The organism is Marinobacter aromaticivorans, assembly GCF_002806975.1.
Classification (GTDB): Bacteria; Pseudomonadota; Gammaproteobacteria; order Pseudomonadales; family Oleiphilaceae; genus Marinobacter; species Marinobacter aromaticivorans.
Window position 1 is genome coordinate 1 of the sequence record NZ_NIHD01000011.1, and the last position, 57,671, is coordinate 57,671.

At 55.3% G+C, this 57,671-nt stretch carries 49 protein-coding genes (1 of these 49 running past the window's edge); 27 read left to right on the forward strand and 22 right to left on the reverse strand.

Features of this window, described 5'->3' with window-relative positions; all coding sequences use genetic code 11:
• Positions 1–735 (forward strand): bacteriophage T4 gp5 trimerisation domain-containing protein (locus tag CDH48_RS14825; RefSeq protein ID WP_406564997.1); only part of this gene is annotated, 735 nt, incomplete at its 5' end.
• Positions 736–769: 34 nt separating this feature from the next.
• Here CDH48_RS14825 and CDH48_RS14830 read toward each other — a convergent pair.
• Complete coding sequence (locus CDH48_RS14830; RefSeq protein WP_198515510.1) at positions 770–2,179, reverse strand: NAD(P)/FAD-dependent oxidoreductase; 1,410 nt, start codon at positions 2,177–2,179, stop codon at positions 770–772.
• 259 nt (positions 2,180–2,438) lie between these two features.
• Between CDH48_RS14830 and CDH48_RS14835 the strand changes: the two genes are divergently transcribed.
• The 15 genes from CDH48_RS14835 (at position 2,439) to CDH48_RS14905 (ending at position 17,354) form a co-directional block, all read left to right on the forward strand.
• A complete protein-coding gene (locus tag CDH48_RS14835; RefSeq protein ID WP_100689523.1) occupies positions 2,439–3,551 on the forward strand; it encodes an AI-2E family transporter in 1,113 nt (370 codons plus the stop codon).
• Positions 3,552–3,673: 122 nt separating this feature from the next.
• Positions 3,674–4,819 (forward strand): zinc-binding dehydrogenase, encoded by a 1,146-nt coding sequence (locus CDH48_RS14840; RefSeq protein ID WP_100689524.1) that lies wholly within the window; start codon positions 3,674–3,676, stop codon positions 4,817–4,819.
• Complete coding sequence (locus CDH48_RS14845; protein WP_100689525.1) at positions 4,816–5,859, forward strand: proline racemase family protein; 1,044 nt, start codon at positions 4,816–4,818, stop codon at positions 5,857–5,859. The genes CDH48_RS14840 and CDH48_RS14845 overlap by 4 nt, the downstream gene beginning before the upstream one ends.
• 92 nt (positions 5,860–5,951) lie before the next feature.
• Positions 5,952–7,601, forward strand: coding sequence for an AMP-binding protein (locus CDH48_RS14850; protein WP_100689526.1), 1,650 nt, complete (start codon positions 5,952–5,954; stop codon positions 7,599–7,601).
• Positions 7,598–8,023 carry a PaaI family thioesterase gene (locus CDH48_RS14855; RefSeq protein ID WP_100689527.1) on the forward strand — a complete coding sequence of 142 codons (426 nt, stop codon included), beginning with the start codon at positions 7,598–7,600 and terminating at the stop codon, positions 8,021–8,023. Before CDH48_RS14850 ends, CDH48_RS14855 begins: the two co-directional genes overlap by 4 nt.
• Positions 8,024–8,098: 75 nt before the next feature.
• The gene (locus tag CDH48_RS14860) at positions 8,099–8,893 is read left to right on the forward strand and encodes an ABC transporter ATP-binding protein (protein ID WP_100689528.1); all 795 of its coding nucleotides are present in this window, start codon (positions 8,099–8,101) and stop codon (positions 8,891–8,893) included.
• A complete protein-coding gene (locus CDH48_RS14865) occupies positions 8,890–9,612 on the forward strand; it encodes an ABC transporter ATP-binding protein (RefSeq protein WP_100689529.1) in 723 nt (240 codons plus the stop codon). Before CDH48_RS14860 ends, CDH48_RS14865 begins: the two co-directional genes overlap by 4 nt.
• A 77-nt stretch (positions 9,613–9,689) precedes the next feature.
• Complete coding sequence (locus CDH48_RS14870; protein ID WP_100689530.1) at positions 9,690–10,904, forward strand: ABC transporter substrate-binding protein; 1,215 nt, start codon at positions 9,690–9,692, stop codon at positions 10,902–10,904.
• A 102-nt stretch (positions 10,905–11,006) separates the two neighbouring features.
• Positions 11,007–11,894 (forward strand): branched-chain amino acid ABC transporter permease, encoded by an 888-nt coding sequence (locus CDH48_RS14875; protein WP_100689531.1) that lies wholly within the window; start codon positions 11,007–11,009, stop codon positions 11,892–11,894.
• Between the two features lie 2 nt (positions 11,895–11,896).
• Positions 11,897–12,892, forward strand: coding sequence for a branched-chain amino acid ABC transporter permease (locus CDH48_RS14880; RefSeq protein ID WP_100689532.1), 996 nt, complete (start codon positions 11,897–11,899; stop codon positions 12,890–12,892).
• Positions 12,893–13,042: 150 nt separating this feature from the next.
• Complete coding sequence (locus tag CDH48_RS14885) at positions 13,043–14,185, forward strand: HlyD family secretion protein (protein WP_100689533.1); 1,143 nt, start codon at positions 13,043–13,045, stop codon at positions 14,183–14,185.
• Between the two features lie 56 nt (positions 14,186–14,241).
• Entirely contained in the window at positions 14,242–15,678 is a 1,437-nt protein-coding gene (locus tag CDH48_RS14890; protein ID WP_100689534.1) for a DHA2 family efflux MFS transporter permease subunit, read from the forward strand.
• A 460-nt stretch (positions 15,679–16,138) separates the two neighbouring features.
• Positions 16,139–16,309, forward strand: a complete 171-nt coding sequence (locus CDH48_RS14895; protein WP_100689535.1) for a DUF1328 domain-containing protein — start codon at positions 16,139–16,141, stop codon at positions 16,307–16,309.
• 88 nt (positions 16,310–16,397) lie between these two features.
• Complete coding sequence (locus CDH48_RS14900; protein ID WP_100689536.1) at positions 16,398–16,589, forward strand: CsbD family protein; 192 nt, start codon at positions 16,398–16,400, stop codon at positions 16,587–16,589.
• A gap of 243 nt (positions 16,590–16,832) precedes the next feature.
• On the forward strand, positions 16,833–17,354 hold the full coding sequence (locus CDH48_RS14905) for a hypothetical protein (RefSeq protein ID WP_100689537.1): 522 nt from the start codon (positions 16,833–16,835) through the stop codon (positions 17,352–17,354).
• Positions 17,355–17,416: 62 nt separating this feature from the next.
• Here CDH48_RS14905 and CDH48_RS14910 read toward each other — a convergent pair whose 3' ends face one another.
• The gene (locus CDH48_RS14910; RefSeq protein ID WP_100689538.1) at positions 17,417–17,695 is read right to left on the reverse strand and encodes a hypothetical protein; all 279 of its coding nucleotides are present in this window, start codon (positions 17,693–17,695) and stop codon (positions 17,417–17,419) included.
• A gap of 469 nt (positions 17,696–18,164) precedes the next feature.
• On the opposite strand from CDH48_RS14910, the gene thpD reads away from it, so the two are divergent.
• Together thpD and CDH48_RS14920 are read left to right on the forward strand one after the other, a co-directional pair.
• Entirely contained in the window at positions 18,165–19,115 is a 951-nt protein-coding gene (gene thpD / locus CDH48_RS14915) for an ectoine hydroxylase (RefSeq protein ID WP_100689539.1), read from the forward strand.
• Positions 19,116–19,285: 170 nt separating this feature from the next.
• The gene (locus CDH48_RS14920) at positions 19,286–20,059 is read left to right on the forward strand and encodes a hypothetical protein (protein ID WP_100689540.1); all 774 of its coding nucleotides are present in this window, start codon (positions 19,286–19,288) and stop codon (positions 20,057–20,059) included.
• Between the two features lie 21 nt (positions 20,060–20,080).
• Here the strand turns inward: CDH48_RS14920 and CDH48_RS14925 are convergent, their stop codons facing one another.
• Positions 20,081–20,611 (reverse strand): hypothetical protein, encoded by a 531-nt coding sequence (locus CDH48_RS14925; RefSeq protein WP_100689541.1) that lies wholly within the window; start codon positions 20,609–20,611, stop codon positions 20,081–20,083.
• A 386-nt stretch (positions 20,612–20,997) separates the two neighbouring features.
• On the opposite strand from CDH48_RS14925, the gene CDH48_RS14930 reads away from it, so the two are divergent.
• Together CDH48_RS14930 and CDH48_RS14935 are read left to right on the forward strand one after the other, a co-directional pair.
• Positions 20,998–22,068, forward strand: coding sequence for an efflux RND transporter periplasmic adaptor subunit (locus CDH48_RS14930; protein WP_264754772.1), 1,071 nt, complete (start codon positions 20,998–21,000; stop codon positions 22,066–22,068).
• Positions 22,065–25,163: an efflux RND transporter permease subunit gene (locus CDH48_RS14935; RefSeq protein WP_100689543.1), complete on the forward strand. Its 3,099-nt coding sequence runs from the start codon at positions 22,065–22,067 to the stop codon at positions 25,161–25,163. Before CDH48_RS14930 ends, CDH48_RS14935 begins: the two co-directional genes overlap by 4 nt.
• Before the next feature lie 36 nt (positions 25,164–25,199).
• Here the strand turns inward: CDH48_RS14935 and CDH48_RS14940 are convergent, their stop codons facing one another.
• From CDH48_RS14940 to CDH48_RS15020, 16 genes are all read right to left on the reverse strand, one after another.
• Positions 25,200–26,027 (reverse strand): ABC transporter permease subunit, encoded by an 828-nt coding sequence (locus tag CDH48_RS14940; RefSeq protein ID WP_100689544.1) that lies wholly within the window; start codon positions 26,025–26,027, stop codon positions 25,200–25,202.
• A complete protein-coding gene (locus CDH48_RS14945; RefSeq protein WP_100689545.1) occupies positions 26,020–26,949 on the reverse strand; it encodes an ABC transporter permease subunit in 930 nt (309 codons plus the stop codon). The genes CDH48_RS14940 and CDH48_RS14945 overlap by 8 nt, the downstream gene beginning before the upstream one ends.
• Before the next feature lie 4 nt (positions 26,950–26,953).
• The gene (gene potA, locus CDH48_RS14950) at positions 26,954–28,072 is read right to left on the reverse strand and encodes a polyamine ABC transporter ATP-binding protein (RefSeq protein WP_100689546.1); all 1,119 of its coding nucleotides are present in this window, start codon (positions 28,070–28,072) and stop codon (positions 26,954–26,956) included.
• Between the two features lie 4 nt (positions 28,073–28,076).
• Positions 28,077–29,183, reverse strand: coding sequence for a polyamine ABC transporter substrate-binding protein (locus CDH48_RS14955; protein WP_100689547.1), 1,107 nt, complete (start codon positions 29,181–29,183; stop codon positions 28,077–28,079).
• A gap of 420 nt (positions 29,184–29,603) precedes the next feature.
• Positions 29,604–32,348, reverse strand: a complete 2,745-nt coding sequence (gene mgtA, locus CDH48_RS14965; protein ID WP_100689548.1) for a magnesium-translocating P-type ATPase — start codon at positions 32,346–32,348, stop codon at positions 29,604–29,606.
• Positions 32,349–32,424: 76 nt separating this feature from the next.
• A complete protein-coding gene (locus CDH48_RS14970) occupies positions 32,425–34,050 on the reverse strand; it encodes a phytoene desaturase family protein (RefSeq protein WP_100689549.1) in 1,626 nt (541 codons plus the stop codon).
• Between the two features lie 145 nt (positions 34,051–34,195).
• Positions 34,196–35,881, reverse strand: a complete 1,686-nt coding sequence (locus CDH48_RS14975; protein WP_100689550.1) for an AMP-binding protein — start codon at positions 35,879–35,881, stop codon at positions 34,196–34,198.
• 51 nt (positions 35,882–35,932) lie between these two features.
• The gene (locus tag CDH48_RS14980) at positions 35,933–36,511 is read right to left on the reverse strand and encodes a peroxidase-related enzyme (protein WP_100689551.1); all 579 of its coding nucleotides are present in this window, start codon (positions 36,509–36,511) and stop codon (positions 35,933–35,935) included.
• Positions 36,512–36,520: 9 nt separating this feature from the next.
• A complete protein-coding gene (locus tag CDH48_RS14985; protein WP_100689552.1) occupies positions 36,521–37,420 on the reverse strand; it encodes a hydroxymethylglutaryl-CoA lyase in 900 nt (299 codons plus the stop codon).
• Positions 37,420–39,423 carry an acetyl/propionyl/methylcrotonyl-CoA carboxylase subunit alpha gene (locus tag CDH48_RS14990; RefSeq protein ID WP_100689553.1) on the reverse strand — a complete coding sequence of 668 codons (2,004 nt, stop codon included), beginning with the start codon at positions 39,421–39,423 and terminating at the stop codon, positions 37,420–37,422. Before CDH48_RS14990 ends, CDH48_RS14985 begins: the two co-directional genes overlap by 1 nt.
• Position 39,424: 1 nt before the next feature.
• Entirely contained in the window at positions 39,425–40,258 is an 834-nt protein-coding gene (locus CDH48_RS14995) for an enoyl-CoA hydratase/isomerase family protein (RefSeq protein ID WP_100689554.1), read from the reverse strand.
• Positions 40,259–40,273: 15 nt separating this feature from the next.
• Entirely contained in the window at positions 40,274–41,881 is a 1,608-nt protein-coding gene (locus tag CDH48_RS15000) for a carboxyl transferase domain-containing protein (protein WP_100689555.1), read from the reverse strand.
• Between the two features lie 205 nt (positions 41,882–42,086).
• Positions 42,087–43,253: an isovaleryl-CoA dehydrogenase gene (locus tag CDH48_RS15005; protein WP_100689556.1), complete on the reverse strand. Its 1,167-nt coding sequence runs from the start codon at positions 43,251–43,253 to the stop codon at positions 42,087–42,089.
• Between the two features lie 68 nt (positions 43,254–43,321).
• Positions 43,322–43,768 (reverse strand): MerR family transcriptional regulator, encoded by a 447-nt coding sequence (locus tag CDH48_RS15010; RefSeq protein ID WP_100689557.1) that lies wholly within the window; start codon positions 43,766–43,768, stop codon positions 43,322–43,324.
• 147 nt (positions 43,769–43,915) lie between these two features.
• The gene (locus tag CDH48_RS15015) at positions 43,916–45,490 is read right to left on the reverse strand and encodes a fatty acyl-CoA synthetase (RefSeq protein ID WP_100689558.1); all 1,575 of its coding nucleotides are present in this window, start codon (positions 45,488–45,490) and stop codon (positions 43,916–43,918) included.
• Positions 45,491–45,623: 133 nt separating this feature from the next.
• Positions 45,624–46,637 (reverse strand): AraC family transcriptional regulator, encoded by a 1,014-nt coding sequence (locus CDH48_RS15020; protein ID WP_100689559.1) that lies wholly within the window; start codon positions 46,635–46,637, stop codon positions 45,624–45,626.
• A 122-nt stretch (positions 46,638–46,759) separates the two neighbouring features.
• Here CDH48_RS15020 and CDH48_RS15025 point away from each other — a divergent pair, with 122 nt between their 5' ends.
• The 5 genes from CDH48_RS15025 to CDH48_RS15045 all read left to right on the forward strand — a co-directional run bounded on the left by CDH48_RS15025 (position 46,760) and on the right by CDH48_RS15045 (position 52,398).
• Positions 46,760–47,902: an acyl-CoA dehydrogenase family protein gene (locus tag CDH48_RS15025; protein WP_100689560.1), complete on the forward strand. Its 1,143-nt coding sequence runs from the start codon at positions 46,760–46,762 to the stop codon at positions 47,900–47,902.
• Between the two features lie 49 nt (positions 47,903–47,951).
• Positions 47,952–49,139 (forward strand): beta-ketothiolase BktB, encoded by a 1,188-nt coding sequence (gene bktB / locus CDH48_RS15030; protein WP_100689561.1) that lies wholly within the window; start codon positions 47,952–47,954, stop codon positions 49,137–49,139.
• A gap of 108 nt (positions 49,140–49,247) precedes the next feature.
• Positions 49,248–50,009 carry an SDR family NAD(P)-dependent oxidoreductase gene (locus CDH48_RS15035; protein ID WP_100689562.1) on the forward strand — a complete coding sequence of 254 codons (762 nt, stop codon included), beginning with the start codon at positions 49,248–49,250 and terminating at the stop codon, positions 50,007–50,009.
• A 37-nt stretch (positions 50,010–50,046) separates the two neighbouring features.
• The gene (locus CDH48_RS15040; protein WP_100689595.1) at positions 50,047–51,198 is read left to right on the forward strand and encodes an acyl-CoA dehydrogenase family protein; all 1,152 of its coding nucleotides are present in this window, start codon (positions 50,047–50,049) and stop codon (positions 51,196–51,198) included.
• Between the two features lie 18 nt (positions 51,199–51,216).
• Positions 51,217–52,398: a thiolase family protein gene (locus tag CDH48_RS15045; protein WP_100689563.1), complete on the forward strand. Its 1,182-nt coding sequence runs from the start codon at positions 51,217–51,219 to the stop codon at positions 52,396–52,398.
• Positions 52,399–52,403: 5 nt separating this feature from the next.
• Here the strand turns inward: CDH48_RS15045 and CDH48_RS15050 are convergent, their stop codons facing one another.
• From CDH48_RS15050 to ilvG, 3 genes are read right to left on the reverse strand one after another with little or no spacing between them, the layout of a single operon-like run.
• Positions 52,404–53,603 (reverse strand): MFS transporter, encoded by a 1,200-nt coding sequence (locus CDH48_RS15050; RefSeq protein ID WP_100689564.1) that lies wholly within the window; start codon positions 53,601–53,603, stop codon positions 52,404–52,406.
• Positions 53,604–53,634: 31 nt separating this feature from the next.
• A complete protein-coding gene (locus CDH48_RS15055) occupies positions 53,635–53,919 on the reverse strand; it encodes an ACT domain-containing protein (protein WP_227521108.1) in 285 nt (94 codons plus the stop codon).
• Complete coding sequence (gene ilvG / locus CDH48_RS15060; RefSeq protein WP_100689565.1) at positions 53,916–55,616, reverse strand: acetolactate synthase 2 catalytic subunit; 1,701 nt, start codon at positions 55,614–55,616, stop codon at positions 53,916–53,918. Before ilvG ends, CDH48_RS15055 begins: the two co-directional genes overlap by 4 nt.
• 333 nt (positions 55,617–55,949) lie before the next feature.
• Here ilvG and CDH48_RS15065 point away from each other — a divergent pair, with 333 nt between their 5' ends.
• Together CDH48_RS15065 and CDH48_RS15070 are read left to right on the forward strand one after the other, a co-directional pair.
• The gene (locus CDH48_RS15065; RefSeq protein ID WP_100689566.1) at positions 55,950–57,032 is read left to right on the forward strand and encodes an efflux RND transporter periplasmic adaptor subunit; all 1,083 of its coding nucleotides are present in this window, start codon (positions 55,950–55,952) and stop codon (positions 57,030–57,032) included.
• A gap of 5 nt (positions 57,033–57,037) precedes the next feature.
• Positions 57,038–57,671 carry the 5' end (the start) of an efflux RND transporter permease subunit gene (locus CDH48_RS15070; RefSeq protein WP_100689567.1) on the forward strand. 2,465 nt of this gene lie beyond the right edge of the window, so only the first 634 of its 3,099 coding nucleotides appear in the window; the start codon lies at positions 57,038–57,040; its stop codon lies off the right edge, out of view.

The window sequence follows — 57,671 nt, forward strand, 5'->3', positions numbered from 1 at the left end:
CGCACCACCCTGAAAACCCAGACTCACAAGGGGGAGGGCAGCAACGAATTGCGCTTTGAGGATGAAGCGGACAAAGAACAGATCTACGTCCACGCGCAAAAAGACCTGGATCTGCTCACGGAAAACAACCGCACCGAAATCATCAGAAACGACAGCCACCTGAGCGTTGGGAACGACCGCTTCACTCACGTAAAAGGCAGCCGGCACCAGACCATCGACGGTGAAAAACGCGAACAAATCGGCAAAGACCACAGTTTCAACGTCACCGGCTCTTTACACCTGAAGGCCGGTACAGCCTGGCTCAGTGATTCGGGTACCGAACTCCATATTAAAGCCGGGCAGAAAGCCGTTATTGAAGCTGGAGCCGAGATTACCCTGAAGGCGGGTGGAAGCTTTTTGAAGATCGATCCGGGTGGCGTTGCTATAGGCGGAGCGAGTATCAGGATGAACGCCGGAGGCTCGGCCGGCAAGGGGAGTGGCCAGAAAGTGAGGGGGCCGGAGATGCCGGGGTTGTTGACTGCTGCGGGTGAGGTTATTGAGCCGGTGGCATTGGCGGAAGCGAGTCAACGAGCCAGTGCAGAACCCGAAGCTGTAGTTGCTCACCGGCTGAAACAGGCTGGAATGCAGCGAACCGGTATCCTTGAGCATTGCCAGCAACAGCCAGACGGCACTTGCCCGTTACGTAATTGCCCTTGTGGCAAGAATGAGCAAGGGCATTCGCATCAAACCGGATGATGGCAGTAGGCAGCAATGTGTGTCAGGTGCCGGATCAAGTGACATTGCTTTGCCCCTCTGTCATGGCATCATACGCTTTGTGAAGATTCCGCTCCTCAAACCAGTCAACGCCTTTGAGCACTCCGGTGATTGCCTTAACACCAAGATAGGAAAGAACGTTGCCGGGTGGTACGGGTATCGCGCTCCTGTTCACTATCCAGAACCGGCTGAGTTCACTGTCCACACCAGCAATCAGATCTGCAATGAGCCGGCCGTTCAGTTGTGTAAGCGATACCCCATGACCAATGCAGCCCGTTGAGTAAATAATATTCTGATCACCGATAAATCCTATTTCGGGAACCATATCGAAATTGGCCGACACGGCACCGCCCCATTTGTAATCGATTTTCTTGTGCGCCAGCGACGGGAACAGCCAGCGAAAGTGCGCTTCCAAATCCTGCCAGACATTTTCGTCGTGCCATTTATCCATGCCATTTCCGTACTCGAATCCGATATCACCACCGCCCATGGTGATACGGCCACACTTGGTGATCCGCAAGTAGTGGACCAGTTGGCGGTTGTCTTCGATTGACATGCGGTCGCCCCAGCCCAGCGTTTTCCACTCATCGTCGGTCAAGGGTTCGGAGACAATCTGATAGGTCCAAACGGCTCTCTGCCGGCTTCTCAGTTTGCGAGGCCCGGGTAATGTATGTGTCCACGCGTTCGTTGCCAGAACCAGTTTTTTCGCCCGGATTGTTGCGCTCGACGTGTGCACCACAACGCCTTCCTGCGTTCGGCGAATATCGGTTACCGCCGAATGTTCGTAGATCTCTGCACCCGTCTGTTCGGCCAGCCTTTTTAATGCCCGTACATGCTTGCAAGGATCCAGAATCCCGGTTTCCGGTTCATAAATGGCGGCCCGGATGTGCGGAGCGTTGAGTTTTTCTCTTACCTTGCTCTGCTCGTAAAAACAGTAACTTCCGTCTTTTGCCAGATCGCACAGCAGGCGATAGGTGTTTTTCAGCCGTTTTTCCTGGCGCTCCGTGTAAGCGACTCGCCACATGCCGGTATGCTCGTAATCGGAGTCCAGGCCTTCGTTTTCAATCAGGTCATGAACATAGGCAACCGCTTTCTGCATATATGCCTGGGCTTCCCGGGCCTTTTCCTTGCCCCAGCGCAAAACGGTTACTTCCGGTTCCATGCCGAACAGAGTCATATTAAAACCGCCATTTCTGCCCGAAGCGCCAAAGCCGATCTCATTCGCATCCAGCACCATAACGCTGAGTTCAGGGTGATCGCGCTTCACCTCGCGGGCCGTGGTCAAACCGGTATAACCAGCGCCTACTATGAGAACATCGGCGTTATAGCTGCCTTTTGGCAGAGGATCGTTCGGAGTATAAGCCCCGTATTTGTGCTGCCAGAATGAGTAATTTCTGGCCATGTCTTCCAAGGCGTTGTTTGTCATACAGACTCCGCTTATTGCTTAAGAACATGCCCATCAAGAAGGGTGCGTTAAAAAATGTCAGATGCACGCACATAATAGTCAATTCTTCGTAAACCATGCCTGTAATATCTTTGTTCTGGCCCTTGCAGCTCGATAATGCGATAAGGCCTGGGCAGAGTTACACTGTTTGCCTTGTATGCCAGCCGCAACCATCGGTGGCACATCCAGTCAGGCGGGCCCTCTTTGTGGTCGCTGCCAACTGAAACATAACGGATATCCTATGGAAAACGAACAAAACCCGATTGAGCAGCGCAGCCCGGAAACCGAAAAGACACTGGCCGACCTTGTAACACCTATCTACGGGCTTTTTATCCTGGGTGTGCTCTACACCCTGTATCTTGCTCATCAGATTATCTTGCCGATGGTGCTGGCGCTGCTCACAAGCCTGCTGTTGTCGCCTCTGGCCACTCGGATGTGCACCGGGCTGCGTATTCCCAGGGTAGTCAGTTCGCTGATCCTGGTGTTGCTGTTGCTTGCGGCTATCGCAGGTGTGTCTATGGCGGTTGCCACACCGGCGCTGGAATGGGCGGGTAAGGCTCCAGAAGGCATCTCGCGTTTGCTGGTAGGCGAAAGCGAGCTCAAGCGGCAGATCAGTAAGGTGACGGAATCTGCTCAAAAGGTGGAGCAATCTGTCAGTGAACTCTCGGAGGGAGATGGCAAAAAAACCAGGCCGGAGCCAACTACCGTCGTACTGCAGACAGAATCCTGGCGAGCCCAGTTGATGAGCAAAGCCCGTAACGGCATTGCGGGTCTTGCGCTGGCCATGGCCCTTACCTATTTTCTGTTGGTCAGTGGCGACCGGCTGGTGCTTAATTTTGTACGGCAGTTGCCAGGGAGTCACCGTCGAACCGTGCTGCGTATTACCCGGGATTCCCAGCAACAGATTGCCCAGTACCTGGGGGTTTTGGGAATCAGCAATACTTTTGTTGGTATATCAACAGGGCTCATGGCCTGGGCAATCGGTATGCCAGACCCTGCAGTCTGGGGATTGGTGGCTGGCCTTGCCCGTTTTATTCCGTATCTCGGGGTTATTCTCACCATTTTATTGCTGGCAGTTGTCTCTGCGGTAAGCCTGGACACCTTCTGGATGATGGCCATTGCACCGGTTGGTTATCTTGCCCTCACCACGATGGTGGGTTTCTTTATTGAACCGTGGATCCACGGCTTTCGCATGGCGATAAACCCGGTGATTATTTTCGTTTCCATCTTTTTCTGGGGGTGGCTGTGGGGGCCAGTGGGCGTGTTGCTTGCGGTGCCATTGATGACGGTGATTCAGGTTGTTCTGAAACAGATTCCCAGGCTGCATCCGGTCTATAAAGTGATCGCCCGTTAGTGGTCGGGAATGGCTTTCATGAACAAAAAGATGGATACCCGCCTCCCCCCCTGACACATTCTTGAATGTCACCTATCCTGATGGGATTACTTACATTCCACAGGTAGGGGGGGTATTTATCTATGATCCCGAACACCATGAAAGCCATGGTTCTTACCGGTCATGGCGACCTGGACAAGCTCCAGTACAAGGAAGTACCTACGCCGTCTCCCGCACATGGCGAAGTGCTGGTTCAGGTAACCGCTACCGCAAAGAACAATACCGACCGCAAAGCCAGGGAAGGGCTGTATCCCACAAAAAAGGGCGAAACCACGTCGTTTCAGATGGGGGGCAAGCCAACACTGATCTTTCCCCGTATTCAGGGTGCTGATATTGCTGGCCGTGTTGTGGACGTGGGTGCAGGCGTTGATCGCAGCCGCATTGGCGAGCGAGGTCTGCTGGATTTCAATATCTATGCGGACAGCCGCCGCGATATAAACCTTACCCCGGATTATTACGGCCATGGTGCAGATGGCGGCTACGCGGAGTATGTTGCGGTTCCTTCAGATCAGTTCCATGCTGTGCCAAATGCGGATCTGGACGACGCGCAGCTCGCCGCAATGGGCATGTGCTCATACCAGACGGCCATGCACATGCTCACGTCAGCCCGTATAACAGCAGGCGAGCGGGTTCTGGTTACCGGTGCCAGCGGTGGTGTCGGCACCGCTTTGATTCAGCTTTGCCGGATTATGGGGGCTGTACCTTACGCATTGAGCACTATGGATAAAGCTGCGGCTCTCACGGAGCTGGGCGCAGAGTCGGTACTTGACCGTGCGGATATGGACAGCTTTGTGGAGCGGGTGAAGACCCAAACTGGCGGCAAACCATTTGATGCGGTTATGGACCTGGTGGGCGGTGAGATGACTGACCGCTTCATTGACGCCATGATCTTCGACATGAATACGCGCGAAACCTATCCTCGCCTGAGCATTGCCGGCGCCAGTGGCGGCAACGTCAGTGAAATCCTGTGGACACGGATTTACCTGTACCAGGTGCAGATATTTGGTGTCTCCCACGGTACCCGGGAAGAGGCGGAGCAGCTTGTGGACTGGATTCGCAGCGGGCAGCTCAAGCCGGTGCTGCACGGAGCTTTCCCGCTCTCGGAACTGCACCAGGCGGAGCGCTACTTCATGAATCGTGGCAGCAACTATCTCGGTAAGATTGTCATTGTTCCGGATTCCCAGTGGGAAGAACACGGCAAACCCTGGTCTCTGGAGCGCAACCCATGAAGCAGGAACTGAAAATTCAGCTTATCGACACCCATGCCGGCGGCGATGTCAGCCGCATTGTGACCGGTGGTATCGATGCCTTGCCGGGTGGCAGTGTGCGGGCGCAAATGGAGTATCTGCGAGATGATGCGGATGGGCTGAGAAAGCTGTTGCTGGAGGAGCCTTACGGTATCCCCGAGATGTCGGTTGATTTGCTGGTTCCGCCATCTGACCCCCGGGCGGCGGCCGGGTACATCATTATGGAAGTGATGGGGTACCCGATTTATTCCGGTTCCAACACTATCTGCACCGCAACGGCAGTACTTGATGCCGGTATAGTGCCCATGAAAGAAGGCAAACAGGACTTTTTCCTGGAATCGCCGGCGGGCCTGGTTCGTATTGAGGCCAGAGTTGAAAACGGGGTAGTGGAGGCGATCACCTGCGAAGGTCTTCCGAGCTACATACACACCCACCGGGCTTCCATTGAAGTGCCGTCAATCGGAAGGGTTATCTACAGCGTGGCCTACAGTGGCGGATTCTACGCACTGGTGGATGCAGAAGCCCTCGGGTTCGACCTCACCCTGGATGAAGAGCAAGAGCTTGCTCGGGCGGCGCACAGGATTGTCGAAGCGATTCAGGCGGAAACCGGCTTTTCCCACTACACCCTCGGTGATGTGGGCCCCCTGCCATTCCTGCATTTTATGGGGCCGGTGCAGCAGGTGGCGGAAGGCTATTATCGCTCCCGTTCTGCCACCTATGTGCATCCGGGTGTGATCTGTCGGAGCACTACCGGCACAGGCACCTCGGCCCGACTGGCGCTGATGGATTACGAAGGGCTGATACACCCCGGAGACAAGCTTGAAACAGTGTCTCTCCGGGAAACCGGCTTTATTGGCGAGTTCTCGGCCATAGAGCAGGAGGATGAGTACCGGGTTGTAAAAAATAACATAACGGGAAAGGGCTATGTCATTGCCCGTTCCGATATTGTCGTGAACTGCGAGGATTCGTTGGTGGACTGTGACGGGCTGCATCATATTCTCAGTAGTCGCATGTCTCAGTGACGTTGTTCGCCTAAAGTTTACCTTTACGTAAAGTGAAGGCTGTGCTAAATCTTCGTCCATGCATTCAATGATAAAAATAGCAGGAGTTGATCATGAGCCTTCCGGCATACGCCGACGTTTATAACAACTTTGATCCCGCCGCCCTGGAAGCGGAAATTCTGGACGGAAGTCTGGAAGGCGGGTTGAACGTTTGCCATGAAATCTGTGACAAGTGGGCAACCGACCCGAAAAAAGTTGCGCTCTACTATGAAACCGGGGCTGGCGGCGATGGTACGCTCACCTTTGCTGAGCTCAAAGAGCAGTCTGCACGGTTTGCGAACTATCTCGTTTCGCAGGGGATTGGCAAAGGTGACCGGGTCGCCGGCCTGTTACCTAGAACCCCCGAACTTCTTGTCGTTATTGCCGGCACACTGCGCGTTGGTGCGGTCTACCAGCCGCTGTTTACCGCATTCGGCTCGGGTGCAATCGAATACCGCCTTGAGCGTGCAGGAACAAAGCTGGTGGTTACGGACCCGGCTAACTATTCCAAGCTCACCGAAGTGAAGGATTGTTCGCCTGTTCTCTGTGTTGATGCAGGGAAAACGGGTGCCGGTATTCCGGATTTCCGCGGCACTCTTGAAGAGCAGAGCAGTGACTTTGAGCCGGTTATGATCAAAGGCACCGATCCGTTTCTGCAGATGTTTACCTCCGGTACCGTCGGCAAGTCCAAAGGCGTTGCCGTGCCAGCCCGTGCGTTGCTGGCGTTTTATGTCTACATGAAATACGCCATTGATTTGCGCGATGACGATGCCTTCTGGAACGTTGCAGATCCTGGCTGGGCTTATGGCCTTTATTATGCGGTGGTGGGCCCCCTGCTGATGGGGCATGCTACCCACTTCAACCCGGGCGCGTTTACCCCGGAGTCCACCTACGACATGATCCGCAAGTACAAGATCACCAACCTGGCCGCAGCTCCCACGGCCTATCGCCTGCTTAAAGCCAATGATCACATACTTCCGGAAGGCGAAAACCTAGGGCTTCGTGTGGCCAGCAGTGCCGGAGAACCACTGAACCCGGAAGTGGTTAACTGGATCAAAAACCGCCATTTTTGCCCGGTTATGGATCATTATGGCCAGACAGAAACCGGCATGACCTGCTGCAACTTTCACGCGCTCGCGCATCCGGTGCGCCAGGGTTCCATGGGCTACTCGTCACCCGGCCATAAAGTGGTTGCGCTGAACGAGAAAAACGAGGAAGTAGGCGAGGGCGAAGTGGGTCAGATTGCGGTGGATGTGAAAGCATCGCCGCTGTTTCACTTCGATGGTTACACCTGGGGCGAAAAAGACCCGTTCGTAAAAGGCTATTACCTCACGGGTGATATGGCGGTTTGCCATGGCGACGGCAGTTTTTCATTCAGCGGTCGTGACGACGACATTATCACCACCGCCGGCTACCGTGTTGGCCCGGCGGACGTGGAAAGCACGCTGCTGGAACATGCAGTGGTTGCGGAGTCCGGCGTGGTTGCAAAACCGGACGAAAAACGGGGCTCCATCATCAAGGCATATGTGGTTATAAAAGGGGATCAGCAACGAGCAGACGATCAGGCTCTGCGGGAAGAACTGCAGGAACTGGTTCGCCGGCGTCTTTCCACACACGCATTCCCTCGCGAAATTGAGTTTGTGGATGAGCTTCCGAAAACGCCCAGCGGCAAGATCCAGCGCTTTGTTCTGCGTAACCGGGCCCAGGAGGAATCTGGTTCATGAAAATAACCTTTGAGGAGCTGGACAGGTTTCTCCGGGAACAGTTTCCCCAGGGTGCCGCCTACGGTACCCTGAGGAAGCTGGGGGACGGTTGGGCCGAAATGAGCCTGGATGTAGATGATGGGCACCTCAGGCCAGGCGGAACCGTGTCCGGCCCGGTCATGATGGGCCTGGCAGATGTCACGCTTTATGCGGCACTGCTAAGCCGGATCGGGCTAGTGCCTCTGGCTGTCACCACCAACCTGAATATTAACTTTCTGCGCAAGCCCAAGGCCCATACACCCATCTGGGCGCGGGCAACCATGCTTAAGGTAGGGCGCACCATGGGCGTAGGTGAGGTGTTTGTTTATTCGGAAGGCGGAGACGAACCCGTTGCACACTCAACAATGACCTACTCGATACCGCCGAAAAAACATGAGAATTAGATTGACGTATACGTAAACGTCAATCTAATCTGTAAACAAGAAAAACGTACAACAATAACAAAGGTAGATTGGCTCATGAGTGACCAGTATGTGCTGGAGACCCGAAGCCTTGTAAAAGAGTTCAAGGGCTTTGTTGCGGTCGATGACGTGAATCTGCAGATTCAGAAAGGCCACATACACGCTCTTATCGGCCCCAATGGTGCTGGCAAGACAACCGTGTTCAACCTGCTCACCAAGTTTCTCATCCCTACACGCGGACAGATTCTGTTTAAAGGCGAAGACATTACGCCAATGAAGTCAGCGGCCATTGCCCGTAAAGGCATGGTTCGCTCGTTTCAGATCTCCGCCGTTTTTCCCCATATGACGGCTCTTGAGAACATCCGGGTTGCGCTGCAAAGCTTCGAGGGCAGTTCGTTCAGCTTCTGGAAATCGGGAGCTTCGTTGAACCGGCTCAATAAGCGTGCCATGGAGCTTCTGGACTCTGTCGGCCTGACTGAGTTTGCGAATACCATGACGGTAGAGCTGGCCTATGGCCGCAAACGTGCTCTTGAGCTGGCAACTACTCTGGCTATGGAGCCGGAAATCCTGCTGTTGGATGAGCCTACTCAGGGTATGGGAACGGAGGATGTTGATCGCGTTGTGGAGTTGGTTCGCAAGGCGGCTGAGGGACGCACCGTGCTGATGGTTGAGCACAACCTGAGCGTGGTTTCCAAACTGTGCGATCGTATAACGGTGCTGGCACAGGGCTCCGTGCTTACCGAAGGTGATTATGAGGCAGTTTCTGCTGACCCCCGTGTTCGCGAGGTTTATATGGGAACCGGTTCCAGCGGTGAACGGGGAGCGGTCACAGCAGAGGAGGCTGCCCAATGAGCCAGAATGCGACGAGGGAGTACGATCAGCTGCGCATTGACGGGCTGCATGCATTTTACGGGGAATCCCATATTTTGCACGGCATCGATTTGGTTGTTAAGCGCGGCGAACTGGTCACTCTGCTTGGCCGTAACGGCGCGGGCAGAAGCACGACGCTCAAAGCAATCATGAATATGGTGGGCCGCCGCACTGGCTCGATCATGATAAACGGCGAAGAGACCATGTCTTGCGCCCCGCACAATATTGCCAGGCTGGGTGTCGGGTATTGTCCCGAGCACCGCGGCATTTTCGCTTCCCTGAGCGTTCACGAAAATCTCACCTTGCCGCCGATCGTGCGCAGTGGAGGGATGGGCCTGGAAGAAATCTACACCATGTTCCCCAATCTCTACGAACGCCGCTTCAGCCAAGGCACCAAGTTGTCGGGCGGGGAACAACAGATGCTGGCACTGGCGCGAATCCTGCGCACTGGCGCCAACATGCTTTTGCTGGATGAAATTACCGAGGGCCTGGCGCCGGTTATTGTAGAAAAACTGGGTGAGGTTCTGGTCGACCTGAAAAACAAGGGGCTTACCATCATTCTGGTGGAGCAAAACTTCCACTTTGCAGCGCCATTGGCCGACAGGCATTACGTGGTTGAGCATGGCCGAATTGTGGAGGAAGTCAGTGCCGGCGAGCTGCACGCAAAGCAGTCGGTGCTGGATCGCTATTTGGGTGTCTGAACCTGGATAGGTGCATGTAAAACGGAAAATAGCAACAAAAAACCGAACCAACGCAAAACAGTAGCGGAGATATAATAATGACAATCATGAAAAAGCTTCTGGCTTCAGCTGTTGCATCAGCCCTGATGGTGGGTGGCGCCCAAGCCGAAATCAGCAATAACACGGTGAAAATCGGCTACCTGGCTGATATGTCCGGTACCTATCGCGATCTGTCTGGTCCGAACGGTCTCAAGGCCCTGGAAATGGCGATTGCCGATTTCGGTGGTACGGTCAAAGGTGCCAAAATCGAAATCGTTACAGCCGATGACCGTAACAGCCCGGACGTAGCCTCCAGCACAGTGCGTCGCTGGCTGGAAAACGATAACGTGGATATGGTGGCTGGCCTGGTTGCATCTTCTGTAACGATTGCGGCAACCAAAGTTATCGAGGAGAACGATAAACTTGGTCTGGTTAATGGCTCTGCCGCATCCAGTATTACCAACGAGTACTGTACACCTAACCACATTCACTACACTTACGACACCTACGCATTATCTATCGGCACCCCGACTGCGATCGTTAAGGAAGGCGGCAAAACCTGGTATATCCTCACCGCGGACTACGCCTTCGGGCACGCCATGGAAGCAGACGTAACCCGCGTAGTTGAAGCCAATGGCGGTGAAATCGTTGGCAGCATTCGCCACCCGTTCCCGACACCTGACTTCTCATCGTTCATTCTGCAAGCGCAGGCGTCTGGCGCCGATGTTATCGCTCTGGCAAATGCCGGTGCCGACACCACGAATGCTATAACAACCGCCGCGGAGTTCGGTGTAACCCAGTCTGGCCAGACCATCGCCGGCCTTGTGGTCTTCCTCAGTGATGTACATGCGCTGGGAACTGAGGCCGCTCAGGGTCTCCAACTGACCACCGGCTGGTATTGGGATATGAACGATGAGACCCGTGAATGGTCCGACCGCTTCATGAAAGAGACCGGTGCAAGACCTACGATGGTGCATGCGGGTATCTATTCCAGCACGCTTCAGTATCTGGATGCAGTTGAAAAAACCGGTTCGGATGATGCCCAGACCGTGCGCAAGCAGATGATGGATACGCCTATCAACGACATGTTTACCAAGAATGGCCGCATTCGTGAAGATGGTCGCATGGTTCATGATATGTATCTGGCACAGGTAAAAACTCCGGAAGAGTCCAGCGGCGAGTGGGACCTGTACAAGATTCTCCGTACCATTCCGGCTGAAGAGGCGTTTCGCCCGCTCGCGGACAGCAAGTGCAAGCTGATTAGCAGCAAATAGCAGGTATGCAAAGGAGTTCTCCGGCGCTTGCCGGAGAGCTCTGAGCATTACGCAAAAAATAAAAACTGATTCAACGTCCGTGCTGCTTCTGGAGTTAGTAACATGTCCATGATTTTCGGCGTGCCCATGGCGGTGCTGTCTGGCCAGCTTCTGATCGGGATTATCAACGGGGCGTTCTACGCGCTGTTGAGTCTCGGGCTGGCCGTAATTTTCGGCCTTCTCAAGATTATCAACTTTGCCCATGGCGCCATGTATATGCTGGGTGCCATGGGCACAGTGATCCTGTTTGATAACCTTGGCGTCAACTACTGGGTCGCTCTTTTTCTGGCACCTGTTCTGGTTGGCATTGTCGGGGTGCTTGTTGAGTATTTTCTTCTTCGCCGTATTGCCGGGCAGGATCATATATACAGCCTGCTTCTGACCTTCGGCGTGGCGCTGATCATGCAGGGCATTCTCACCAATATTTATGGTGTATCCGGGCTTCGCTATTCAATGCCGGATATGTTCAAAGGCGGTGTAAACCTAGGGTTTATGTTCCTGCCTTATTACCGGGCCTGGGTTATTGTAGCCGCCCTTCTTGTGTGCTTTGGCACCTGGTTCATGATCGAAAAAACCAAACTGGGCGCTTACCTGCGGGCTGGCACCGAAGACTCGCAGCTTATGCAGGGTTTCGGTATTAACGTGCCACTGCTGGTGAGCCTGACATACGGGTTTGGCGTCATGCTGGCTGCGTTTGCCGGCGTGTTGGCCGCGCCCATCTATTCGGTAACTCCGGTAATGGGCTCACACATCCTCATTGTCGTCTTTGCAGTGGTGGTTATCGGCGGGCTGGGCTCGATCGGTGGCGCCATTATCACCGGTGTTCTCATGGGTGTGGTGGAAGGGCTAACCAAGACTTTCTATCCGCCTGCATCATCTGCCGTGATCTTCCTGGTCATGGTAATCGTGCTGATGATTCGGCCCCATGGCCTGTTTGGTAAGGAGGCATAATCATGAGCCAGACCGATATCCAGTCCGACATCCAGAAAACGATCCTGAAGCAACAAAAAGCCGAGGATCGCAGAAAGCTGATGCTGAACGGTATATTACTGGTGCTGTTGCTACTGGCACCGTTCGTGATGTACCCGGTATTCCTGATGAAAATCCTTTGCTTCGCGTTGTTTGCGGTAGCTTTCAACCTGTTATTCGGTTTCACCGGTTTGCTGTCTTTCGGCCATGCGGCTTTTCTGGCTACCGGTGGGTACACTACGGGTTATCTGCTCAGCAACTTCAGTGGCCTCACCACGGAAATGGGCATAATCGCCGGCACTTTGGTGGCGGCGGTGCTTGGATTGGGCTTTGCGCTTCTGTCCATTCGCCGTCAAGGCATCTACTTTGCCATGGTTACTCTGGCTCTGGCGCAGTTGGTGTTCTTCTTCTTCGTTCAGTCGCCCTTTACCGGCGGCGAGGACGGATTGCATGGAGTACCGAGAGGTGAACTGTTCGGGCTGATCAACCTTGAAGACAATCTGAACATGTATTACTTCGTGCTGGTGGTATTCCTCGCCTGCTACCTGCTGGTTCAACGGATTGTCAGCAGCCCCTATGGCCACGTACTCAAGGCGATTAAACAGAACGAACCCCGTGCTGTCTCCCTGGGTTATAAAGTGGATCGTTACAAAGTTCTGGCATTCGTAATATCAGCCACTCTTGCCGGCCTGGCGGGTTCCATGAAATCGGTGGTATTCCAGCTGGCTTCTTTGAATGACGCCCACTGGCACATGTCAGGTGAGGTCATTCTGATGACCCTTGTAGGTGGTGTGGGTACATTGCTGGGGCCGGTGTTGGGTGCCACCCTGGTGGTTAATATTGAATATCAGCTCGGCCAGGGGCCGCTCAGGGACTGGGTGGATCCGATTCTGGGGGCCATCTTTGTGCTCACGGTTCTGTCGTTCCGTAGTGGCATAGTTGGAGAGGTGCAGAAGTTTGTGAGAAAAAATATGGGGTAGAACCCGCATCTGCGCAGAAAGAGGGCCACTTTTCGAAGTGGTCTTTTTTTTGGGGTTTATTCACTCTGAAGGTAAGCATGCTTATAATGCTATAGCTCACGACATCTGATAACTGCTTCATGCCTCAAACCCTCAGAAACCGAAAACACTATGCGACATACAACAACGAGATTAGCGCTCCAGCCGACCCACAGAGAGGCAGGCCGTGTCAGCAGCAGGTTCATCCTGCTGGCGATCATTCCCCTCGCCGTGATTCTTATGGCCATTGTTATCTACCTTCTCGGTGGTCGTTACGTTGAAACTGAAAATGCCTACGTGCGTGCGGATATTGTCTCTGTAATGCCCGAGGTGTCAGGAACGGTTCTGGGCGTCGCCGTGAGGGAAAATCAGAGTGTCAAGGCAGGCGATCTTTTGTTTGAGATAGATCCGCAGCGTTACCGGATAGCCCTTGAAAAGTCAGAATCGGAGAGGGCGGAGGTGCAAACCCGAATTGAAATCATGAAGGCCAGCTACAGGGAAAAGCAGCAAGAGCTCGAGGTTGCCAGAAGCAATCAGGCCTTTACCAGCCGTGAGTACGAGCGGCAAGGGGAGTTGGCCAGAAAGAGGGCGGTGTCTGAGTCGGTACTGGATAGCTATCGCCACAAGATGGAGCTTGCGGAGCAACAGGTCTTGCAGGTTCATACGAGTCTGGAACGTATCAAGGCCGGTCTTGCCGGCGACCCTGAAATTGCAGTGGAAGATCACCCCCTGTACCGCAAGGCGCAGTCAGCACTGGAAGCCGCGCGGGAAGACCTGAACGATACTCGCGTTCTGGCGCGTTTTGACGGCATTGCGTCCAGGGTGCCGGTGGAAGGGCAATATGCCAGCCCCGGCCGGGCAGCCATGAGCCTGGTATCGGTTACGGGGAGCTGGGTTGAGGCCAACCTGAAAGAGACTCAGCTGACCCATGTTCAGCCAGGCCAGTATGTAGAGGTCGAGGTGGACGCCTACCCGAACTACACCTGGGAAGGACGCGTCGTGAGTATTGCTGCAGCAGCAGGTTCTGAGTTTTCTGTTTTGCCGGCACAGAACGCAACCGGCAACTGGGTGAAGGTTGTTCAGCGTATTCCTGTACGAATCGAGCTGGAAAAAAAGCCTGATACGCCCAGGCTGCTCTCGGGCATGAGTGTAGTGGTGTCGATTGATACCGGGCCGCACAACCGTGGCCCTGCATTCATGCAACCGCTGACATCATGGCTTCAGGGGGTCCTGGGTGCTGGTGCCACGCCGGCGATGGCCGGAGACTCTGAGTGAATGGACAAGCCTCCCGCTCAGGGGCCGCTAACAGGGGGCTGATTACCGTCTCTATCATGCTTGCAACGATTATGCAGGCCGTTGATACCACCATCGCCAACGTTGCGTTACCCCATATGCAAGGCAGCATGTCGGCTACCTCAGAGCAGATTGCCTGGGTTCTCACATCGTATATTGTTGCCGCTGCGATCATGACGCCGATGACGGGCTTTCTGGCTGCCCGCATGGGCCGGAAAAAGCTGTTTGTAACGGCTGTTGTCGGCTTCACCGTAACATCCATGCTGTGCGGCGTTGCGACCTCGCTGGAAGAAATGGTGTTGTTCCGTCTGCTGCAGGGGGTGTTTGGCGCCGGGCTGGTGCCCCTGTCCCAATCCGTTCTGCTGGACACCTACCCCAAGGAAAAACACGGCTCGGCCATGGCAATGTGGGGCGTGGGAGTCATGGTTGGCCCTATCCTTGGCCCGACGTTAGGAGGCTACCTGACTGAGTACTACAACTGGCGCTGGGTTTTCCTGATTAATCTGCCGTTTGGTGTTCTTGCACTGATTGGCATTCTTATGTTCGTCGAGGAAACCGGGAAGGAACCGCGGCGTTTCGATATGTTTGGTTTTGCGCTGCTCTCCCTCGCTATCGGTTCTTTGCAGTTGATGCTGGACCGTGGGCAGAGCCTGGATTGGTTTTCTTCATCAGAAATTATTATCGAGTCGCTCGTCGCGGCAGTGTGCCTTTATATGTTTATCGCGCACATGATAACCGCAAAAGAACCCTTTCTTGAGCCTGGGCTGTTCAAAGACCGAAACCTGGTTCTGGGGCTGGTGTTTATTTTCATCGTTGGCATTGTGCTGCTCGCCACTCTGGCGTTGTTGCCACCATTTCTTCAGAACCTGATGGGATTTCCGGTGATCACCACTGGTGAGGTGCTGGCACCCCGGGGCGTAGGCAGTATGCTGGCCATGATTGTTGTAGGCCGCCTGCTCAACTTTGTGGATGCCCGATTACTGATAGGCATTGGCCTTACGCTGGTATCCGTATCTCTTTTCCAGATGGCGCAGTTTAACCTGGAAATCAGTCCCTGGGCGCTGGTTCAGACCGGGTTGATCCAGGGTGTCGGTCTTGGCCTGGTGTTTGTTCCCCTGAGCACCATAACCTTCTCCACGCTGGCAACCCGCTACCGCACCGACGGAACCTCAATGTTCAGCCTGATCAGAAACATAGGCAGCAGCATTGGTATTTCGGTCATGGTGGCACTCGCCACCCGCAGTACCCAGACCAATCATGCGGTTCTGGGGGAGCAGCTCACGCCCTATCGTGATCCGGTACAGCGATTGCTCGAGGGGGACGGCGACCTGGGCTCCACCGACCAGGTGCTTGCGATACTCAATGGCGAGCTGAGCCGGCAAGCGGCCGCCATTGGATACCTCAATGATTTTCAGCTCATGGCATGGATGACACTGCTGACGATACCCATGCTGCTGCTTTTTCGGAAACCGTAAAGATAATAGCCAGCGTCGCAGGGTCCACACCAGTGCAAACTTACGAATCTTCCAGGCTGTGTGCATCTTGCCGGAATCCATCCCATTGTTTATGTGTTGTGGGCGAGATCCAGAAGTTTGTAAGGAAAACCTTGTGCAGTGCCGCCCGGGGGAAGCCGGTGTTAGTTATTCGGAATGAGTCTGAACCTTAACGGAAACTTAAAAAATTATAACTAATGGATATGTTTTATAAATATCAACTTGTTAGAGGGATTTGACGCAGTTTGGCGCGAAAAACAGGCGCACTACTTGTTGCTGATATATAGTCTGTGTGGCACGTTAAAGGTATCATATCGCGACAGTGAAATCGTTTTGCGTTATGTCTGATTAAATCAGCTTAAATCTGTAAAAGCTCCGGGCTCGGGGTTATACCTGAAATAATGGATCGACCTGGAAGCTAACGAATAGGGAGGAAATGCTGATGCTTTATTGGGCTTTAGTGTGTCTTATTATCGCTGTTGTAGCCGGAGTGCTTGGTTTTGGTGGTGTTGCTGGTGCTGCCGCAGGAATTGCCAAGGTTTTATTCTTTGTTTTCATTATATTTCTTATTGTCTCTTTGGTAATGAATGCAATGAAAGGGCGCGGACCCTAATAGTTAGTAATACGTCGCTCAGGTAGTGCATTACGTCAATGGGCGAAAATGAAATCGTCATGCTGTTTTAAATCAGGAGGAAAGTATTATGAATAACGATATTATGGAAGGCAACTGGAAACAACTCAAAGGTAAAGTGCGCGAAAATTGGGGTAAGTTGACCGATGATGAGGTCGATGAAATTGCAGGCAGAAGAGAGTACTTTGTCGGCAAAATTCAGGAAAAGTATGGTATGAAGAGAGACGAAGCAGAAAAAGAGTGGGATAAGCTCACCAAATAGTTATCGCCTTTATACCTGATTTAAAGCCGGTGGCGTCTCAATTGCCATCGGCAGTCGGCCACTCTTCGAAGAACGTTTCTCTGGCTTTATCTTGTTCAATATCCAGTTGGTCGCAAATGGGTATATTGAGCAGGTGTTTTCTGGTCACATCAAGACGTAGCCTTTGAGAGGTTACCGTCTTTCTGCTGAACTCGGTAAAAGAGACAGCAGAACATAAGGGTGAACGTTACGGGAGATAACAGTATGTCTGAATACGGTGGGCTGGTTTTGGGAGAAAACTACTCCCATAAAATTAGTGAAGAATTCGATAGCCAGGTGGCTGCAGAACGTGGCGCAGAGTCGCTGGAAAACCTGGGGATACCCCTTGCTCAGATCCGGATCATTCAGCCCAATGACCCAAGTATGGCGCAGAAGGTGGAGCCTGAAACGCAAGGTATTGCCCGGTCTATGGTCAAGGCGCATGTATGGTTTGGCTTAATAGGCTTGGTGGTTGGTCTGGCTGTTGCCGGATTGCTGGTTACTGTCGGCCCGGCTTTGACTCGCTCAAGCCCGGTGATGACATTTATCGCCATGGGCTTTTTGTTTCCCGTACTGGCGCTTCTTATTGCTGGTGCGGTATCTCTGCGGCCAGATCATGATCTGATTATTGAAAAGGCACGCACGGCAAAAGAAAATGGTCGCTGGACGGTGGTGGCACATTGCGACAGTTTGGAGCAGCAAAAATTGGCAAAAACAGCAATGCATCATAGTACTCAAACCTTGTAAGTACATATGAGACAGGGTGTTCGGGGCGCTCTTCCAGTGTTCAGGAGAGCGCCGCTGAGTATCTAAAGTGAAGTATCTCGAAAAACCTCTTCGATGTTCGACACAAGCACAGGCAGCCCTTGTGCCAGGTTCAAAGCTATGCGTTTCACAAGTTCGGTTTCGATATGGGCGAAGTTCTCAAGTGTACCGTTTTGAGAATGATACATCTTCCGAGCGAGTGTGACTTGGGCGAGAGCGCCTTGGATCTCTTCATCATCAGGATATTTGTCGCGCAGTTCTTCTGGCGAAAGCCGCAGAAAATCTTTCGCCCTTGATTCGTGGCAAGTTTTTTGTTTTTCCATGACTCGACGCTCCCTTTAGTTAGTAGTACTTCAAAAATCACCGGCTTTGCAGCGCACGGATCATTTGTTTGGCGTGCTCATGCTGTTAAGGACTTTACGTTTGTTAAATATAAGTAACTTTTTGGTAAACGCAAGAAATAAGCAACAGGAACCTGGCGCGTGGGCAGTTTCAAAGGCTGTTCATAAATAAGTACCACGATTTTCTTGAATGGTCTGAGAATTGCTCCAGATTTAAAACCTGCGCTGGTCTTATGTTGTTTTACTTTTGAGAATATATTATATGTAGTCTATGTGTACATTTGTTTAATTATAAGCAGTTATGGAATACGCTCCTTATCATTAAGCTTATTTAAACTAAAGTGGTGTTGGGTTGAATGTGCGTTGCCATGTAATTACGCTTGGTAATACTACATCCGCCCTAGGTTATACGTAATTCTCATTTTTGCTATAAACGAAGAGAGGTGTTGATATGGTACAAAAAAATGATCCATTTCCTTCCCGATTAAAGCAACCGAAAGATCCTTTTCTGCGCTCTGACCCTGTAGTCCACTCGCGAAATCAACACCGTTGGGAAGGTCCCCTTGATGAGGTCTCGCTATCGCGTTACGAGCGCGACGGCTTTCTCTGGTTCGAAGGCTTTTTCAATCAGGAGCGGATGCAGCCATTCTTCGATGAGCTCCTGGAAATGGCCAAGGATGAAAAGCTTAACAAGTCGGATAAAGTCATCCGTGATCCGCATAGCGGGGAGTTACGCTCAGTCTTTGGGATGCACGAACTATCTGAAAATTTCAGTCGTCTAACCCGCGATCCCCGGATACTTGGAATGGTGCGCCAGTTATTGGGCAGCGAGGTCTATATCCACCAGTCACGGATTAACGACAAATTCGGGTTTGAGGGTCGTGGTTTTGACTGGCACTCGGATTTCGAAACCTGGCATGCTGAAGATGGTATGCCGCGAATGCGGGCAGTCAGCGCGTCGCTTATGCTCACCGATAACAATGAATTCAACGGTCCACTGATGCTGATTCCCGGCTCGCATCATTATTTTGTGCCCTGCGTTGGTGAAACCCCCGATCTTAACTGGCGGGATTCGCTAAAGGCACAGCGGGTCGGTGTTCCTGATCGTGATAACCTGGCCAGGCTGGCAGAGCGGGGTGGTATCAAAGCGCCTAAAGGACCTGCAGGGTCCTTATTGTTATTCGAATGCAATACCTTGCACGCCTCCAATAAGAACATGTCGCCCTGGCCGCGCTCGAATCTTTTTTTCGTTTACAATAGCGTGGAGAACAAACTGGGCGAGCCTTATGCTGCAAAGCGTGAGCGGCCGGAACATCTCGGCGCCCGGAAGAATTGTGCGCCCTTGACCATGCATGACGATTTTCCCGAACTCGCGCACCAAGGCGTGCCGCCTCTTCCCTAAAGCTCCGGTCGATTTACCATAAAACGGTGCCCGTTCTTTTCGGGCACGAATGTTACGGAGATTGTGAATCAACGCTGATTTTCCGCTGGTCACGGGCATTTAAGCCGGAGTTTGCGTTATCTCTAACCAGAAACATTAACGAATTGGAAGCGCAAATAAGGGACATAATTGTGTATCGATGGATAGCTGAACATCACCAGGTGCTCTCGGTTGGAGCGAGTTTTGGCTCATTGCTGGTGTGGCTTGTGTACGCCCAGCTTCTGTACCTCGGATTCCGGAGACAACGAAGCCCCCGGCTGATCATTAACCGGGGCCGCAATAAAGACATCAATGCGCTCTGTCTTATCAGCAACATGAGTGCAGAATCCGTGTTCATCGAATACATCATTGCGGAACTCGAAACGTCAGACGGCACCATCGCCATGGACGTCACTGATTTCGAACAGGAATACAACGAGGGTGATGAAGATGACGAGCAGCGTACCCGGCCATCTCAGACGCAGCTATCCCTGAACGCAACGGAGAATACAAGGCAGGGGCCGATAGAACCCGGTGGGTTTATCCATATTGGCACCTTCTGTGAACTGGTCCAGCGCCTTGCCCGGGACGAGGGCATCCAGATGGCTGGAGACGTGCCACAGGGCACTCTTGAGTTCCACCGCCTCACTCTGCGCCTGATAGGGATTTACGGGCCGGAACACATGCCCGTAGGGGCTGAACGCAGCTTCGATTTGAGGGTTAGCGGGAACCAGTTCGGTCTCAGACCCGAGTCGTGGGATACAAAACAGCTGGCGTCAATGCGGCAGCGCTGGAAGCTGCGTAAAACTGTTGAAAAGCTGAACGCTATGGACTTTTCATCCTCTTCGTCCTTGCGTCGTGTAGACCGGGAAGAGGATATTGATAACCGGTCTGCTGCCGAGGGGGCCGGCAAGACGGGGCGTTAGGTTACAATAAACGCCCACTCCTCAGAAATAATCCAGCCGGCTGGTTGGGCCAATGTAGACGTACACCGAGTTATCGTTTCGGTAATCCACCCGATGAACTGCAATGCCCGGTTTGTTCGCATCTTGCGTAGCAAAGCGGGTTGCCACGCCCGCGGCCTTGCCATCGCGAATGCGCCTGGTCTCCGGTTCCTGGGTCCATGCGTTGCCCATGCACTGACCAATTGAAGCGATGGACTTCTCATAGATAACTTTAGCGACTTCCTCGTTCGGGGCTTTGGTTGAACAGTTGTAGGCGCTGTCGTTGTTGGCCCAGGCCCATATCTCACAATGACCGCTGATAATCTGTTCTTTGGCCCTGAACACGGTAACGGCGTTAAAACTGCTCCCTTTGCCGCGATAGCTTGCGAAACCCGAGTCATAGTCCGCTACAATGTTTTGTAGTGATGCACAGGGATCTTCCACCCCGAACGACAGTTTTTCCTGCAGCGCACAGCCTGGCAGTGAAATGCCGAGAAAAAGGGGCATACACGCCAGGAATTTCTGATTTATCATTGCTGCGCTCACTCCGGGTTGGATGTACTGAGTTCGCGCACGACTGTATCAGAAGACGCGGGATTGTATTGTGGTGAAATATAGCAAAATTTTGCCGGTGCTGAAGGTTCCCGCTGCGAAATGCACACCAGATCTGCCGAGACCCTGACAGGCCTGAATTTATAGCGATTGGTCCCGGTATTGTCTAACCTGAATACGGGCGTTGTATCTTGATTGCAATGCCGTACCCGCCTATTAAACAGGAAACAGAGATGTTCACCTTTTCGTGTAGTTCGCCGCTAGTGCAAATCCGTCGGTTTTTTTTGGCTGTATGTGCCCTTTTTATAATTGCCGGCTGCTCTGAATCGGCACCGCCGCCCGAGGCCGCACCACCATCGGTTTCCGTGGTGACTCTCGAAAGCACAGAAGTGCGGCCTTCCCGCGATTTTGTGGCCCGTACCGCCGCCTCAGCCAAAGCAGCTCTCGTTGCGCGTATTGAAGCTGAAATCAAGGAAATTCTTTTCCGGGAGGGCTCCCGGGTAAGTGAAGGGGAAATCCTGGTCCGGCTGGAAAATACTCGCGCCAATGCCGATCTCCAGCAAATGAACGCTGAGTTGGCAGCCGCCCGAACCGAGATTGAATCTGCGCGCAGGAACCTCCAACGGGGTGAAAATGTTGCCGACAAAGGGTATTTGTCGGACGCTGACCTGGATAAGTTAAAAGACCGCTTCAGCGCGGCCGCCAGCCGCTTGGAAGCGGCAGAGGCTGCCGTTCAGAAAGCCGGGATTAATCTGGAATACACAGAAATCAAGGCGCCATTCGACGGCTGGATTGGCAGGTTGAATTATGATGTGGGTGCCGTTGTCAGCCCGGCGAGCGGTCCTATTGCCGAGGTTATGGCAACCGACCCGATCTACGTGGAGTTCCAGCTTGATGAATCTGATTACGTTGCGTTTCGCCGCTCGGGCAATGCCACCGGGGAAGATATTACCAGCAGGCTCTCACTGCGACTGACGCTGCCAGACGGCGAGTTCTACGATCAGGGTGGCATGGTGAGCTTCGCCGACGTGCAGACCAACGAGAGCACCGGTACCGTGGATATGCGGGCCATTTTCCCCAATCCGGATGCAGTTCTGCTCCCGGGGCTCTATGTGACCCTGAGGATTGAGGGTCAGGCGGGGGATGCGCAGGTGCTTGTGCCGCAAATGGCGGTGCAGGAAACCATCGAAGGTAAGTTTGTTCTGGTGGTAAATGAAGAGCAGTTGGTTTCCCAGCGATTTATCAAAACCGGAACGCGCCTGGGCGCCATGCTGGCGGTGGAAAGTGGTCTTGAGGCTGGCGAACGGGTGATTGTAGAAGGCCTGCAGAAGGTTCGCACGGGTGTAACCGTCAACCCGGTTACGAAGCGGATAAACCCGGAAACCGGTGTGCTAACTGACAATCCGGGCTCCGCATCAGAAGGTGAGGCTGAGCAATGATCAGCCGAACGTTCATCCATCGGCCCAAGTTTGCCTTTGTTATATCTATCGTGATATCTCTCGCCGGGCTTCTGGCGCTGCAGGTACTTCCGGTGAATATGTACCCGGATATGGCGCCACCCAAAATCCGGGTGGCGGCGGTACTCCCGGGAGGGAGCGCACAGATCGTTGAAGAGGCCGTTATTCGCCCGATAGAGCAGCAGCTCAACGGCGTTGAAGACATGATTTATATTGAATCAACGGCCTCCGACGACGGCACGGCAATGATTACCCTCACATTCGAGAGCGGCACCGATACCGATATTGCCCAGGTAAACGTGCAAAACCGGGTGGCGCTGGCCGAACCCTTCCTGCCCCAGGAAGTCCGGCGACAAGGGGTTACGGTCAGCAAGCAAACCGGCAACATGCTGATGGGTATTAACCTTGTGTCAGACCGGCCGACTCTGGACGCCGTATTTTTGAGCAACTACGCCTCCAGCAACCTGATTGAGACTCTGGGGAGAGTGCCCGGTGTTGCTTCGGCCGAGGTCATGGGCGCGAAAGACTACAGCATGCGTATCTGGCTTGACCCACGGCGTATGAAGTCGTTGGGAGTGACCGTTGCGGAAATTGTTGCAGCACTGCAGGAGCAGAATCAGATTGTGGCCGCAGGCAAGTTGGGTCAGGAGCCGGTTCCCGACGGCCAGCAATTTGTTTACAGCATTCAAAGCAGGGAGCGCCTGACGGATCCGGACGAATTTGCCCAGACGATTATCCGGGCAAAACCGGGTGGAGGTTTTTTACGCCTGAACGATGTTGCCCGTATTGAGCTGGGGTCCCGTTCCTACACTTCCACTGCCAAGCTGAACAATCAGGACACCGCATTTGTGGTCATCTACCAGTTGCCGGATGCTAACGCACTGGACGTTGCCGGCAGGGTAAAAGACACGGTGGACGAGTTTGCCAAAAGCTTCCCCGATGGTGTCTCCCACAGCGTGTTGTTTGATTCCACTGAGTTTATCAGCCGGTCCATCAGAGAGGTGGCCATCACCCTGATCCAGGCTGTTGCGCTGGTTATCCTGGTGGTGTTCCTGTTTTTGCAGAGCTTTCGCGCAACCCTGGTTCCTGCCATCGCGATACCTGTCTCCCTGATTGGCACCTTTGCGATTATGGCGGTGATGGGGTATTCGATAAACATCATCACGCTGTTTGGCCTGGTGCTGGCGATTGGCATTGTGGTGGACGATGCCATTGTGGTGGTGGAGAACGTTGAACGCATCCTTGAAGAGGAAAAGCTGCCGATCAAGGAGGCGGTGGAAAAAGCCATGGGCCAGGTCACCGGGCCTATCGTTGCGACCACATTGGTGTTACTGGCGGTGTTTGTGCCTGTGGCCTTTATGCCGGGTATAACGGGTAAACTTTACCAGCAGTTCTCTGTCACCATCTCTGTCGCGGTTATTATTTCATCCATTAACGCACTTACGCTCAGCCCTGCACTGTGCGCCACCTTGCTGGGCCATGGCGGCAAGAACACCATCGGGTGGATGCGGCCTGTGGAGCGGTTGATTTCTTTCGGTACAAAAGGCTACTCCGGGCTGGTATCGAGGCTTCTTCGCAAGGGCATTCTGGTGGGCATTGCACTTCTTGCCATACTGGGTGTCAGCGCCGGGCTGTTCAAATCAGTGCCCCTGGCGTTTGTGCCGCCGGAAGATCAGGGCTTTCTGTTCGTGGATGTGCAACTCCCGGTTGCTGCATCCCAGCAACGCACCGATGTGGTGCTTGAGAAGGTAACGGAAATGATACTCGACGACCCCGCCGTTACCGATTTTATTTCGATTTCGGGTTTCTCGCTGATGAGCGGCGCCGGTTCCAATAATGGCCTGGGCATAGTGGTGCTCAAGGACTGGTCTGAGCGGGAGGGGCCAGAGCTTGGCCTCGGCGTAACTGTGCCCCGCATGTATGGTCGCCTTGCGACCATACCGGAAGCCCAGATCATGGTATTCAATGCACCACCTATTCCCGGGATTGGCGTTGCTGCTGGCTTCGATTACCGCCTGCAGGACAACCTGGGCCGCGATGTTTCCGAGCTTACGCAGGTGATGAACGGGCTGATCTTTGAGGCAAACCAGCGAAAAGACCTGTCGCGGGTATACAGTACCTACCGGGCCAACATTCCCCAGTATCTGCTGGAGGTGGACCGCAACAAGGCAAAGGCCCTGGGTATTCAGCTCTCGGATATTTTCTCCACACTGCAGGCCCAGCTTGGCTCGTTGTACGTGAATGATTTCACCCTCTTCGGCAAAAACTACCGGGTGCAGTTGCAGGCTGAGGGGGAGTTCCGGCAGGGACCGGAGGATCTTTCCTATTACTCCGTTCGCAATCGGGATGGCGACATGGTGCCGCTCTCCACACTGGCCACGCTGAAACCGGTTCTGGGACCTTCCAGCATCGCCCACTTCAACCTGAAGCGGTCGGTGACCATTTCCGGCGAAGCGGCACCGGGCTTTGCCAGTGGTGATGCCGTCAAAGCCATGGAAGAACTCTCGAAAAAGTTGCCGCAAGGGTATGAGTTCAGTTGGTCCGGGCAGAGCCTGCAGGAAATACAGGCGGGCAACCTGGCCATAGTGATCTTCCTGCTGGCGATTGTATTCGTGTATCTGTTTCTGGTGGCACAGTATGAGAGCTGGGCACTGCCCATTGCCGTTATTGGCGCGGTGCCCATCGCCATATTTGGTGCGCTGGCGGGCCTTTGGCTAACCGGTCTTGCCAACAATATCTATGCACAGGTGGGGTTGGTGTTGCTGATCGGTCTGTCCACCAAAACGGCCATTCTGATTGTTGAGTTTGCCATGCAGCTACGCAAATCCGGGATGACTGCTACAGAGGCGGCGAACAAGGCGGCTGTGTTGCGGTTCAGGGCGGTACTGATGACCGCCCTGTCGTTTGTGCTGGGTGTTCTTCCGCTGGTGTTTGCCACCGGTGCCGGGGCAGGCAGCCGTGTCAGCCTGGGTGTCACGGTGCTGAGCGGCATGATTGCAGCAACGGTTCTGGGAACCCTGCTGGTACCCATTTTTTACAAATGGGTTGAGACAGTCCGGGGCCGCAAAGAGGCTTGATTTTGCCGGTTCTGCACCGCCAGGCATGAAGGCCGGTCAGGAAAGGCGCCTCCCGCGGCGCCTTTTCTCGCTGCGTCGCATGACATACCAGGCGATAAACGCAATAACCGATACCGACAGAATGATCAGGGTCGCCAGCGCATTGATCTTTGGTGATACTCCCATGCGCACCGACGAAAACACCACCATTGGCAAGGTGGTGGCCCCCGGGCCGGATACGAAACTGGCAATCACCAGGTCATCCAGTGACAGCGTAAAAGCCAGTAACCAGCCGGATATCAGCGCCGGAGCAATCACCGGCAGGGTAATCACAAAAAATGTTTTCAGCGGCGTGCAGCCAAGATCCATGGCCGCTTCCTCAAGGGACCGATCCACCTCTTGCAATCGTGCGCTCACAACCACCGCCACATAGGCACTGCAGAAGGTGGTGTGGGCAAACCAGATGGTCACCATGCCACGATCCGCTGGCCAGCCGGTGAGTTCTGCCAGCTGAACAAACAGCAGCAAGAGAGACAAGCCAGTGATGACTTCCGGCATAACCAGAGGGGCGGTAATCATGCCAGACAGCAGAGTTCGCCCACGCATGCGTTTGAACCGGGTGATCACAAACGCACACAGGGTGCCCAGGCACACGGCCATACTGGCTGAATAGAAGGCGATTTTAAGACTCATCCACACGGCCGACAGTATCTGCTGGTCTTCAAACAGGGCGCTGTACCAGTGGGTGGAAAAACCGGCCCACACAGAGACCAGCCGGGATGCGTTGAACGAATACACGATCAGCACAAACATGGGCAGGTACAGAAACAGCAGGCCCAGAATCAGCATGATTTTTGAAAAGCTGATGCCACGAGCGTTAACCATTCTTCGACATCTCCCGGCTCTGGAAGCGGTGGAACAATATAATCGGCACCAACAGCAGTGCCAGCATGACAATGGCCAGAGCCGAGGCCACAGGCCAGTCGCGGTTGTTGAAGAACTCTTCCCACAAGACCTTACCGATCATCAGCGTATCCGGCCCACCCAACAGTTCAGGGATCACAAACTCGCCCACAGCAGGGATGAATACCAGCATGCAGCCCGCCAGAATGCCGGCCCTGGATAAAGGCAGGGTAATAGCCCAGAAAGTGGTAAGGCTGCGGCAGCCCAGGTCTGATGCGGCTTCCAGCAGGCGCAGGTCCAGCTTCACCAGGTTGGTAAAAATGGGCAGCACCATAAACGGCAGATAGGCATAGGTAATGCCCAGAATCACCGCAAAGTTGGTGTTCAGCATTTTCAGCGGTTCGTCGATCAGCCCCAGCCAGAGCAATAAGCTGTTCAGCAACCCCTGATTGCCGAGAATGCCCATCCAGGCGTAAACCCGAATCAGGAACGAGGTCCATGAGGGCAGCATAACCAGCAGCAAAAACACCAGTTGCCAGTGCTTTGGTGCCCGAGCCATGGCATAGGCCATGGGGTAGCCGATCAGCAGGCAGGCAACCGTAGCCATAAAGGCGGTTTTTACCGAGCCCCAATAAGCTGCTACGTACAGGCTGTCGGACAGCAGGAACAGGTAGTTACCGAAGTTCACCACCACCGACAGAGTGTTCTCGGCCACCCGGAACACCGGCTCGTAAGGCGGTATGGCCATAACAGCCGAGGTCAGGCTGATTTTCAGGATCAGCGCGAACGGCAGCAGAAAGAACAGCAACAGCCACACGAACGGAATGCCAAACAGCACCCGGCGGTGGAACAGCAAGGTACGCACCCGCGCCGTCAAAGGCGCAGGAACCGGATTCCCGTTCATGGCATTAATTCCAAAGCAGGATGGGGCTGGAGGCTTCCCAGGAAACGAACACACTGTCGCCCCAGGTTGGCCGTTCACCACGGCGCTCCACGTTCGCCATGGTGGCCTGCACACGTTTGCCGCTGGCCAGCTTCACGTAGTACGAGGTGATGTCGCCCAGGTACGCGATGTTCTCCACCGTACCCTGGCTCCAGTTGAACTCACCTTCGGGCTTGTCGGGCGTCAGGTAGATTTTCTCCGGGCGCAGGGCTATCAGCGTGTTGGTGTTTTCCGCCGGAGTGGTTACGCCGCGATCAATAAATACCTGTGCATCGAGAAGCCCACTGGATAACAGGATACTGTCGGAGTTGTCTTCCTCGATGCTGGCCTCAAAGATATTCACCGAGCCAATAAACTCTGCCGTCATGCGGCTGTTCGGGCTTTCGTAAATATCGATGGGTGAGCCCACCTGCGCAATCTGTCCAAAGGACATAATGGCAATGCGGCTGGCCATGGTCATGGCCTCTTCCTGATCGTGGGTCACCATCAGGCAAGTGGCGCCCACTTTTTCCAGAATATCCACCAGCTCAAGCTGCATTTCTGTGCGCAGCTTTTTATCCAGCGCACCCATAGGCTCATCCAGAAGCAGCAGTTTGGGGCGTTTTGCCAGTGAGCGAGCCAGTGCAACCCGCTGCTGTTGGCCACCGGAAAGCTGCTGGGGCCGACGCTTGGCGTAGGGCTCCATTTTTACCAGCTTGAGCATGGCCGCCACGCGATCGCGAATCTCGTCCTTTGGCAGCTTGTCCTGTTTCAGGCCCATGGCGATGTTCTGCTCCACGGTCATGTGCGGGAACAGTGCGTAGGACTGAAACATCATGTTGGTCGGGCGCAGATAGGGGGGCAGGGCGGTTATATCCTGACCGTCCAGTACGATGCGGCCGCCGTCTGGGGTCTCAAAGCCAGCCAGCATACGCAGCAGTGTGGACTTGCCAGAGCCGGAGCCGCCCAGAAGCGCGAATATCTCGCCCTTGTGGATGTCCAGGTTTACGTCATCCACCGCCAGTGTGCTGTCAAAGCTTTTTGATACGCCACGAATACTGAGTAACACCTCCGCTTTCGCGGAGGTGTTGATGCCGTTAACCACGCCCTTAACGCCCGGACTTCACACTGGTCCAGGTGCGGGTCATCAGGCGCTGAGTGTCCTGAGGCCGACCTTCCATGATGTAGAGCTTTTTCATCACATCATCCGTGGGGTAGATGCTGGTGTCGTTAAGGATTTCTGCATCCACAAATTCATCGGCTGCCTTGTTCGGGTTGGCGTACCACACATAGTTGGTCACCTCCGCGATGATTTCCGGCTGCATCAGAAAGTTGATCAGCTTGTGGGCATTCTCAACGTTCGGTGCGCCGGCAGGGATGGTCATCATATCGAACCACAACACCGCGCCCTCTTTGGGGATGGTGTAGCGGATTTCGTTACCGTTTTTGGCTTCCTCGGCACGGGCAGCCGCCTGCAGAATGTCGCCGGAATAGCCGGCAGCTACGCACAGGTCGCCATTAGCCAGATCGCCAATGTAGCGGGAGGAGTGGAAGTAGGTGATGTTCGGCCGCACGGCCTTGATCACGTCGCCACCCTTTTTGATGTCCTCGGCCTTGTTGCTGTTCGGGTCCAGGCCTGCGTAGGCCATGGCGGCCCGCACCATTTCTTCACCGGAATCCAGCATGGCAATGCCACAGCCGCCTTCGGCCAGTTTGGCCGTTACTTCCGGGTCAAACACCAGGGCCCAGGAATCGGTGGGGGCGGTGTCGCCCAGTATTTTCTGGATGCGGCCAGCGTTGTAGCCGTAGCCGTTGGTTCCCCACAGATAGGGGATGGAGAACTGGCTGCCCGGGTCCACTTTTTCCAGCTGGGCCATCAGGTCCGGGTTCAGGTTGACCATGTTGGGCAGTTTGGTGTGATCCAGTGCCACAAAGGCCTTGGCGGAGATCTGCTTGGCAACGTAGTGGTTGGAAGGCACCACCAGGTCGTAGCCGGAGCGGCCAGACAGCAGCGCGGCTTCCAGCACCTCGTTACTGTCGTAAACGTCGTAAACAACCTTTATGCCGGTTTCTTTGGTGAACTTCGCCAGGGTGTCCTCGGCGATGTAGTCGGACCAGTTATACACACGCACTTCTTCCGCCGCGATTGCGGAAGAGGCACACAGAGACAGAGCAACGGAGGCGGCCAGCGCCTGTGGCTTACACAACTTGAACATTGGATTACGTCCCTCACTGAAAAGGGATGGATACAAAGCGTGCAGGACGCACGCGGTGTTGTGCAGGTCTGCTGAGGGAAGGCCGCGGATGCGGCTCCTTTGAGGCTTGTCCTGGAAACGGTGGTCGAGCTGGCTGCTTAATGGACCGACCGTATTCGCGCGATATTTATCACGAGAATGCGGGGGGCGCTACAAAAATCTGACGAGGGTGTGCGGGGGTTATACGTATGAGGGTCTGGTGATTTCAGAGCAGGCCCCCACAGTGCCCGGCTAATAGCCCTGATTTGCGTGAATTTCCGTTGTGTCGTAAAGCGCAACACCCGTATCGGAAGCGTCGATCAACAAGCCGGTCCCGGCGCACCCCGGAATAACGGCCTCCGCCGATTAGTCCGATGGTTTTCATAATTCCTCCTCGTGTGCTTATTGCCAGCCAAAGCGCCTTATGTAGTAGCGCTTCATCAGCGATGTCAGCAAGGCATAGCTGAACAGGATTCCCAGAAGCCACACAAAATAAGGCCAGGGCAGTGGCTGTAACTTGAAATAGTCGGCCAGCGGGCCCATCGGCAGAAATATGCCTATGGCCATAATGATCAGTGTTGCAGATATCAGAGGCCAGGCGGCGCGGCTTTCAATGAACGCGATTTTGGGCGTGCGGATCATATGTACGATCAGTGTCTGCGTCAGCAGACCAACAACGAACCAGCCGGACTGGAACAGCGACTGATGTTCAGTGGCGTTGGCCTCGAACACGTACCACATGACGGCGAAGGTGACGACGTCGAGCACGGAGCTGATGGGGCCAAAAAACAGCATGAAACGACCTATGCCTTCAGGGTTCCATGCCAGTGGCTGGCTGACAAGCTCGGCATCCACAGTGTCGAAAGGGATGGCAATCTGCGAAATATCGTATAGCAGGTTCTGCACCAGTAAGTGCAGAGGCAACATCGGCAGAAAGGGAAGGAAGATACTGGCGATCAATACTGAAAAAACATTACCGAAGTTGGAGCTGGCCGCCATACGAATGTATTTCAGCATATTACTGAAGGTTTTTCGGCCTTCAATTACACCTTTTTCCAGCACCATCAGGCTGCGTTCCAGAAGAATGATGTCGGCTGCTTCCTTGGCGATGTCCACACCGCCATCCACCGAAATGCCAATGTCGGCTGCACGCAACGCAGGCGCATCGTTGATGCCGTCGCCCATAAAGCCAACGACGTGCCCATTATCCCGCAAGCAGCGAACGATGCGCTCCTTGTTCAGCGGCGAGAGTTTGGCAAAAATAGTGTTTTCCTCGACAGCGATTGCCAGTGCCGAGTCATCCAGGGCATCAACCTGCGTGCCTAGCAGCAACCCATCACTCTTCAGCCCCACCTGACGGCAGACTTCAGCCGTAACCAGTTCATTATCGCCAGTGAGCACCGTCACAACCACGCCGTGGGCCGCCAGTGCCTCAAGAGCAGGTGCTGTGGATTCCTTGGGTGGATCGAGAAACGCAACGTATCCGATCAACGTCAAATCGCATTCGTCCGCTTTTGAGTAGACAGTCTGATGCGGCGGGATTTCCTTCATGGCGACGGCTACCACCCTCAGACCTTCTTCGTTCAGTCTCTGGGTGATTTGCAGCAGACGCTGCCGTGCGTCCGCATCCAGCGGGTAGGTCTTGCCGTCATACCGCACCTGGGTGCATACACCGAACATCTCCTCCACTGCGCCTTTACAGATCAGCTCGTGGTGATGTTCACGCTCGGATACCACCACTGACATTCGGCGACGTTCAAAATCGAAGGGAATTTCATCAATCTTGCGGTAATGCTCGGCGAGGCGCATCTCGGTTTTCAGCTCCACATGCTCCAGCACCGCGCGGTCCAGCAGGTTCTTCAGCCCGGTCTGGAAATAGCTGTTGAGGTAGGCAAAGCCCAGCACCTCATCGGACGCACGACCGGACACATCGGTATGGCGTTCCAGCGCAATCTTGTCCTGTGTGAGCGTGCCGGTTTTGTCGGTGCACAGCAGGTTCATGGCACCGAAACTCTGAATCGCATCCAGGTGTTTCACAATCACCTTCTGCCGCGACAGGACCACCGCGCCGCGTGCCAATGTGGAGGTGACAATCATCGGCAGCATTTCCGGCGTAAGCCCGACCGCCACCGACAGTGCAAACAGGAACGCCTCGGGCCAGTCGCCCTTGGTAAAACCGTTGATGAGCAGCACCAGAGGTACCATCACCAGGGCGAAGCGAATCAGCAGCCAACTGACCTTATTTACGCCAACCTGAAATGCATTGGCATCGGCTTTACCGCTGGCACGGGTAACGCGGGTAGCCAGAGTGCCGAAATAGGTATCGTTGCCTGTGGCCAACACCAAGGCGCTGGCGGCACCTGAAATAATATTGGTGCCCATAAATGCCAGGTTGGCCATTTCCATCGCCGAACCCGATTCAGAGCCCGGGAGTGCAAACTTTTCCACGGGCAGCGACTCTCCGGTCAGGGCTGACTGGCCCACAAACAAATCTGTTGCCGTCATTATCCGACAGTCCGCCGGAATCATGTCGCCTGCCGATAGTGTGATGATGTCACCCGGAACCAATTGCTTGAAAGGAATCTCAACGATTTCGCTTGTTACAGCCGGTGCTGCGGGATCCTGTTCCGCAGCAGCCTGCTCAATGCGCCGGCGCACGCTTGCAGTATTGCTGACCTGCTCTTTGAGCGTCAGCGCTGCACGGTTTGAGCGGCGCTCCTGAAAAAAACGGATTAACGTGGCCAGCACCACCATTGTGCTGATTACAGCGGTCGCCGGCAGATCGTTGGTGAAATACGACACCAGCGCCAGAAGCGTCAGGAGCAGGTTGAACGGGTTGTTGTAACTCAGCCACAGATGCCGCCACCACGGCACTGGCCCTTCGTGCCCCAGCTCGTTCAGACCATATTGCTGGCGCAAGGCCTCTGCCTCTGAGTCGCTCAGGCCCTGAGTCGAGGTGCCGAAATGGGTGAGCAGATCCGGCAGATTGCTCCGGGCCTGGTCCACCAGTCGGCGGTTTAGCGTATCTGAGAGCCGCTCGCTGCGTTTGCTTCGTGACAGCGACTCAAGAATGGCTCGACGCCGAAACAGGTTGCTGTTTCGGCGTAGTTCCAAAAACCGGCCAAAATATTGTCTGAAGCTGTTCATGTTGTTTTGCCCGGCGCCTCGCTCTCTTGGTTATCACACTGATCATGTCAGCGGCGACGGAGTCCGGCAATAGCAACTAGCCTGCAAACATCTTCTTCGCAAGCGGCAGACCCTTTAAGCCGCTTACGGCAATGGTCGTCAGCAGGCCACCCAGCATGGCGCCTACTACGCCGCAGGTCATGATGTCCTGGCCGGTGAGGTATAGGCCGGGGATGCGGGTTTTGGGTTTCAGCCAGTCCAGTTCGAAGCGGTCAGGGGTATGGTCCAGACCGTAGATCTCCCCTTCGCTGTAGCGGCAGAAGTAGTCGGTGGAAAGGGGCGTGGACAGTTCGTAGTAATCCACCTTGCCTTCCAGATGCGGGAATTTTTCATACAGTTTCGCAAGCAGGCGCTGGGCGTATTCCTCTTTCTTGGCTTCGTAATCGTCACCGCGCTTGCCCCAGGGTTTGTCGGCCCATTCTTCATACCACTCAAACGGGCCGGGTGCCACGATCTCGATGGTGGCGCGGCCAGGGTAGCGCTCGGAAAAACTGGGGTCTTTGGCAGAAGGAAACGAAATATAGGTCAGCGGTATGTCGTTGGCCTCGGGGTCGTCCATGAAGTCCTGTATCTGCTTCTCGTAATTCGGGCCAGGGTAAATCCAGTAATTGGTTTTTGGCAGCCCCAGATTCTCGGCGGTATCCTGCAGGCCGATATACAGGCAGTTGCTGGCCATGGAGCGTTTAACGGTTTTCAGCTTGTCTTGATAGTAGCTCCATTCTGGCGCATCTTTGGGCAGCAGCTTGTTGAAGGTGTTGAACACGCCGGCGTTGCTGATAACCAGTGGTGAGCGTATCTCGGCGCCGTCGGCCATGCGGACACCTACAGCCTTGCCCTTCTCGATCAGAAGGCTGGTTACATCGGCGTATGTGAATACTTCACCGCCGCTTTGCTGAACCACCGGAATGATGGTCTTTGCCATTTCAGAAGCACCGCCAATCGGGTAGTAGCCACCGTGCAGGTAATGGCGCGCGATCAGCGAGTGAATAATGAAGCTGGACTGTGCCGGTGGCAGGCCGTTGTCGCCCCACTGGCCGGTAAGCACGGCGATCAGTTCCTGGTTACCGGTAATGCCCTCCAGCACCTCGCGGGTAGGTTTGTTGAGAAACTCCGGAGCCCGGCGCTTGGTGAGCATGCTCAGCGGGCCGGCAGCCAGATCTGGCAGAACCTTGCCCAGCACGATGCCCGGCATGGCCTTGGAAACCTGACGCAGGTAATCCATATAGGTGTCGATGGCTTTTTCCTCTTCCGGGAACGCTTTGATCAGTTCCGCCCGGAATGCATCGGGTCCGGCAACCAGATCCACGTGTTTGTCGCCCAGGAAAATACGGTCGTAATGTGCATCCATCGGTGCCCAATGCAGTTGGCCGTCGGTGATGTAATCGAACAACCGCCTGGCCATGGTGTGATCTGCACCCATGTCGCCAATATAGTGCACGCCTACATCCCACTCGTAGCCGTTCCGGTCGTAGCTGTGGGTGAAGCCGCCGGCGGTGTAGTGCTGTTCAAGAACCAGAACCTTTTTGCCCATTTTGCTCATGCAGGCAGCGGCAGTCAGGCCGCCGATGCCGGAGCCGATAATAATGGCATCGTAGGGACCGTTCAGGCGGTTTTCACGATAGCGTCTGCCAACGCGGATGGTGCTGGGTTTGGGGCTGCTCATGGGGTTAAGTCCTGTTGTGATTGTTGTTGCGCGTCAGATCGGTAGCCGCACAGTTTGCAGTAGTCAGGCAGGTTTTCAAAGGCAAAAAAAGCCCCGGGCTCAGCGATGAGTACCGGGGCTCGGAGATGGGAGGTGTGCAGGCTTTTTATTTCAGCCCCATTTCCTCAATGGAAATTTCCCGCATCTTGAACTTCTGGATCTTGCCGGTCACTGTCATCGGGAATTCATCCACGAATTTGTAGTTCCGGGGGATCTTGAAGTGGGCGATCTTGCCTTTGCAGAAGGCTATCAGGTCGTCGGCATCCACCGGGTCTGCATCGGGGCGCAGTTTTACCCAGGCAATCAGCTCTTCGCCATACTTTTCATCGGGAATACCGGTTACCTGAACTTCCTCAATGGAAGGGTGGGTGTAAAGGAATTCCTCCACCTCTTTCGGGTAGATGTTCTCACCGCCACGAATCACCATGTCCTTGATGCGACCAACAATCTGGATATAGCCTTCTTCGTCCATGGTGGCCAAGTCGCCTGTATGCATCCAGCCGGAGGCGTCGATGGCTTCCCGGGTTTTTTCTTCGTTGTTCCAGTACTTCAGCATCACGCTGTAGCCGCGGGTACACAGCTCGCCAATTTCGCCACGGGGCAGTACGTTACCGGTTCCCGGGTCAACGATTTTGGTTTCCAGGTGGGGCTGGGTCCGGCCCACGGTGGTTACCTGCTTTTCGAACGGATCGAGGGAACTGGTTTGCGTGGATACCGGGCTGGTTTCGGTCATGCCGTAGGCGATCTGAACTTCTTTCATGTTCATCTTGCCGTTGACCTTCTTCATCACCTCTGCCGGGCAGATGGAACCCGCCATGATGCCGGTGCGCAGGGTTGAGAGATCGTAGGATTCGAATTCCGGCTCGGCCAGTTCTGCGATGAACATGGTAGGCACACCATAGAGTGCGGTGGCCTTTTCCTGATGGACAGCCTGCAGAACCGCTTTGGGCTCAAAGCCCTCGCCCGGGTAAATCATGGTGGAGCCGTGGGTGATGCAGCCCAGGTTGCCCATGACCATGCCGAAGCAGTGGTAAAGGGGCACGGGAATAACCAGCCGGTCTTTCTCGGTCAGAAGCTGGCTTTCACCCACAAAGAATCCGTTGTTCAGGATGTTGTGATGGGTGAGGGTAGCGCCTTTGGGATTGCCGGTTGTGCCCGAGGTGAACTGGATGTTGATGGGGTCATCGAACTGAAGCTCGCCCTGCACCTTGTCCACTTCTTCCTGGCTGACTTTGCGGGCAAAGCCGGTAAATTCTTCCCAGCTCCACATGCCGGCGTGCTTTTCTGTATCCAGGTTGATCACCGCACGCAGATCGGAAAGCCGCTGGGACTTGATCTTGCCTGGAGTGCTGGCTTTCAGTTCAGGTGCCAGTTCATAAAGTGTTTTTCGGTAGTCAGAGGCTTTGAAGCTGTCTGCAGTTACCAGCACGCTGATGCCCGCCAGGTTCATGGCGTATTCCAGTTCGTGCATGCCATAGGCCGGGTTGATATTGACCAGAATGGCGCCCACTTTGGCGGTGGCAAACTGGGTAACCGTCCACTCGTAGCGGTTGGGTGCCCAGATGCCCACGCGGTCACCACGTTTGACGCCAATGGCGAGAAAAGCCCGTGCTGCTTCGTTGACCTTGGCAACGAACTCTTTGTAAGTCCAGCGAATGTCCTGATGCAGGCACACCAGGGCTTCGGTATCGGGATATTTATCAGCGGTGCGATCAAGCATTTCGCCGATGGTCATGCCCAGCAGTGGTGTTTCGGAGGTACCGCTGGTGTAGCTTGGAAGAGTCTGGTTCATTGTCTGCCTCCATTTGTTTTTGTCGTCGAGGTCTGGGATTTGTTGAGTCGGTTAACGGCTCTGGCTATGGTATTCCGGATTCGGGCGCATATCGCTTGCAATTGCGACCCGGTTGGACATGTTATAAAAACCGATCACATTGCTCAGATCCCAGATGCCGCGGTCACTAAAGCCCGCATCCCGCAGCGCCTGCACTTCCTCCTCTGCAACCGTTGCCGGTGAACGGGTGAGGTGGGAGGCGAAATCCAGCATGGCACGCTGGCGCTTATCAAGTTTTGCGGAGCGATAATTCATCACCAGGTGCTCGCCCAATACGGGGTCGCCGCTCAGAACACGCACAGCGGCGCCATGGGCTACCAGGCAGTAGAAACATTTGTTCTCGGAGGAAACCACCACCGCAACCATTTCCCGCTCCAGCTTGCTGAGCTCGCTTTCACCCATCATCAGTTCATTATAGAAGCGGGTAAAGCCATCCAGCTGTTTGAGGTTCTGGCTGAATGCCGTGAGAACGTTAGGGACCATCCCCAGCTTTTCCAGACAGATTTCGAAATATTTCCTGACGTCATCAGGAAGGTCTTTCATGTCCGGTACAGGAAGATCCAGGGCGACAACATCTTTGTTTTTGGTCATGTCAGATCCTCAGGATTTAAGAGCCTGGCCCACCTTTGAGCCGTTGTGTCGTTTGAGCTGGTTGCTGATCCACTCACCGGTAGCCACCAGTTTGTTGAGGTCCACGCCTGTGCTGATGCCCAGGCCATTGAGCATGTAGAGTACGTCTTCAGTGGCGACGTTCCCGGATGCGCCTTTTGCATAAGGGCAACCGCCAAGGCCAGCGACTGAAGCGTCGATAACTGCCACACCTTCTTCCAGCACCGCGTAGAGATTCGCCAGGGCCTGGCCGTAGGTGTCGTGAAAATGCGCGGCCAGGCGTTCAACAGGCACCTGTTTTGCCACCACCTCCAGCATACGCTTGGCTTTCAGTGGCGTGCCTTGACCAATGGTATCGCCCAGAGAAATTTCATAGCAGCCCATGTCGGCCAGGTCTTTGGCAACTTTTGCCACTTGCTCAGGCGCAATGTCACCCTCGTAGGGGCACGCCAGCACCGTGGAGACATAGCCGCGCACCGGAATGTTGTGTTTTTGTGCCGCTTCGATCACCGGGCGGAAACGTTCCAGGCTTTCAGCGATGGAACAGTTGATGTTCTTCTGGCTGAAGGATTCTGAAGCAGCCCCAAAAACAGCCACTTCATCCACGCCCGCCGCCAAAGCATTCTCGAAGCCTTTGAGGTTGGGAGTGAGCACAGAGTAACGCACGCCGGGCTTGCGTTTGATACCCGCCATCACCTCAGAGGCATCGCCCATTTGTGGCACCCACTTGGGCGAGACAAAGCTGGCGGATTCGATGTGCGTCAGGCCGCAATCCGCAAGCCGGTCGATCAGCCCGGTTTTGATGCCTGTGGCAATCACCGGGCCTGCCTCGTTTTGCAGGCCGTCCCGGGGGCTCATTTCTACCAGCCGCACCTGTTTGGGAAAGGTCATCAACCTGCCTCCTCTGTGTTTTCGTCTGCGACTTCAATGGCAATCAGTTCGGCGCCTTCAGATACCTGTTCGCCCTCGGAGAAGAATATCCCGGAGACAACACCATCGGCTGGCGCCTTGATGGCATGCTCCATTTTCATGGCCTCCATAATGACCAGCGTCTGCCCCGCAGTAACAGCGTCGCCGACCCTGGCCTGTACCGCCACGATAGCGCCATTCATGGGTGCGTTGAGACCGCCATCGGCCGCCATGTCTTCAGAGACATAATTTTCCCGGTACAGAGTGCACTGGAAGGTATCGCCTTCGTAGAAGAGGACCAGTCGGTCGTTGTGCAGGTTACCGTGAATGCTGATACGGTGGCCATTAATGACCGCCTGCAGGTAGTCGTCATCAAGTTTTACAGTGAGGCCGTACACGCTGCCATTCACAAACACCTGATAGTTATCATCACGCTCAAGAATCTTCAGTTCGTGGATATCATCTCCCACCTGCAACTGCAGGGGCTGGGCGTATTCCGAGTTCAGGCGCCAGCTGTTGCGGCGGCCGAACGGCGACCAGGGGTCTGTGCTGATGACTTCCGTGGATTTGCGTTCTTCCAGTACAAAGCCTGCGGCCAGAACCAGCGCTTTATGAATGTCCAGTTTTGATTTCGGGAATAGCAATTCGCGATGGCTGTCGATAAAGCCGGTGGTCAGGTCCGCTTCCCGGAAGGGTTGTGAATCAGCCAGCGCGTGCAGGAAACGAATGTTGGTTTTGACGCCAGCAATCCGGTAATGCTCCAGAGCCTGAACCATACGGTTGATGGCCTGATCACGGGTCTCGTCCCAAACGATCAGTTTGGCAATCATCGGGTCGTAGTGAATGCTGATGTCGTCGCCCTCGATCACGCCGGTGTCCACCCGCACATGGGCACTTTCGTCAGGCGTGTTCAGATAGCGCAGGTTACCGGTGGCGGGCAGGAAATCCTGATCCGGGTCCTCGGCGTAGATGCGGGCTTCCAGGGCATGGCCGCGGGTTTTAACCTGAGACTGCTCCAGCGGCAAAGGCTCACCCCAGGCCACTTTTAACTGCCATTCCACCAGATCCTGGCCGGTCACCATTTCCGTCACCGGGTGTTCTACCTGCAGGCGGGTGTTCATTTCCATGAAGAAGAACGAGCCGTCCACATCGTAAAGAAACTCCACGGTGCCGGCGCCCACGTAGTTGATGGCCTGGGCGGCTTTAACTGCGGCTTCACCCATGGCTTTGCGGGTTTCTTCACTCAGCCCCGGTGCCGGGGCCTCTTCCAGAACCTTCTGATGCCTGCGCTGGACCGAGCAGTCACGCTCTGCCAGATACACACCCTTGCCACTCTGATCGCAGAACACCTGAATCTCAACGTGGCGCGGCTGGGTGAGATAGCGTTCGATCAGCATATCCGGGTTGCCGAAGGCATTTTTGGCCTCGCGCCTGGCGGCGGCAAGGGCGTCGTCAAATTCGCCGATGTTTTCAACCACACGCATGCCTTTTCCCCCACCACCGGCGACGGCTTTCAGCAGCAGCGGGAAGCCGCATTTTTCAGCTTCGGCACGCAGGGTTTCCGGACTCTGGTCGTCGCCGTGGTATCCGGGCACCAGAGGTACGCCGGCTTTCTCCATGATGGCTTTGGCGGCCGATTTGGAGCCCATGGCTGCAATGGCGGAGGAGGGCGGCCCTATAAACACCAGGTTATTGGCCTCGCAGGCTTCGGCAAAATCCGTGTTCTCGGAAAGAAACCCGTAGCCCGGATGGATTGCCTGCGCGCCACTTTGTTTGGCGACTTCAATGATTTTCTCACCGCGCAGGTAGCTTTCGGAGCTTGGGGCGGGGCCAATGTGAAAGGCTTCGTCCGCCATGGCTACGTGGTGGGCATTGGCGTCTGCATCGGAATACACTGCGACGCAGCGGATACCCATGCGATGAGCAGTCTGGATGATCCGGCAGGCGATTTCACCGCGGTTGGCAATGAGGATTTTGCTGAACATATCAGTTGCTCTCCGGAATCCAGTTGGCGTGACGTTTGTTCAGGAAGGCACTCAGCCCTTCCTGGCCTTCTTCGCCTACGCGGATATCAGCGATACGGTGCGCGGTGTCATCAATTACGGCGCTGTCGATGGGCTTGTGGCTGACCGCAAACACCAGATCTTTGGCGGCTTGCATGGCTTTGGGACCATTCTTGGCAAGCTGTTGCAGCATTTCGTCGCAACGGGCATTCATGGCTTCAATATCGTCACAGACGATGTGCACCAGGCCGAACTGTTCGGCCTCCCGGGCGCTGAACACTTCCGCTGAAATAAAGAAGCGACGGGCCTGACGCTCGCCAATGGCACGGACAACGTAAGGGCTTATCACCGCTGGAATCAGCCCAAGCTTTACCTCGCTCAGGCAGAAGCTGGATTTCTCCGTGGCAATGACAATGTCGCAGCAGGCGGCAAGGCCAACAGCACCGCCGTAGGCCGCACCCTGCACCAGGCCGATAACCGGCTTTCTGAGATGATTCAGGCAGTCCATCAGGCGCGCAAGCTGGCGGGAATCCTCCAGATTCTCCTGCTGGCTGTTGTCTGCCATGCGGCGCATCCAGCCAAGGTCGGCACCGGCGGAGAAATGCTTGCCTTCGGAGCGCAGGATGACCACTCTGGTTTCAGTGTCGGCGTCGACTTCGGTGATGGCGCTGATCAGTTGCTGAATGATCACGTCATCAAAGGCGTTGCGCTTGTCCGGCCGGTTCAGCACAATTTCGGTCACGCCCCCGGCGCGTCGGTTGTGGAGAACTGCCGGTTCCTGTTCGGTCTGTTCAGGCTGAGTTTTGCTATCTGTCATGGTCAATCTCCCCGGTTACATCCGGAACACGCCGAAGCGCGTGGGCTTCGCGGGCCGGTTGAGGGTGGCAGAGAGGCTGAGGGCAACCACTTCCCGGGTCTGTGCCGGGTCGATGACACCGTCATCCCACAGGCGGGCACTGGCGTAGTAAGGGTGGCCCTGGTGCTCGTAGGTATCGGTAATCGGCTTTTTGAACGCGGCTTCTTCTTCGGCACTCCATTCCTGGCCTTTGCGCTCCATGCCTTCACGGCGAACCTGGGCCAGAACACCGGCAGCCTGTTCGCCACCCATGACGGAGATGCGGGCATTGGGCCACATCCACAGGAAGTCGGGGCTGTAGGCACGGCCACACATGCCGTAGTTGCCCGCACCATAACTGCCGCCGATCAGAACGGTAATCTTGGGGACGTTGGCGCAGGCCACGGCCATCACCATTTTGGCGCCGTGCTTGGCGATGCCTTCGGCTTCGTACTTCTGGCCGACCATGAAACCGGTGATGTTCTGCAGGAACAGCAGCGGGATATTGCGCTGGCAGCAGAGTTCAATGAAGTGTGCGCCCTTCTGGGCAGATTCGCTGAACAGGATGCCATTGTTGGCAATGATGCCCACGGGGTAGCCATGAATGTGGGCAAAGCCGGTGACCAGGGTCTGGCCATAGTAGCGCTTGAATTCATCAAACTCGGAGCCGTCGACGATGCGGGCAATGACGTCACGCGCGTCGAACTGTTTGCGCAGGTCGGTGCCCACAATGCCATATATTTCTTCAGTGTCGTATAACGGTGCCTTGGGCTTGCGGATTTCTACGTCAACCGGTTTGCGTCGGTTAAGGTTGGAGATGCAGCGCCGGGCGATTTCCAGGGCGTGGGCGTCGTTTTCAGCATAATGGTCGGCAACGCCGGAGATTTTGCAGTGTACGTCTGCGCCGCCCAGGTCTTCTGCGGTAACCACTTCGCCAGTGGCGGCTTTCACCAGTGGCGGGCCAGCCAGGAAGATGGTGCCCTGGTTGCGCACGATAATGGATTCGTCAGCCATGGCGGGCACATAGGCGCCACCGGCGGTACACAGGCCCATGACAACGGCGATCTGTGGAATGTCATCAGCGGACATGCGGGCCTGGTTGTAGAAGATGCGACCGAAATGGTCCCGGTCCGGGAAGACTTCGTCCTGCCGGGGCAGGTTGGCGCCGCCGGAGTCTACCAGGTAGATGCAGGGCAGGCGGTTTTCCAGGGCAATTTCCTGAGCCCGCAGGTGTTTTTTTACCGTAAGCGGGTAATAGGTGCCGCCTTTTACGGTGGCGTCGTTGGCGATGATCATGCACTCGGTGCCGGACACACGGCCTACGCCGGCGATCACACCCGCTGCGGGGACTTCTTCATCGTAGACGTTGTAGGCGGCAAACTGGCCGATTTCAAGAAACGGTGAGCCGTCATCGAGCAGGCGGTTGATGCGTTCCCTTGGCAGGAGTTTGCCGCGGGCGATGTGGCGTTCCTGGTAGGAGGGGCCACCGCCTTGCTGGATGGAAGCTACTTTTTCCCGCAGATCTGCGACGGCTTCTGCCATGGCGGCCTGTTTTGCCTGAAACTCTTCAGAGCGGGGGTTTATTTTGCTTTGCAGTATTGTCATGTTTCCGGGCCTCGAGGTTCGGGGCGTCGGGGCTGGCGGGGTGTTGCTCCGGGAACCGCTACGAGCACATCCATGTGCGCTTGTTTCCGGCCATCCCTGGCCTCCAGCATTCCCGGAGCAACACCCCGCCAGCCCCTCGTCTTACTTGGGTGCTGGCCGTCCAAAATTAATGCACTTTGGCGGATGTCTGGCTTGAAGCCACTGCTTAGTTATTCAGGAACAATTCCCGGCCAATCAGCATGCGGCGAATTTCGGAAGTGCCCGCACCGATCTCATAAAGCTTGGCGTCACGCAGCAATCGACCGGTGGGGTATTCGTTGATGTAGCCGTTACCCCCCAGCAGCTGGATGGCGTCCAACGCGAGTTTGGTGGCCATTTCGGCGGAATAAAGGATTGCACCGGCGGAGTCTTTGCGGGTGGTTTCGCCGCGATCAGCGGATTGCGCCACCATGTACACGTAGGATTTGGCGGTGTTCATGAAGGTGTACATGTCCGCTACCTTGCCCTGAACCAGTTCAAATTCGCCAATGGCCTGGCCGAACTGTTTGCGTTCGCGGATGTAAGGAACCACAACGTCCATGGCGGCCTGCATGATGCCCAGAGGGCCGCCGGAGAGGACCAGACGTTCGTAGTCGAGGCCGCTCATGAGTACTTTGGCGCCACCGCCCACCGTGCCGAGGACGTTTTCTTTCGGAACCTTGCAGTCTTCGAACACCAGTTCGCAGGTGTTGGAGCCGCGCATGCCGAGTTTGTCCAGTTTCTGGTGCCGGCTGAAGCCTTCGTAATCGCGCTCGACGATAAAGGCGGTGATGCCTTTTGAGCCGGCTTTTACGTCGGTTTTGGCGTAGATAACGTAAACGTGTGCGTCCGGGCCGTTGGTGATCCACATTTTGTTGCCGTTCAGCACGTAGTGGTCACCGGCGTCTCTGGCGCTGAGTTTCATGGAGACAACGTCGGAGCCGGCGTTGGGCTCAGACATGGCCAGCGCGCCGATGTGTTCGCCGCTGACAAGTTTGGGCAGATATTTCTGCTTTTGCTCTTCGGTTCCGTTCCGGTGTATCTGGTTTACGCAGAGGTTGGAGTGGGCACCATAGGACAGGCCAACCGAGGCGGATGCGCGGCTGATTTCTTCCACGGCAATCACATGTGCCAGATAACCCATGCCGGAGCCGCCATAGGCTTCATCCACAGTAATACCCAGCAGGCCCATGTCGCCGAATTTTTTCCACAGGTCCATCGGAAATTCGTTATTACGATCGATCTCTTCGGCACGGGGGGCTATTTCGGTGGCGGCGAAACTGTTGGTCTGCTCACGCAGCATGTCGAGGGTTTCGCCGAGGCCGAAATTGAGTTCTGAGTACTGTGATTTCATGTTTGATTGCCTTTTGTTCTGCCAGGTATGTGTTTCAAAACCGAATCCGGGCCTGTTGTCCGGTGATTTCAGTGTTGTTCTGTAATCTCGCTGGTTTCATCATTGGCCGGGGCTTGTTGTTTTTTCTTTTTCTGCAGTTCCGCAAGCGCTTCCCGGCAACGGGCTTCGGCGGTGTCGATTTCCATTTCTGCCATGGCTATGTCATTTTTCTGCTGTTCCATATGGGCGCGTTTTTTGCTCAATATGGTCAGCATTTTCAGTAGCTGTTTTTCGTTACCGGTCGGGGTTTCATCCCATAAATCGAAAAGCTCTTTTGTTTCGGCGAGCGAAAAACCCATGCGCTTGCCACGCAGGATCAGCTTCAGACGCACTTTGTCCTTGGTGCTGAAGATTCGCGTCTGCCCACGACGAGCCGGCTTCAGCAGGCCCTGATCCTCATAGAACCGGATGCTACGGGTTGTGACATCGAACTCGTTGGCGAGCTCGCTGATACTGAACGTTGGCTTTTCGATCATGGTGATATCCTCTTTAAGGCAAGGTTAGATAAAGTTTACGTAAACGTAAAGCAATTTTCAGCGGAAAGTTGCAGTCATTCCAGTGCAGAGAAAAGGATTAACCAGACACTTCATTGGGTTGCGGGGCGAGCCCGGTTCAGGCGAGTTTCAGGAAAGATCTTCCCTGAGTTTTCGTTTGAGCAGCTTGCCTGCAGTGTTCTTGGGCAATTGCTCCACAAAGTGTATGTGCTTAGGTACTTTGAAACTGGCCAGTTGTGCGCGAGCATGGCTGATCAGGGCGTCTGAATCTTCGGCGTAGCCTTCTTTGAGAACCACAACGGCGCAGATTGCTTCAATCCATTTCTCATCCGGCACACCGATAACGGCAACCTCCGCAACGGATTCATGCTGATAGAGCGCTTCTTCCACATCACGGCTGGCAACCAGAACACCGCCAGTGTTCACCACATCTTTAATGCGATCCACTATGTAAATATAGCCTTCGTCATCCTGGTATCCCAGATCACCGGAATGGAACCAGCCATCTTTGAATGCTTCTTCCGTTGCTTCGGGTTTGCGCCAGTAGCCCACCATTAGTTGCGGCGACCGATGCACCAGCTCTCCCTGTTCGCCGGGCTTGCAATCCTTGCCGGTCACCGGGTCTACAATGCGGGTCATAACAGTTTGCATGGGACGCCCGGCGGAGGATGGGCGTTCAGCGTGTTCTTCAGGTAGCAAAACGGTAGCCAAGGGCGCAATTTCGCTTTGACCATAGCAATTATAGAGGCCAGCGCCAGGCAGTTTCTCTGCGAGTTCTTTTACAACCTGGCCGGGCATGATGGAGGCTCCATAGTAGAGCTTGCTCATGTGTTGCAGCTTGTCCGGATTGAATTGTGGGTGATGCAACAGTGCTATCCAAACGGTTGGCGGCGCAAAAAAAGCGTTGAGCTGTTCGCTGGCCAGCAGCCCGAGAATCGCATCCGGTGTAGGTGTGTTGATCATTCGGCTATAACCGCCGGCCAGCAGCATGGGCATTGTGAACACATGCATCTGAGCAGAGTGGTAGAGCGGTAGCGCGGCCAGCGAGCGCTCCCTGGCGCGGATGTCCAGATGATACTGGCAGGCGCCATAGTGAGCCATCAGTGAGCGATGCGTGTGCATGGCGCCTTTGGGGTCCGAGGTGGTACCCGAGGTATAAAGGATCTGCACTACGTCTGTGTCAGAAAGTTCCAGCTCTGGCGCGTTATCATTACCCGGGCCGAGGGCAAATTTCAGTACATCGTTTGTATCTCCCCCATACAAGCTGCCGTAAATGGCAACCGCGGTTGTGTCCCGGACCGCATTGATCTGAGGTTGCAGGTCAATGTCATGAAACAGGGCTTTGCATCCAGACTGGGTCAGTGCGTAGGTGAGTTCGTTGCCAATCAGAGCATAGTTGATTGGTACATGAATCAATCCGGCTTTTGTGCAGGCGAGCCATAGCAGAAGGTAAGCGTCCGAGTTTTTGCCGTAGGCGCCGACTCTTTCTCCCTGTGTCAACCCAAGCTCGATAAGCCGGTGTGCCAGGCGGTTTGATGCTGCGTGAATTTCTGCGAAAGACCAGGTGCGGTCATCAAATGCCAGGGCGGTACGCTTGCCATGGGTGCTTGCCGAGCGCGCGATGGCATCGCCGATGGTGTTGCGCAGAGCCCGCTGAATACCTGCCGATACTGAAGAAGAAGCGGATGACCCGGAATTGTGCATGAATATACCCCTTATCGTGTTGTTATTTCATGGTTGCCAGCATTAACTCAAAGGAGCCCGGTCGGCGGGAATGATCAGTCAGGTCGAAAAAATTGACCCGATTGGCCAGCTTCGGGCACGCCCCGCGTACTGATTACCCGGACCACTGGGACGGGGACTTGCCCGTCCAGCGTTTAAAGGCACGGCAAAATGAGGCGGTTTCCGAGAAGCCGACCCGCTCGCTGACGTCTGCCACAGTGAGGTTTTCGGTGCTCATGAGTTTTATTGCATACTCCCTGCGTAATGAGGTTTTTATATTCCGTAAGGAAGTGCCTTCTTCCTGCAGCCTCCGCCCGATGCTTCTGGGTGTCATGTGCAGTATTTGCGCAAGTTCGTTCAGGTTTGGCATATCTTGAAGGCTTTGACGCGCCAACATCGCACGGATACGGTTACGAAGGCTGTCATCGTGATCCGGTCGGTGCAGGATAAAGGCTGGCGCCTCCTTCAGGAATACCTCCAGCTCGCTTTCACTTCGGGTAATCGGAAGTTGCAGGTATTTCTCATGAAGATAGAAGCCGCAAACCGTTTCATCAAACCGTAATTCAGTGGGAAACATGGCCCGGTACTCCGCAACGTGAGGCGGCGCGGGATAGTTGAAAAGTGTTGTTGCAAACGGAATCTGTTGATCCACCAGCCAGCACGCGAACCTTTGCCACATAAGAAGCAGGAATTCCTGCAGCATATGATCAGTATCCCGGCTGCTATCCTTAAGGCTCAGGCAAAAAAACACCAACCGCTTACTGTCACTTTTATCGAAGCCGATATTCAGGTTGTTGCAGGCTATGTTGTAGACTCGGGCACTTTTCCGCAGCACCGCTCCGAGCGAGGCAGAACCCAGGCAGTAATCGGCCATCAGCGCAAAGGTGCCGTTTTTACAACGGTCCGTGGACAGGCCCATGAATTCATCACGGGTTGCCCGCCAGACACTTTTTATCAGCCGGGTCAGTTGTTTTTCAGTAATCAATTGCCCGGGTTTGTTCAGCCATTCAGGGGGTATTCCGGCGCCTGCGAGCAGGTCGTTGCGGTCAAATCCTTGTTGCTCGGCACCGCGAACTGAGGCCAGAAGGTAGTGGTTTGCAATGTGAGCTTTGGGTTTCAGGTCAGGCATATCGCAATTGGTTCAGGTGCGTAATGTGTCAAATTTTTCGGCTAGTACGGCCATTCCCCGGGGACAGAATAACCCTTTAAATGACTGGCTGCCTGACTAATCAGATAAACGCGGAGTTATGTATGCCCGAACGCGCAGAAGATACAGAGTTATTTCACAACATGATCAACCGGGTGCTTGATAAGGAAGTTGCTCCTTTCTATGACCAGTGGGAGGAAGAGGCGGCTATTCCGCGATCTGTCTGGAATACCCTGGGGCAGGCGGGCATGCTGGGAATTGATATGCCAGAGGAATATGGCGGAGCGGCGGCCAGCTTTGAAATTTCGCAGTTGGCCATATCGGAAATTGCCCGCAAGGGCTTCGGTGGCCTGGCGGGTGGGTATAATATCCACGCTAACATCGTTATGCCGTATATCCTGCATCTGGGTACCGAAGCCCAGAAGCAGCAGTATATTCCGAAAATGATCAGCGGCGATATGCTCAGTGCCATTGCCATGACAGAGCCTGGTGCGGGCAGTGACCTGGCGTCAATGCGCACCACGGCGCAGCGCACAGACAAAGGTTATGTGATCAACGGCGCCAAGGTGTTTATCACCAATGGCTTGCAGGCCGAACTGGTGATTGTCTGTGCCAAAACGGATCCCGGCGCTGGCGCAAAAGGTGTGTCCCTGTTCCTGGTGGATACCAGCCTGCCCGGTTTTTCCCGGGGCAAAGGTATTCGCAAGATCGGCCAGCACGCCAGTGATACTGCTGAGCTTTTTTTCACGGATCTTCTGGTACCTCACGCGGCACTGCTTGGCGAGGAGGGAAAGGGGTTCGCCTACCTGATGCAGGAACTGCCCCGTGAGCGACTTGGTGTGGGAGCACAGGCTGTAGGTGCAACGGAGGGGGTGCTTGCGCTTACTCTGGATTATGTGCAGCAACGCCAGGCATTTGGCCAGCGAATCGCTGATTTTCAGAACACCCGCTTCAAGCTGGCAGAGGCCCGCGCACGGCTTGAGGTTTCAAAAGCTTATCTGAACCAGTGCATCGCTGATTATCTGAACGGTGAGATGGGGCCAACGGAGGCAGCGATTCTCAAGCTGATGCTCACGGAAATGCAATGCGATATAGCCAGCGAGTGCCTGCAATTGTTCGGTGGTTACGGCTATACCCTGGAGTATCCTGTATCACGCTTTTTTGTGGATGCCCGGGTACAGACAATCTATGCCGGCACATCCGAAATCATGAAAGAAGTGATTGCCCGCTCCATGCTGGGCAAATAGATTATCCGTTCTCCGGATTTTTCACCATCTGTACTGAAAGGAATTAATGATGAAACTGACCGATGTAGTAATTCTCGACGGCGCCCGCACAGCCATTGGCAGCTTTGGCGGCAGCCTGAGTTCGTTGAGCCCGGCGGAGCTGGGTACCTGTGCGGCGAAGGAAGCGATCAGTCGTTCCGGTGTCCCGGCTGAAGACATCGATCATTCCGTGTTTGGCCACATTATCCCCACCGGCCCGGCGGATGCTTACGTAGCCCGCCACATTGGCCTGAATTCCGGCCTCCGGAAAGGTTCTGCGGCATTCAACGTGAACCGTCTCTGTGGATCCGGAGTGCAGTCGGTGATCAGTGCCGCCCAGATGATTGTGATGGGTGACAGCCGGATTGCGCTGGCCGGTGGTGCTGAAAGCATGAGTCAGGGCGCCTATGTTTTGCCTAACGTCCGTAAAGGCTTGCGGATGGGCGACGGCAAAGCCGTTGATATGACCATCGGAACTCTCAGTGACCCCTTTGGCAGTGGTCACATGGGCATGACGGCTGAACGCATTGCCGAAAAACATGGCCTGACCCGTGAAGACCTGGATACCTTCTCGGCCGAAAGCCACCGCCGGGCCAGCCAGGCCATTGAGAAGGGTTACTTTAAAGACCAGATTGTGCCCGTCACCGTAAAGCAGGGGCGCAATGAGTTCACCTTCGAGCAGGATGAACACGTACGCGCTGGAACCACGGTGGAGAGCCTTGCAGGCCTGAAACCTGCCTTTACCAAGGATGGCATCGTCACGCCGGGTAACGCCTCCGGTATCAACGACGGTGCTGCGGCCATGGTGCTCACCAGTGCTTCAGAAGCTGAAAAGCGCGGTCTCAAAGCCCGTGCACGTATCGTGGGTTACGCCTTTGCCGGGGTAGATCCCAGTGTCATGGGCCTGGGCCCGATCCCGGCTGTGCGCAGGGTTCTGGAGCAGACGGGCCTGAGTGTGTCAGATCTGGATGTGATTGAATCCAATGAGGCCTTTGCCGCCCAGGCCCTTGCCGTCAGCAGGGAGCTTGGTTTGCCCGCAGAAAAGGTGAACCCTAACGGCGGCGCTGTTGCCCTTGGCCATCCGGTGGGTGCGACCGGCTCCATTCTCATCATCAAAACCCTGGCGGAGCTGGAGCGCACGGGCGGGCGTTACGGCTTGATTACCATGTGTATTGGTGGTGGTCAGGGGATAGCGCTGATTGTTGAAAGCAACAGCTGATTTCACAGACGGATTTATTTTCCGGGCTGAATTGGTTAAAGTTTACGTTAACGTAAAGATTGACGGGTTTCCAATTCAGCCAACACATTTAGTGTGAGGGACAAAGCGATGGAATTCAAAGGCATACCAGCTATTGTTACCGGCGGCGCCTCCGGGCTTGGCGAAGGCGCAGCGCGGGCGCTGGCGGCCTCCGGCTGTAAAGTTGCCATTCTTGATCTGCAAAAAGAGCAGGGCGAAAAGGTTGCGGCAGATATCGGCGGTATTTTCATACATTGTGATGTGAGCTCTGCTGAAAGTGCGGAAGCAGCACTGGCTGAGGCCCGTGAAGCGCATGGGTTGTGCGGCATTGCAGTCAACTGCGCCGGCATTGGGCCTGCAGCCAGAATCCTGGGCCGCGACGGTGTTATACCGCTGGAGAGCTTCAGCAAGGTGATTCAGATTAACCTCATTGGCACCTTCAACATTCTGCGGCTTGCGGCTGCTGATATGGCTCAGCGTGAACCTAATGCTGACGGCGAGCGCGGCGTGATCATCAACACGGCGTCGGTCGCTGCCTATGAAGGACAGATCGGGCAGGCAGCCTACAGTGCCTCCAAGGGTGGGGTGGTTGCGCTGACTATTCAGTCGGCCCGTGAACTGGCCCGTGAGGGCATTCGCGTGAATACCATAGCCCCCGGCCTGTTCATGACACCCATGATGTCGGGTATGCCGCAGGAAGTGCAGGACAGCCTGGCAGCAACACTGCCGTTCCCCAAACGCCTGGGCAAGCCCGAGGAGTTTGGCCTGATGGTGGATCAGATGGTGCGCAACCCGATCCTGAACGGTGAAACTGTCCGGCTTGACTGTGCCCTGCGTATGGCCCCCAAATGAATCCGATGACAGGCAGGAGAGTACCATGGAGAGCGCAATGACCAATTCAGTGGATCACGAAGAGCTCGCTCTGTTTCGGGCCTCTGTTATCAAAGCCCTTGAAACAGAAGTTGCGCCCCATTACGAGGCCTGGGAGAAATCCGGGCTTGTTCCCCGTGAACTCTGGAACACGTTTGGCGATGCCGGCATGTTGTGTGTGGATATTCCGGAAGATTGCGGCGGCTGTGGCGCACCTTTCCAGTACTCGGTGGTGGTCGGCGAAGAGCTGGCCCGCATGGGGTTTGGTGCGCTCTCCACCAACGTGATGGTGCATTCGGACATTGTGGCACCTTACATCAGCCATCTGGGTAACGAGGCCCAGAAGCAGCAGTGGCTGCCTAAAATGGTCTCTGGTGAAGTGGTTGGCGCTATCGCCATGACCGAGCCAGGTGCCGGCAGCGATCTACAGGCTATGCGCACCAGTGCGGTTCGGGATGGCGACGACTATATTCTGAACGGTTCGAAAACCTTTATCACCAATGGCCAGCACGCTGACCTGGTGATTGTTGCCGCAAAAACTGACCCTGCTGCGGGTGCAAAGGGCATCAGCCTGTTTCTGGTAGATACCAGCCTGCCGGGTTACAGCAAAGGGCGGAATCTCGACAAGATAGGACAGCACAGCGGCGACACCTCCGAACTGTTCTTTTCCGATATGCGTGTACCGGCATCAGCGCTGATCGGCGAGGAAGGCAAAGGTTTTGTCTATCTGATGCAGGAATTGCCACGGGAGCGACTGGTGATCGGGGCGCTCGGCGTAGCAGCTGCAAGGGGAGCGCTGGATCTCACCATAGCCTACGCCCACGAGCGGGAACTGTTCGGGCAGAAGCTGGCGCAAATCCAGAATACCCGCTTTGAAATCGCCCGCATGGAAACCGATTACCAGGTTAACAAGGCGTTCGTGGCCCAGTGCATCCGCCAGTATGAAGCGGGTGAACTGGATGCGCCAACGGCTTCCATGGCCAAGTACAGCGCGACGGAAATGCAATGCCGCGTGGCAGATGGCTGCCTGCAGTTGTTTGGCGGTTATGGCTACACCACAGAATACCCCATTTCCCGTGCGTTTATGGATGCCCGTGTTCAGCGCATTTATGGCGGCACGTCGGAAGTCATGAAAGAAATCATTGCCCGCTCCGTTCTGGGACGAGTCTGAAATCAGTGAGGTTTGAATATGAGCGATAACAGCGTTGTAATTGCTGGCTCCGCACGCACACCCATGGGTGGCCTGATGGGGTCTTTGAGTTCCGTACGCTCTCCGGAGTTGGGTGCCGTTGCCATCAAGGCCGCCATTGAACGCAGTGGTCTGCAGCCGGCGGACATTCAGGAAGTAATTATGGGTTGCGTACTGCCGGGTGGCCTGGGCCAGGCGCCGGCCCGCCAGGCATCCCGCGCTTCCGGCATTCCGGACAGCTCCGGCTGCACCACCGTGAACAAGATGTGCGGTTCCGGGATGCAGGCGGTGATTCTGGCCCATGATCAGATCAAGGCGGGTACCAACAGCATTATGATTGCCGGGGGCATGGAAAACATGAGCCAGGCGCCCTACCTGTTACCCAAAGCACGAGAAGGCTTTCGCATGGGCCACGGGCAGGTGATGGACAGCATGTTCCTGGACGGCCTGGAAGACGCCTACGAAGGCGGCCTGATGGGCACCTTCGCCCAGCGTTCTGCCGATCAATACAATATCACCCGTGAGGCGATGGATGAATTTGCCATCGGCTCGCTGAACAAAGCGCTGGCGGCCATCGAGAATGGCTGGTGCAAACCTGAAATTGCAGCCGTAACGGTTTCTGGCCGTCGTGGTGACACCCTGGTGGATACGGATGAGCAGCCAGGCAACGCCAAACCAGAAAAAATCCCTACGTTAAAACCGGCATTTGCCAAAGACGGCACGGTTACCGCCGCCAACTCCAGCTCCATCAGTGACGGGGCCTCAGCGCTGGTTCTGGCCTCCGCTGAGGAGGCAAAAGCCCGCGGCCTGAAGGTTCAGGCGAAGATTGTCGCCCACGCTACACACGCCCGGTTGCCGGCCGAGTTCACACTCGCACCCATCGGTGCTATCGAGAAGGTGTTAACAAAGGCAGGCTGGAACAAGGACGATGTGGATCTGTTTGAGATCAACGAAGCCTTTGCAGTGGTTTCTTTGCTGGCCATTAACGAACTGGGTCTGGACGCGGAGAAAGTGAACATCTACGGCGGTGCCTGTGCTCTCGGGCATCCGATAGGGTCATCCGGTTCCCGTATTATAGTGACGCTCATCAACGCCCTGAAGCAGAACGGCATGAAGCGCGGTGTCGCGTCCCTGTGTATAGGCGGCGGTGAGGCAACTGCGGTTGCTGTGGAGTTGGTCTGAGCCGGTCAGTACTGGTGTCGGCTCTGGCATTCCTTATGGTTGAGCCGGCGCATTGACCAGAGCCCCAAAACCGGGCCAGGCAAAAGCCAAAGCGTTACCCAGGAGCCCTGGTATTCCCAAAGATTACTGGTGATCCAGATTGCTGGTATGGTTAACGCGAAGCCTATGGCGTTCATAACGGCCAGTGATGCACCAACATGTTCTCTGGGTGCGGCAGATGCCGCCAGTGCGGAAAACTGGGGTGAGTCGGCTATAACGGTGATGCCCCAGAGCATCAGCAGAATCAGCAAAGCTCCGGGTGGTGCCCAGGTAAGAAAAGGGTAGGCCAGGCAGATGGTTCCCGATATCGCCAGGGCCCGGTTTGCCACCCATTGGTTTCCAAGCCTTGGGCTGAGCCTGCCGCCTCCCACGCAACCGAAAAAACCCACTGCGATCACGGTGAACGACAGCAGAGGAACCAGTGCCGGTGTTGCCTGCATTCGAAGGACTTCTCTGGTGGTCAGCAAAGGTGTCAGCGTCCAGAAAGCATAAAGCTCCCAGCAATGGCCGAAGTAGCCACCTGCCACTGCCCGAAATCTTGGCGATGCGAGCCCGGACAAACCGCTTCGCAACCGGGTTTTTGCCGCCGTCATGGGCAGGTGGGGACCGTCTCCCAAAAGCAGAATCAGCGCCCCTCCCACAAGAGCCAATGCAGAGGAACCCAGCAACGGCCATTGCCAGGGCAGCCCCGACGTTATGCCACGCAACAGGTGGGGCATGGCGGTGCCGAGGGTTAACATACCAACCAGCCAGGCCAGCGCCGTGCCTGTGTGTTTAGGTGTCCAGCCAATAACAAGCTTCATTCCCAAAGGGTAGATACCGGCAAGGCAAAGGCCCGTCAGAAAACGCATGACAAGGTCTAGCGGCGGGGAGGCCACTGTGAATACAAAGCCGGCGTTCACCAGGGCGCCAAGCAGGCTGGAGCATGCAAAAATATAGCTGGCCCGGTAACGGTCGGCCAACCCTGTAATGGCGATCCCCAGAGTGCCAGAAATGAAGCCTGCCTGAACGGTGAGTGTCAGATAGCCGAGATCTGATTCAGACAGCCCCAGTTCCCGGGCGAGGGACAACCAGACACCGTTGATGCTGAACCATAACGAGGTACCGCAAAGCTGCGCCAGAACAATGACGAGCAGCGGTTGGCGCTGCAAGGTGTTGCGGAGCATCACGGGGTTCTCTTGTCCTTGTTCTGGCGTGTCAGGCTGTGCAACCTACTGCCGGCACTATGGCTGGGGAGGTTAGCATAACCTCTGCCACAGTATGCAGCTTTTCCAGCTGCGACTGGAGCATGGTTACTGGCCGGGCACCCTGCACGGTCAGGATGATATCCAGAGTATCGTCTGCGGTTTCCACTCCCATTCTCTCAATCCGGAAACCACGGACACGAACAACCTGGCACAGGCGCTCAAGCGCGGCTGCTTCGTGGTTCATGCGGCAGGTGATGGTATAGCTGGGTGCTTTACTGCTGGTCTTGGTGGTCATGCCGTTTTCTCCTGTTTGTCCGCTGCGGGGCGGCGGATTTCATCAATCATTTCCTTGTTACTTCCGCCTGGCTTCACGATAGGCCAGACGTTTTCTTCACGGGCAATGGCCACGTGCAGCAGCATGGGGCCGTTGTAGGCCAGTATGGTTTCAATGCCGCGCCGGACCTGATCTGTGCGCTCAATTTTCAGGGCAGGAATGTCGAACGCCCGGGCCATGGCAACAAAATCCGGGTTATCGTCGAGGTTGATCTGGCTTTCCCGGTTGTTATAAAACAGCTCCTGTTGCTGGCGTACCATGCCCAGGCACTGGTTATCCATGATGATCAGCTTCAGGGGCAGGTGGTAGCGGCGAATGGTGGCCAACTCCTGGGCATTCATCATGAAGGAACCGTCGCCGGTCACGTTTATAACGGTGCTTTCACGATTGGCAAACTGGGCGCCGATAGCCGCCGGCAAACCAAAACCCATTGTGCCGAGGCCACCACTGGTCAGGTGATGGCGTGGGTGGTCAAACTGGTAGTGTTGGGCAACCCACATCTGATGCTGGCCAACGTCGCACGCAATGATTGTGTCGTCCGGCGCAATCCGGGAAAGCTGTCGAATAAACGCGGGGCCGGTAATGGGAGCAAGCGGCTCCTCGTTGTCTGCCACCGGAAAGCCGCCGGTCGTATGCCAGGTCTGGCATTGTTTGCGCCATTCGCTGATCGCCAGAGGTGTTTCCCGCAGTGCCTGTGTCAGCTTGCCCAGAATCGTGTTCAGATCACCGCGAACCGCAACCTCTGCGCTCCGCAGTTTGTTGATTTCGGAGGCGTCTGCGTCAATATGAATCAACCTGGCATTGGGCGCGAAGGTATCCAGCCTGCCCGTGGCGCGGTCGTCCAGGCGGGCACCGATAACCAGTAGCAGATCACACTCGTCTACCGCACGGTTGGCGGCACGGGAACCGTGCATGCCCAGCATCCCGAGGTTGTACGCACTGTGTTTGCCCGGGTTTCCTATACCCTTGAGGGTTACTACCGAGGGCAGCCCTGTACACTCAACAAACTCCCGGAAGCTGGCTTCCGCATGGGCCAGGCTGATGCCCCCGCCGCTGTAAAGCAGCGGTTTACGGGCCTTGCGCAGCAGGATCAAGGCATCCTGAATATCGGGGCAGGCTGCACGCGGTTGTGCCGGAGTGCTCATGGGCGCCGCAACCGCGTCTTCCAGTAATATGTTCTTAGGGATATCAATCCATACGGGCCCGGGGCGGCCACTTTGGGTCAACTCCATGGCTTCTTCCAGAATGGCAGGCAGTTGGTCTGCGCGCTCAACCAGATAGCTGTGTTTTACGATGCCAAGGGTCATGCCCAGAACATCGGTTTCCTGAAAACCGTCGGTGCCGATCAGTTCCGTTGGAACCTGGCCGGTAATAACCAGCATCGGGATGGAATCCCGGTGCGCATTGGCAACGCCGGTTATCAGGTTGGTAGCGCCGGGGCCGGACGTTGCGATGCAAACACCCGGTTTTCCGCTGGCCCGGGCATAACCGTCTGCGGCCAGGGCGCAGGCCTGCTCATGGCGACAAAGCACGTGCTCTACGCGATCATCGTCTACCAGGGCATCGTATAGCGGCATGATGCAGCCACCCGGGTAACCAAAAACCGTCTGGATGTTGTGGCGATGGAACGCTTCAAGAATGTGCTGTGCGCCGTTCATTGTGCTATTTCCTGTTTTTTCTTCCGTAAAAAAGAAACCCCCGGGACCTTTCGGTGCCGGGGGTTTCTGGTGTTTTTGTCAGGTTTGTCGCTATCTCACCCGCTTATCCACGCAAAAGCCCCCGGAAGGTACCACTACCACCAGGATGAGCTTTGCAAGAAGGATTACTGCGTTGAGATTCATAAAATCGACAATCTGCTCTGAATTCGTAAAAAGATTCTGTGTAGAATCTACCCCACGATTTGAACAGGTTGCAACCGTTTCATTGATTTTTTTCCGGAAAGGTCATTTTCCAGATCCTCATTCACCGATTTCAGGCTGTGTAGGTACTTAATGAGTAAAGCAAAATGGAGTTCACTCGGGTTGTCGGTGGTGGTTGTGATTGTTCTGGCTATCTGGATGGCAACGGGCGATATCAAGGTTGCGAAAACCAAAGCGCCGGCGCAGCAGGAGACCGGGCAACAGGAGCGTACCAGGGTTCAGGTGACAACACTTAATGCACAGTTGTATGAGCCGGGGCTTTTGCTTCAGGGCCAACTGGAGCCGTGGAATGCCGTTACCGTGGCCGCCCGGGTGGCGGGCACCGTTGAAACCGTCCACGTTGATTCCGGCGATACCGTAGAAGCCGGTGAGGCGCTTCTGACCCTGTCTGAAGATGGCCGCGGCGCGGGAGTGGAGCGCTGGCAGGCGCGGGTCAAAAAGCTGGAGGCGGATTTGTCTGCCGCGCGAAAACTGGGCTCCCGGGACCTGGCATCGCAATCAGACATTCTCACTGTGGAAAGCGAACTGGCAGCAGCCCGGGCGGAATTGAAGAGCGCCCGGCTTGCGGTTGCTCACCTCAAACCCCAAGCGCCGTTTGCGGGCGTGATAAACGCCAGACACGTTGATGTGGGCAGCCTGGTTCAGGTGGGTTCGCCCTTGTATGAGCTGGTTCGTATTGACCGGCTCAAGGCCAAAGGGCAGGTGCCGCAGCAGTCCGTTGCACAAGTGGCGCCGGGCCAGAAGGTGCGGGTGCGGCCCCTGGACGGCGAGGCGCTGGATGGTGTGGTTACCTTTGTAGCCAGTGCGGCAAACCCGGAAACCCGGAGTTTTGCCGTAGAGATTGCGGTGGAGAATCCCGGGCACAAGCGTATTGCCGGTGGCAGCGCCAACCTTCGGGTTGCCCTGGGTGATGTCCGCGCCATGTTTATTTCCCCTGCCTACCTTTCTCTCGGGGACGGCGGTCGCCCTGGTGTGAAGTACGTTGATGAGCAGAACAGGGTTGTTTTCCGCACGGTGACGTTGCTGAGTGTGTCCACTGAAGGCGCCTGGGTTACAGGGCTGCCGGATGAAATTCGCCTGATTACCCGTGGTGCAGGGTTTGTCAGTGAGGGCGAGCACGTCGAGCCCGTAAACGTTGCCCAAGAGCGGGGCTGAGCAATATGCGCGCACTTGTGTTTGCAGCCATCGACCGCAGCCGCACCACCCTGCTTGCCCTGTTATTTCTGACCCTGGGTGGCATTGCAGCCTTCCAGGTGATTCCCCGGGAAGCAAACCCGGACGTAACCATTCCCATAATATATATTTCCATGTCGCTGGAGGGCATAAGCCCGGAAGATGCGGAACGGCTGCTGGTGCGCCCCATGGAGCAGGAGTTACGCTCACTTGAAGGCATCAAGGAAATGCGTGGCACCGCATCCGAGGGGCACGCCTCAGTGATGCTGGAATTTGACGCCGGTTTTGATCCGGACACAGCCCTGCAGGATGTCCGTGAGAAAGTGGATACGGCACGTAACAAACTCCCCCGGGAAGCCGACGAGCCCCGGGTGAATGAGATCAACGTTTCGCTGTTCCCGGTTCTCTCCATAGGTCTCTCCGGCCCATTGGCAGAGCGGGAGTTGATCACAATTGCACGCGGGCTTCAGGACGCCATTGAAGCGATTCCCGAGGTGCTTGAGGTGGAAATCGGTGGCGACCGTGAGGACCTGCTGGAAATTGTTGTTAATCCTCAGGTGCTGGAAGGCTACGGCATAGATTTCGACCGCCTCAGTAACCTGGTCACCCGCAACAACCAGT

What these genes read in the sequence shown, in the direction of transcription:
- CDH48_RS15055 (WP_227521108.1), bottom strand. Translation starts at nt 53,919, where the DNA reads ATGACCACCAAGACCAGCAGTAAAGCACCCAGCTATACCATCACCTGC.
- CDH48_RS14955 (WP_100689547.1), bottom strand. Translation starts at nt 29,183, where the DNA reads ATGTTCAAGTTGTGTAAGCCACAGGCGCTGGCCGCCTCCGTTGCTCTG.
- CDH48_RS14830 (WP_198515510.1), bottom strand. Translation starts at nt 2,179, where the DNA reads ATGACAAACAACGCCTTGGAAGACATGGCCAGAAATTACTCATTCTGG.
- CDH48_RS15010 (WP_100689557.1), bottom strand. Translation starts at nt 43,768, where the DNA reads ATGATCGAAAAGCCAACGTTCAGTATCAGCGAGCTCGCCAACGAGTTC.
- mgtA (WP_100689548.1), bottom strand. Translation starts at nt 32,348, where the DNA reads ATGAACAGCTTCAGACAATATTTTGGCCGGTTTTTGGAACTACGCCGA.
- CDH48_RS14895 (WP_100689535.1), top strand. Translation starts at nt 16,139, where the DNA reads ATGCTTTATTGGGCTTTAGTGTGTCTTATTATCGCTGTTGTAGCCGGA.
- CDH48_RS14975 (WP_100689550.1), bottom strand. Translation starts at nt 35,881, where the DNA reads ATGAACCAGACTCTTCCAAGCTACACCAGCGGTACCTCCGAAACACCA.
- CDH48_RS15020 (WP_100689559.1), bottom strand. Translation starts at nt 46,637, where the DNA reads ATGCCTGACCTGAAACCCAAAGCTCACATTGCAAACCACTACCTTCTG.
- thpD (WP_100689539.1), top strand. Translation starts at nt 18,165, where the DNA reads ATGGTACAAAAAAATGATCCATTTCCTTCCCGATTAAAGCAACCGAAA.
- CDH48_RS14935 (WP_100689543.1), top strand. Translation starts at nt 22,065, where the DNA reads ATGATCAGCCGAACGTTCATCCATCGGCCCAAGTTTGCCTTTGTTATA.
- CDH48_RS14865 (WP_100689529.1), top strand. Translation starts at nt 8,890, where the DNA reads ATGAGCCAGAATGCGACGAGGGAGTACGATCAGCTGCGCATTGACGGG.
- CDH48_RS14840 (WP_100689524.1), top strand. Translation starts at nt 3,674, where the DNA reads ATGATCCCGAACACCATGAAAGCCATGGTTCTTACCGGTCATGGCGAC.
- CDH48_RS14925 (WP_100689541.1), bottom strand. Translation starts at nt 20,611, where the DNA reads ATGATAAATCAGAAATTCCTGGCGTGTATGCCCCTTTTTCTCGGCATT.
- CDH48_RS15040 (WP_100689595.1), top strand. Translation starts at nt 50,047, where the DNA reads ATGACCAATTCAGTGGATCACGAAGAGCTCGCTCTGTTTCGGGCCTCT.
- CDH48_RS14985 (WP_100689552.1), bottom strand. Translation starts at nt 37,420, where the DNA reads ATGACCTTTCCCAAACAGGTGCGGCTGGTAGAAATGAGCCCCCGGGAC.
- CDH48_RS14945 (WP_100689545.1), bottom strand. Translation starts at nt 26,949, where the DNA reads ATGAACGGGAATCCGGTTCCTGCGCCTTTGACGGCGCGGGTGCGTACC.
- ilvG (WP_100689565.1), bottom strand. Translation starts at nt 55,616, where the DNA reads ATGAACGGCGCACAGCACATTCTTGAAGCGTTCCATCGCCACAACATC.
- CDH48_RS15000 (WP_100689555.1), bottom strand. Translation starts at nt 41,881, where the DNA reads ATGACAATACTGCAAAGCAAAATAAACCCCCGCTCTGAAGAGTTTCAG.
- CDH48_RS14885 (WP_100689533.1), top strand. Translation starts at nt 13,043, where the DNA reads ATGCGACATACAACAACGAGATTAGCGCTCCAGCCGACCCACAGAGAG.
- CDH48_RS14890 (WP_100689534.1), top strand. Translation starts at nt 14,242, where the DNA reads ATGCTTGCAACGATTATGCAGGCCGTTGATACCACCATCGCCAACGTT.
- CDH48_RS14990 (WP_100689553.1), bottom strand. Translation starts at nt 39,423, where the DNA reads ATGTTCAGCAAAATCCTCATTGCCAACCGCGGTGAAATCGCCTGCCGG.
- CDH48_RS14970 (WP_100689549.1), bottom strand. Translation starts at nt 34,050, where the DNA reads ATGAGCAGCCCCAAACCCAGCACCATCCGCGTTGGCAGACGCTATCGT.
- CDH48_RS15050 (WP_100689564.1), bottom strand. Translation starts at nt 53,603, where the DNA reads ATGCTCCGCAACACCTTGCAGCGCCAACCGCTGCTCGTCATTGTTCTG.
- CDH48_RS14850 (WP_100689526.1), top strand. Translation starts at nt 5,952, where the DNA reads ATGAGCCTTCCGGCATACGCCGACGTTTATAACAACTTTGATCCCGCC.
- bktB (WP_100689561.1), top strand. Translation starts at nt 47,952, where the DNA reads ATGAAACTGACCGATGTAGTAATTCTCGACGGCGCCCGCACAGCCATT.
- CDH48_RS15005 (WP_100689556.1), bottom strand. Translation starts at nt 43,253, where the DNA reads ATGAAATCACAGTACTCAGAACTCAATTTCGGCCTCGGCGAAACCCTC.
- CDH48_RS14980 (WP_100689551.1), bottom strand. Translation starts at nt 36,511, where the DNA reads ATGACCAAAAACAAAGATGTTGTCGCCCTGGATCTTCCTGTACCGGAC.
- CDH48_RS15045 (WP_100689563.1), top strand. Translation starts at nt 51,217, where the DNA reads ATGAGCGATAACAGCGTTGTAATTGCTGGCTCCGCACGCACACCCATG.
- CDH48_RS14855 (WP_100689527.1), top strand. Translation starts at nt 7,598, where the DNA reads ATGAAAATAACCTTTGAGGAGCTGGACAGGTTTCTCCGGGAACAGTTT.
- CDH48_RS15065 (WP_100689566.1), top strand. Translation starts at nt 55,950, where the DNA reads ATGAGTAAAGCAAAATGGAGTTCACTCGGGTTGTCGGTGGTGGTTGTG.
- CDH48_RS14835 (WP_100689523.1), top strand. Translation starts at nt 2,439, where the DNA reads ATGGAAAACGAACAAAACCCGATTGAGCAGCGCAGCCCGGAAACCGAA.
- CDH48_RS15025 (WP_100689560.1), top strand. Translation starts at nt 46,760, where the DNA reads ATGCCCGAACGCGCAGAAGATACAGAGTTATTTCACAACATGATCAAC.
- CDH48_RS15015 (WP_100689558.1), bottom strand. Translation starts at nt 45,490, where the DNA reads ATGCACAATTCCGGGTCATCCGCTTCTTCTTCAGTATCGGCAGGTATT.
- CDH48_RS14910 (WP_100689538.1), bottom strand. Translation starts at nt 17,695, where the DNA reads ATGGAAAAACAAAAAACTTGCCACGAATCAAGGGCGAAAGATTTTCTG.
- CDH48_RS14880 (WP_100689532.1), top strand. Translation starts at nt 11,897, where the DNA reads ATGAGCCAGACCGATATCCAGTCCGACATCCAGAAAACGATCCTGAAG.
- CDH48_RS14845 (WP_100689525.1), top strand. Translation starts at nt 4,816, where the DNA reads ATGAAGCAGGAACTGAAAATTCAGCTTATCGACACCCATGCCGGCGGC.
- CDH48_RS14905 (WP_100689537.1), top strand. Translation starts at nt 16,833, where the DNA reads ATGTCTGAATACGGTGGGCTGGTTTTGGGAGAAAACTACTCCCATAAA.
- CDH48_RS14875 (WP_100689531.1), top strand. Translation starts at nt 11,007, where the DNA reads ATGTCCATGATTTTCGGCGTGCCCATGGCGGTGCTGTCTGGCCAGCTT.
- CDH48_RS14900 (WP_100689536.1), top strand. Translation starts at nt 16,398, where the DNA reads ATGAATAACGATATTATGGAAGGCAACTGGAAACAACTCAAAGGTAAA.
- CDH48_RS15035 (WP_100689562.1), top strand. Translation starts at nt 49,248, where the DNA reads ATGGAATTCAAAGGCATACCAGCTATTGTTACCGGCGGCGCCTCCGGG.
- CDH48_RS14995 (WP_100689554.1), bottom strand. Translation starts at nt 40,258, where the DNA reads ATGACAGATAGCAAAACTCAGCCTGAACAGACCGAACAGGAACCGGCA.
- CDH48_RS14860 (WP_100689528.1), top strand. Translation starts at nt 8,099, where the DNA reads ATGAGTGACCAGTATGTGCTGGAGACCCGAAGCCTTGTAAAAGAGTTC.
- CDH48_RS14870 (WP_100689530.1), top strand. Translation starts at nt 9,690, where the DNA reads ATGACAATCATGAAAAAGCTTCTGGCTTCAGCTGTTGCATCAGCCCTG.
- CDH48_RS14940 (WP_100689544.1), bottom strand. Translation starts at nt 26,027, where the DNA reads ATGGTTAACGCTCGTGGCATCAGCTTTTCAAAAATCATGCTGATTCTG.